Below are 57671 nucleotides of genomic sequence, written 5' to 3' on the forward strand. Positions count from 1 at the left end.
GGGAGCAGCGAAAATCGACATATCTCACTTTCGAGGCTGCATTGGATCTAACTTATGTTGGATACGGAACCAGCTCAATAGATTCAGGGTTAACTGAGACTTAATTGCGTCTAAACGGCTAACGCGAGCTGGTTCAGCTACTTGAGGGACGATCTTGCGAAGTCTTTCGATCCGCTGGGCTCGAATCCAGTGAGCGAATCGGGGAGTCCAGATCTTCGGATGGTCCTTGTCTCTCCGTAGTTTTGGTGGTACCACGGGAGTTGTGGGTGGTGGTCAAACGGAATCAGTTGCTCGTTATTGGGAATCTGGAGGACAGGCAGCAGAGCCGGGCGGAGCAAGCGAACAACTTCCCTGCTATTCCCTGCTAATTCCCTGGCCGGTTACGAATCACCTGTGTTCATGCGGCTTTCGCAATCAGAGATTTTGCCCACGGGAAAAATTCCCTGCTGTTTTCCCTGAGCAGGGAAATGCTCTGCAATCACTACGTGAGTGACTCGCGCTCATGAACAGGCACGATGAACCAGATAGATCCTTAACCCCGCGTCTTAGCTATCTCAGGCGCTTCGCCCTGATCCTTCGCGTCGTCCTTCTCCGGCTCCGGTGCTGGAATGTGTTGCGGTTGGAGATGGTACTTAATCAGGCCCTCTTTCAATAGCTCGAATCCTTCTTCCGGCGTGTCGACGTAGCAGAAGAGTTCCTTGTCCTCGGGGGAGATGGTTCCGGTCTCAACCAGTGCGTCTAGGTTGAGGACTCGATTCCAATAATCCCTGCCATAAATCAGCACGATGATCTTCTTTGCGAGCTTTTCTGTCTGCGCAAGAGTCAGGATCTCGAAAAGTTCGTCGAGCGTACCGAAACCGCCGGGGAATATCACCAAGGCTTTGGCGAGATACGCAAACCAGTACTTGCGCATGAAGAAGTAATGGAACTCGAAGTTGAGCTCCGGAGTGATGTACCGGTTTGGGAACTGCTCGAAAGGCAGTCGGATATTGAGACCAATGGTCTTCCCCCCGGCCTCGCTTGCTCCCAGATTGGCAGCTTCCATGATTCCCGGACCGCCGCCCGACGTCACGACGAAGCGATGACGCTTCGAGTGCAACTTCATCGACCATTTCGTGAGAAGAAATGCGAGACGGCGAGCCTCCTCGTAGTACCGTGCCATCTCCACTGCTGCCTGAGCACGTTTCAGCTTCAGAGAATTTTCGCGGCCATGTAGCGCGCCATCGAGCGTAGCTGGCTGTTCGCTTTCCGGAGCGGGAATCGCTGACCCCGGCTTTTGCAGGAGCTGCAGCTCGGTTTGCGCCAAAGAGAGGTTCGCGAATCGCGCCGAACCGAAGAAGACCACCGTGTCCTGAATGCGCTCGCGCCGAAAGCGGGCAAGTGGCTCCTGATATTCGGCCAGGATGCGCAACCCACGCCCTTCAGGGCTGTTTAAGAATTGCTGGTTTTCGTAAGCGAGAGGTGCTTTCGCGAGTATGGGTTTCTCGTGTTGTGCCATGAGTAAAAAAGGTGGCCTTTATCTGGATTCAAGATTACAGGAGCGGAAGCGGCGATGCAGGGCCGGATCAGCGCCGGTCCCGGTAGTGCACAGCTTCAGAGATGCCGATCCACAGGTCGAGTAGGCCTAGTCCGGTGGCCAATCCGCGAATAAATCCAGTTCCGAGGAACCAACGGAGGCCCGGAAAGTCATTCACCAGACCATTTTCGGTCCACGCCGGTAACCAGGGGAGAACGCAGAGCACAAGCCCAACCCAGAGACAAAAGATTACCGTACTAACGAGAAAAAAACGTTGCATCCACACCGGTGGAGGCGGCTCGCCGGACTTGGGCGGCGTAAGGAGCGCAGTGGCGGAGACGTGAGTCTCATAATCCATGGGCCTGTCCCGCTCAGATGCAGGATCGGGCTCATCGTGAGCTGGAAACCTCAGCCTCTTGGATTGAACATCCATCTGAGTCGATTGTAGAGCATTAAGCGCGGAGACTACGGATTCGATCGGCTACATCGCGGTAGTCGATATTCGCGCCATAGACTTCCATGAAGTGGTCGAGAGCAGCCTTTTTGTTCCCGGCAGACTCAAAGGCATTCGCCATATCGTAGTAAACAGCGAGTCGGCTGTCCTCGCTGATACCACTTATATTCAGCGCCCGTTCATACCACCGGATTGCGGCCTGGGGAGCGCCTTTGTCCACGAGGCACTGCGCCAGCCAGGTGTAAGCCTGGATTGGCTGGGAAAACGGAGACCCGTTATCGACCGCCCGGCAGACCTTCTGCAACTCGCTGATCGCTTCATCAAGCAGTCCCATCTCGCGGAAAGCGACGCCGAGGTTGTAATGCGTTTCGGGATCATCTTCCTCGCTCGCTGGCTCGTCCATGCCCTCCTTGAATTCGTCGAGGAGGTCGGAAAGCATGGACGTCGCCTGCTGAGACTCGCTCCCGTTGGACTCCAACACCGAAACAGGACTGGCTTGGACGGTAACCTGCGGACGGACTTGCGCAGCCGGAGCTGTCACCGGCTTCTGAGTGGGAGACGATTTTGCTACTGCGGGCACCGGCGGAGGCGTGAGGTCTCCGAGCGCGTCTTCCAGATCGGCCACCATGCCGGCTAGCGGATTTGCTGTTGCTCGCTCAGGTGCTCTGGGACGCGTGGACGCTGCGACCGGGGCAGCCACCGGTGGGGGAATCAGACCTTCCAATCCTGACTTCCCTGCCTCGTCGGTCAACAGGTCGCCGAGCACATCCTCGATCTCCCCCGCAGCCGCTTCTACCGGCCGCTCCGGAACAGGAGGCTTCTTTGTAGTCTTGAAAGCCGGATCCGCGGATTTCGGTTCCTTTGTAGGCGCGGCTGGGTCAGGCTTGGGGCGTTGGGAAGTACCACCAAGATCGATGGTCACTGCCGGTTTATGTTCGACCTCGGGAATGAGTTCGGGCGCAACGGCGTGCATCTTCCCAGCGGATGCACGCAATTCGCGGAGCGCAGGATGATTCGGCGCCATCGTCTCCAGCCGCGCAATCGCGGTTTGTGCCTCAGATGCCATGCCCTGCGATAAGTAAAAGCGGGCCTCTTCCAGAATCTCGTCGGGAGTACCTTCGGCAGTGATGCCCTGCACCTTGGCGCCGTGCGTTCCTGTTACGTGTTTCGCCTGCGCTTCGGCAGCCGCAGGAGATTCCACGGTCAGCATGTCTTCCCATTCGCTAGTCCCGTCGCCCTCGGCAACTTGTGGGGAGGCCGTAGCTGCGGGCGCCTCTGGCAGCGACTCATGGGAAACCGCTAAGAGATCGAACTCCGCAATCGATGGCTCCTGGGGAGGAGCATCCGCCGCGGCGTCTTTAAGTGCAGTCTCCTCCTTAATAGAAGATGCTTGGAATGTCGGCGGATCGCTCGGCGCAAGCGGTTCGTGGCGACGAGATCCGGACGGCACTGCGTCAACATCAACCACCGGCGCGGTTGCGGCCACTCCCGCACCCTGCGCGTTGTATTTCGCCGCCATTTCTCGGAACTGTGTCGCTTGTTCCTCGAAACCGGCGGCAGTGTAAATCTCCACTAACGCGATGCACGAATTAGCTGCGTCGGCGAAACGTCCGACGCGCGCGTACATTGATGCGAGTCGCTGGCGCAAACGAATGTCTTTGGGAGCCTTGGGTAAAACTTCTTCCAGCGGGGCGATCGCTTTTTCAGGGACATTGTAGGAGGCAAACAATTCGGAATCAGTGAGAGCTGAATCGATGTCCTCTGCCAAATCCCTCGAGTATTCCTGGACAAAAGCCGGAGGCGCATCGAGCTCGTCGCCCATCAACGCTTCCACCATCAACGCCTGCTCACCCTCTTCGGCAGATAGCTCTCGCGTGACCGAATCCTTGCCCATGCGCCCCATGATCTGCCGGTAATTCTGTTCGTGAAGTGGATTTTGGGGTTCGGTCTGAGCTAGCAGCTGATAGAGATCGGCGGCCTGTTGCAGCTGTCCAGCCTGCACGTAGGCATGCGCCAGCAATTCCTGTACTTCACACAGCGAAGCCGCGGGAGCTCCTACCTTCTGCAACAGCGCTAATGTCGACTGCAGAGCCGACGCGCTCTCTTTAGTCTTCGAAACAGACGCCGATAAAGCATCGAGAAGCGCCTGGCTGTTGGAAGGTAAGAACTTGTCCGCGTAGCGCTCGTAAACACCGACCGCGTGCTCGACCTTCCCGGCATCCAGCAGTGCCGTCGCGTATGTCGTAATAATAGAAGGATCGTTTTGCTCGGCTACAACCTTGGCGATCAGCGGGTCTGCCTTCTCGAAGTTGCCGGTTTGCAGGTAGGCCTGGAGTAGCTGCCGCACCACTTCGGGACGAGACTCGGCATCAGTCAGTTTCGATAGATTCTCAACCGCCACAGCACTGTTGCCAGACTCGCCGGCGATTTGTCCGCGCAGTAACAGTGCCGGACTGTACTTTGGATCGAGTTTGAGGACCTTGGAGAGCGCTTCGTCGGCGGCATCCGCGGAGCCACGCTGATACAGTGACTGGGCGGAATTGAAATAGATCTCGAGCGCTTCTTGGTTCTTACCGAGCTTCAGGTACAGATCGGCAACCTTGGCCTGCATCGCTGCATTCTCGGGGTCAAGGTCGAGCATCTTCTTCAGAACGCCGGTCGCCTGTTCGCGCTCATTGTTCCTGAGATATTGCTCTGCTACTGCCGAGTAATGCGCACGCGCGTCGTTGTAGAGACCTTGCTGGGTGTACAACTCAGCCAGACGTACAACCGAATCCAACGCACCTGGATTCAGTTTCGTTAACTTTTTGTAAATGGCGATGGCCTTCACGACGAAGCCATCGGATGAATAGGCTTCGCCAACTTTTCTGAAGTAGTCCGCTGCCAGATCTCCGCGCCCCAGTCGTGCGTATAGATCGCCGATAGTGTTGAGTACGGTGAGGTCTTTGGGATCCTGTTTTAGAACTTTCTCGTATTCGGCAATGGCGTTCTGCAGCTTGCCCTGCTGCACAAACTTCTCAGCCGCGCTGAGGATCTTTGCTTTGTTGAAACCGAAGCCAAGCGCCATATTTGGAGAGTCCGAAAACGATAAAGACTGGCCACCCGCCTGTGCGGTCGATACTTGACGGCGCCGCGTCACCAGGGGTCAATTGCACCCGCAACCCACACGGACGCACACTTCTAAACGCAGGGCTGCGCCGGTGGGCTAACGTTAACACATCCATTGTGAGGCCTGAAGCAGGCCGGGTCTTAGTTGTAACGGGTAAACACCTGATTACGATAGGCTTCGGACTACGTGGTTACTGCCGGTTTCTAATCAGTCAAGAGATTCGGGCTTTCAGGACTTCAGTCCCTTTCGGCTCCCACCAACTGCGCGCCGCGCTTTGGCCGCCGGTTGGCCTGGAGAATCTTCTTGCGCAGACGAAGCATTTTGGGAGTTACTTCGACAAATTCATCGTCGGAGATGAATTCAATCGCCTGCTCCAAGTTGAGAGCCTTATGTGGCACGAGGCGAATGGCTTCATCGGCGGTGGAAGCTCGCATGTTAGTCAGCTTCTTCTCGCGGACGACGTTCACGTCGAGATCAACATCGCGAGCGTTCTCGCCAATAATCATTCCTTCGTAAACGTCGGTTCCCGGTCCCACGAGCAGCTCGCCTCGTTCCTGCAGGTTGTAAAGCGCGTAAGCCGTAGCGACCCCTGCACGATCCGCAACCAGCGCGCCGGTTAAGCGTTGTGGAATCTCACCCTGGTACTCCATGTAGCCGTCGAACAGCGAGTTCATCACCATGGTCCCGCGAGTGTCGGTGAGCAATTCGCTGCGTAATCCAATTAGTCCGCGGCTTGGGACGCGGAATTCCAGACGTACGCGGCCGTAGCCATGATTATGCATTTTCGTCATCTCGCCTTTGCGCGGGCCAAGCTTTTCGATTACCACGCCGATAAAGTTTTCTGGGATATCGATGGTCAGGTGCTCCACCGGTTCCATTAGCTTGCCATCAACCTTGCGAGTCACGATCTCGGGCTTGCCGACCATGAGCTCATACCCTTCGCGTCGCATAGTCTCGATCAGGATCGAGAGCTGCAACTCCCCGCGGCCCATCACCTTGAAACTGTCTGTATTGACCGTCTCCTCAACCTTGAGGCTCACGTTAGTCAAGAGCTCCTTCTCCAGACGATCGCGAAGGTTGCGCGAGGTTACATATTGACCGTCACGTCCCGCAAACGGCGACGTATTGACCGTGAACTGCATCGCGATCGTGGGTTCGTCGATAACAATCGGCGGCATCGGTGCAGGCGACTCGATACCAGTAATAGTCTCGCCGATCGTGATTCCGGTGACGCCGGCAATTGCGACGATATCGCCGAGCTGTGTCTGATCGATGTCGACGCGCTTGAGTCCGCTGAACGAGAACAGTTTTGTGATCTTTACTGTCTGGAACGATCCATCGCGCTTCGCAATTGCAACTTCTTCGCCATTCTTTAGGGTTCCATGAAAGACGCGCGCAATCGCGAGCCGGCCTAGATAGTCACTGTAATCAAGGTTCGCCACCTGGATCTGGAGAGCTCCATCAGCTTCGCCCTTCGGTCGAGGAATATGTTCCAAAATGGCATCGAAGAGCGGCTTGAGATCGCTGCCAGACGACTCCGTAGAAGTCGACGCGGTGCCTGCCTTCGCGTTGGTGTATAGAACCGGAAATCCGAGCTGATCCTCTTTTGCGTCGAGATCGATGAAGAGGTCGTAGACTTCATTCAGCACTTCTTGCGCGCGAGCGTCTGGCCGATCGATCTTGTTGATTACCAGCACCGGCGGGAGTCCCGCTTCGAGGGCTTTGCTCAAAACATAACGCGTTTGCGGCAGTGGTCCTTCACTGGCATCCACCAGCAGCATCACTCCATCGACCATCTTGAGCGCCCGCTCGACTTCGCCTCCGAAGTCGCTGTGACCAGGAGTATCGACAATGTTGATCTTCACATCGTGATAGAAGACGGCCGTATTCTTGGCAAGGATGGTGATGCCGCGTTCGCGTTCGAGTTCGTTCGAGTCCATCACACGTTCGGCGACGATCTCATTCGAGCGAAATGCCCCGCTCTGACGCAGCATAGCGTCGACGAGGGTGGTCTTGCCGTGATCAACGTGGGCAATTATGGCGATGTTGCGAATAGAAGAATTCAATTAATACCTTTCACATTCAATCTTACCGGACCAACTGTGCTTGAATGGCTCTTTTCTCCAGAAACAGCCCGTATACTCTGAATATTCATGCCTCGCTCAGCTAAATCCCGCGCCCTCCAACAACGCGCTGAAAAGCTCTTTCCCGGGGGCGTAAATTCCCCGGTACGCGCATTTCGCGCGGTGGGCGGAGAGCCGCCGATCATCGTTCGTGCTCAGGGCGCCAAGCTGTGGGATGCGGATGGCAATGAGTACATCGATTACGTCGGTTCGTGGGGGCCGATGATCCTCGGTCATGCCGATCCCGAGGTGACCGAAGCGGTGAAACGATCGACCCAAAACGGAACCAGTTTCGGCGCATCAACTCCCGCTGAAGCTGAGCTGGCAGAGCTTGTGACCACTGCTTTTCCATCGATCGAGATGATGCGCTTCGTGAGCTCGGGGACAGAGGCAACGATGTCGGCCATTCGTCTGGCGCGCGCGTTCACTCGGCGTAAGTACATCGTGAAGTTCGAAGGCTGCTATCACGGACACGCCGATTCGCTGCTCGTGAAGGCCGGCTCCGGTGTCGCCACTCTGGGCATTCCCGGATCGGCCGGGGTCCTCGATGAGCAAGCACAATTCACACTGGCGTTGCCTTTTAATTCAACCGAAGCTGTGGAACAGGCGTTTGGGCGCCACAAGGATCAGATCGCTGCCGTAATCGTTGAGCCGATCGTCGGCAACATGGGCTGCGTCCCACCTCGCGATGGATACTTACAAATGTTGCGCGGGATTACACAATCCAATGGCTCACTGCTTATCTTCGATGAGGTTATGACCGGATTTCGCGTGGCCTTTGGCGGAGCGCAGGAGCTTTACGGGGTCACACCAGACTTGACGACGCTCGGGAAGATCATCGGTGGAGGCCTACCTGTTGGCGCCTACGGCGGCCGCCTGGAGATCATGCGCATGATTGCGCCGCTGGGCCCGGTATATCAGGCGGGAACGCTCAGTGGAAATCCGCTGGCGATGGCTGCGGGCATAGCGACCGTGAGCCGTCTGCGGCGCGATCGAGCGAAGATCTATCCCGCACTGGAGCGAAATTCTTCAACTCTAGTGAATGCCATCACCGAGATCGCGCAAGAGGGTGGAGTGGACGTCACGAGCACGCGGGTTGGATCGATGTTCACGTGGTTTTTCCGAACTGGGAACGTCTACGACTACGAAGATGCAGCCAAATCGGATACAGCGAAGTTCGCGCAGTTTCATCGTGGGATGCTCGACCGTGGGATTTATCTGCCGCCTTCGCAGTTTGAAGCTGTGTTTCTTAGCATGGCACACACTAGCACGATGATCGGCCAGACGATTGAGGCCTCGCGCAGCACGTTCAAGTGCTTTAAACAAGCAGCGGTTACCAGTCCTTCGTAAACCCAGTCCAGTAGTCGAACGAGTTGCATGACTCACTTTGCTCTGCCTTTGAATAGAGCGTCACATAGGTAAGAGCGCGCATGCGGCCAAAGGTTCTCCCATCCGGCGTCGAGGGAATCACATCGCGCCAGGTGCCGGTGTTGATGTAGAAGCGGTCCCCGGTTTCGTCGTTCTTAATCAGGCACACGTCCGGCGAATGGGTATGCCCGGAAAGCACGACGCGAACTTTGTTCTGGACAACCAGTTCTTCGCGCATCGCCGAGAGTTGCGGCTGATCGGGCTCTCCGCCCATCATGAAACGCGTAATTTTTCGTGCGGCTTCCCGAGCGGGCCGGTTGTGCCATCCGCCCATCTGCAGCAGCCCTCGAGCCAGTTCCAACTCCGCCGGAGCCCAAGGCTTGGCCCGCCGACCGAGCCAATAACGAAAGAATTTGTCGTCATGGATCTGGGCCATGAGATCCTGCATCATGGGAACGAACCTCTCCCACGCCTCTTCGACTGAGAAATTGCCCTCCGAGTCATCCAGCATGTAATCGAGCAGCGCCGACTGCGGACGCACGTCGTCGAATTGCAGCAAACGCAGGTACAGCGCCCCCAGCACAGGATCTTTCAAAATCTGTTCATCGCCATACTTGTGACGAAAAAGATAAGGAAGCCGCACCGCGACATCGATCGTGATGAAGTCACCAAAGTTCGCCTGCGAGTATCCCGCCTCGTCCACTTTCAACGGGATGGGTTCGTTCCCAGGAAGGTCGAGTGCAAAGTTATTGTTGTCGTATTCGTGACCGTGGCGGACAAGAACATCAGGATCTTCGAAGAGCGCGTAATGGGGAAAACGCTCTATCTCACGAATCCCCATTAGTTCGCAGACTCGCTTTCGAATCGCGGCGGACCCATTCGCCAGGCGGTCATGATTTCCCGTCAGGCACGTGATCTTGACCGGGCACGGGAAGTCGCGATCTACCCAATCGCGCGCAGTCGAATCGTGCCCCTTGTACTTTCCCGCAGCAAGGTTGCGAAAGAGCGCGAGAGTTTGACTGACGGCCGGCTCAGCGGCAACCGCCTCCAGAATCTTGAGAACTTTCTTTTCCAGCTCTGGAGAAACATCGTCGAGCGATACGTACGGCCGGAGTTCGTCGTTGAACCAGAGCGTGGTGCGATTGAGGTCGAACACATCGCCGGCGATCACCAGCTCGAAATTCTCTACATAACGACGGCGCGCCTCGTCGGCCATATGCGAAATGAAACTGCGATAGGCCTTGGGATCGAGATTGCGACGAAAGATGATTTGCTTGCTGCCGCCGCTGATTACATCTGAAGCTTCTTCTTCAAAATGCAAGTCGGAGATAACTGCGATCATGAGAGGCTCAATGGTCTCATCGCAGCGGCACATCCAGCAACGCCACCCAATACTGAATGGATTGCAGGCAGAAGCCCGAGAGAATAAGGACAACCCCGAAAACTCCCAAACGACGTTCCGGCAGACTGTCGGCGAACCATTCGATGTAAGGAGTAAGAAAGTTCCCGAATGCAGTCGCGAGACCGATCACCAGACCAATCTCCAGAGCAAATCCTATCGAATAGGTACCCTGCGCGAGCAGTCCGGAGATCAGGGCTGCGAGAAGATATCCCACAGTTCGAACTAGCGCGGCCGCTGCTTGCCGGCCAGTGATACGAGGTCGCGCCATAGCCTGATACTGCATCGTGGGACGTACGCCCCAACTGTACGCAATGATCTGACCGACGGTACTCAGAATTGCAAAAATGATCGCGAACTTCGTTCCATAATTGTGATGCAGACCTAGCCCAAAGCCGGCGCCGCGAATCAGACTAAACAGACTGTCATGCGCTAGTCCGTAGTCAGGCTGCTGCCGCGCGGCTCGTGACAACTCAACGGCGAGAGTAAAACCGTTGGTTAGTCCAACCGCGAGGCCAAAACGCCAACCCAGTGGAAGTCCAAACCCAACGCCATATAAGACTGAATAGGTAACCGCCCGCGTTAACGTGCGCAATGGACCGTGCTTGCCGCCCAGCAAATCGTAGGCGAGGTACATGCCGCCAATCAGATCTAGTGAGATTCCCGCAATGCTGACGGCTGCAAGTACGTGTCGGTCCATTCAGGAGAAAGAGGCTGCGCTGAGATATTACATGCTGCTTGAGACACAGCTGCTTTAGAAAAGTACTCAGCAGGCACAACAAGGGCTTCCGGCTTAAGACGGCAGGACAGACAATCGCGCTGCCAAAGAATCGATACGTTGGCCAAGGGTGGTTTCTGAATCATGCTCGAAGACTTCACCTACTAGAAGGATCGATGGCGCCGAAAGCAATCCCGAATTAGGAAGATCGCCAAGCGTCGTTCGAAGTTCCGATTGCGTCTCGCGGGAAACTGCAGACACGATGACGCATGGAGTCTCGGGCGAAAATCCTTCCGCGAGCAAACGATTCCCCACAGAGGCATAATCTACGCCCGGCATGTAAATCACGTGGGTGGTCCCTTCCGAAGGCGCACTGGCAGCGCGATGTCCTGTGCTAAAGACCACGCGTGAGGCGTAGCGCCTATCGGTCAATGAAGTTTCCAGCGCCGCAGCAGCGGCGAATGCTGCGCTAATTCCCGGCACAACTTCGAACTCGATGCCTCGCTCGCGTATGGCGTCGATCTCCTCCCCCGCACGTCCAAAGAGCATCGGATCACCTGATTTGAGCCTGACCACCGTTCGTCCCGAACTGGCGTAGGCAACCAGCATCGCATTGATCTCTTCCTGCGTGACTCGTGCGGCGCCGCATCGCTTCCCTACTGAAATCACCGTCGCAGTTCGTGGAATCAAAGCGAGAATCTCGCGACTGATCAGATCATCGTGCAACACCACATCCGCTTCGCGAAGCACGCGAACTGCCTTCATGGTGAGCAATTCCGGATCGCCCGGACCTGCTCCAACCAGGTAAACCTTGCCTCTGGAGGAAAAGCTCACGAGCCGACTCCTGCTGGATAGACGAGATCGCGCAAGAGCTGCAACCGTTTCGCTCCGGGGGCGTGCTCGCGGAGAATGCGCCGACGTTCGTCTCCGATGTACTGTACAACTTCGTCCAGATCCTCGGACAGAGCCTGGCTGATTTCATCACGTACGCGTTGTGCCAGATGCGGGCTCTCGCCTTGAGAAGAGACGGCAACGACGAGCGATCCACGCCGAACCACAGCCGGATAGTAAAAGTCGCACAGAGGTGGCACATCGACGACATTCGCGAGAATGCCGCGCCGCTGCGCTTCGTCATAAATCTGCTGGTTCACTGTAGGATCCGAAGTTGCCGCAATCACGAGGTAGACGCCATCCAGGTCGCTGGACAGATACTTCCGCTCGTGCCACACCACACGCGCACCCAGAAATTCACGCACTGCAACTGCCGGAGAAGGATCTACAACGGTGACTTGTGCGCCGGCATCAAGCAACCCCGCAATCTTTTGCGTGCCGACCTGGCCCCCTCCCACAACGAGGCACCTGCGGCCTTCGAGCTTGAGGAAAATTGGAAACAGATTCATTTACTCCACTCCATGCGGCACAGCGCGCTCAGGGAGGTCGCGTTCGACAGGAGCAAACTGAGCTCCCGCAAGAAACTCGCGAAGCTCCAGATCGCTGTGACGGCCGAACCAGGCGCGCAGATTCTCACCGCCTTCCCGTGTCGTCAAATAAGTCCGAAGCAATCGCTCTAACGCCTCGGGCACCTCGGTTGCCGGCGCGCGGTAGCCAACGGGCCGCGCCGTCCGCGCCCATGCGCCGACAGAACCACCCGCGCAGAAGTAGTAAGCATCCACCAGCTTCCCGTTGTGCTTGATCTTCTTTCCCTCGAGTCCTATATCGGCGATCCAGTGTTGGCCGCAACTGTTTGGGCAGCCCGTGACGTGCAGCTTGAGTTGTTGGTCAAATTCGGGAATGCGAGATTCGAGTTCCTCCACTAGCCAACGCGCAAATCCTTTGGTCTCGGTAATGGCCAGCTTGCAGAATTCAGTCCCCGTGCACGCGACCGCGCCGCGCCAGAATGGTGTGGCGTCGACCTGCAGGTCAATCTGCTGCAACTCCCGCGCCAGTTCGGCTGCACGGCTGCGAGGCACATTTACGAAGACCAGGTTCTGCATCGTTGTTGTGCGCAGTTCGCCGCTACCGAAGCGCTCGGAAAGCTCAGCAGCATGTGCAAGCTGATCTCCCGAAACTCGTCCACGAAGAACCGAGGCGCCGACATACGCGAGTCCGGGCTGCTTCTGCGGATGTATGCCGACGTGATCGCGGTAGATGTCCGACGGAACCTGCTCGTACTCCGCCGCGTCAAGCTTGAATCCCAATCGCCACTCGAGCTCGCAACGAAAACGTTCCTCCGTCCATCCTTGCTGGAGAAACAGGTGCTTCAGTCGCGCGCGTTCGCGGCTCTCACGCAGTGTCGACTGCTCGCGGAAGAGTTCGGCAACGCCGCGCACCACATCGATCGCCCTCTCGAGAGGCACGAAGACGTTCAGCCGAATTCCCAGATGAGGATCGGCCGAGAGACCGCCGCCAACTCGCAAAGAGAATCCAGGCTCGCTTCGGCCATTCCGCACACGCTCTGTCGCGGTTAGCGCAACATCGTTGATCTCAGGATATGAGCACCAGCTCCTGCAGCCGGTGGCGGTGATTTTGAATTTGCGCGGAAGGTTGTAGAAGTCCGAATTACCCGAGAGCTCGCGCGCGATTCCCTGCGCGAGTGGAGACGCGTCGAAGATCTCATCTGCGGCGACTCCCGCCAGCGGGCAGCCGGTCACGTTACGCACCACGTCGCCGCACGCACCCTTCGGGCCGAGACCCACGGTGGCAAGCGCATCCATGGTCTCGACAAGCCCTTCAATCGTCAGCCAGTGCAATTGAATGTTTTGTCGAACCGTAATGTCGGCCAGATTGCGAGCGTGCTTCTTTGTTACTTCCGCAATCGCACGCAGCTGATCCGAGCGCAGAATGCCGTTCGGCAAGCCGATTCGCATCATGAAGTATTCAGTCGCAAGGCCTTCGCCGCCTTTGCCGCCGACGGCGCCCACACCGTCGCCCTGCGTGTAGATACCCCACCACTTGAAATACGCGTTTGCCCATTCCGGAGGAATGGTGCTACGTCCTTCGCGAGCGAACTGCCGAATCTGCTCTACGTGCTCCCAGGGATTGAGTTCACGTTTCAGCCGCTCGATCTTCTGCGCCTTCGTTTCCTTAACGACCTGTGCCGCTCCCGCCATGAAATCCTTCAGAAATGAGCTACGCGACTGGCGCCAAGCACCAATCCGAGAGTAAGCGCTGCTATGACGACCTCGCCGAGAGCGCCGACAACAAAGGGACGCATCCCTTGCTTCGCCATCGCGCGAATATCGGTCCGCAAACCTACGCCTGCAAACGTAAGCAAGAATGCCCAGCGCGAGAGATTTCCGAGAGCGGCAGTCTGTGACTTATCGAATACATGCAGGCTGGCTAGGGCCGAGATCAGCAGGAAGCCGAGTACAAATTTGGGAAATTTTGCCCACAGAAATTGCGCTTTGTTCTGCTTGAACTCCGTCGCCTTGCTTGTCGCCCAGCGCAAGGCGAAGCCAAGCACTACGAATCCGATCATGGCGTTGCGGGTAGTCTTGGCCAGCACGGCGAATTTTTGCGCCGTATCGGAGTAGATCGCACCAGTCGCAACGGCTTCTGCGGTGTTGTCGACCGCAAGGCCCGACCACAGTCCGAAAGCGTGGTCCGACATCCCAAGTGCATGACCAATGAGTGGAAATGTGAACAGAGCGATTGCACCCAGGGCGAGAATGGCCGCGATCGCAAACGACGCGTCTTCATCGTCGGCCTCGATCGCGCCTTGCGTTGCAATAATCGCGGAGACGCCGCACACCGACGATCCCACCGCAAGCAGTGCGCTGAGGTTGCGATTCAACCCGAAGACGCGGCCAAGCCACGTCATGAAGCTGATCGCCAGCGTAAGCTCGACGACTACGAGCACAAGACTCACGCTGCCCATCAAGGCCAAATCACCGACCAGGAAACGCGCTCCCAGCAGCACGATGCCGGTCTTCAACCAGAAATCGTAAGTGGCGATTCCAGCACGAAAGACCTTCGGCACGCCGAAGGTATTGGCGACCACCACCCCAATCAGAATCGCCCACAGCACGTACTCGATGTTGGGAAGATGCAAATGATGCGACTTGCCGTAAAGCGCGATTCGTTGCTCAATGAACTTCCCGAGTAAACCGATCGCCGCAAGCAGCGCAACGCCCGGCAAAGGCTCAAAGATCCGTTGTGGGAAGGGAGCGAATCTGGGTTGCGGTATCGCTGCAGTTGCCATGTTGATCTCCTTCCCTACCAGGGAACTCTCTTGATCACGCCCAGGCGCACAACTATTGCCAATGCCAGTGCGGTCCAAACTGCAACGGCGTCGAGCGAGAGGTGGGGACGTTTGCGAATCGGTGTCATAGCTGCTCCGTTTTTGTTCAGAAAATAAAAAGCCCATCCGCTGTGGATGGGCTTTGGAGACTTATCGGGAACTGCTAAAAAAGTCTAGGAATGCACCTCCACACACGAGCGCACACAAATCCGACAACAACACATGCTCGCGATGGAGAGGTTATGCATTAGCCAAATAACGTATCTGACCCCGGTAGAACTGTCAACTGCGCATCAGATTAGACAGACACGCTTGGAGATTCAGGATTTTTTACAGTCAGCAAGGCCAAAGGACTTTCGCTGCTCTTCTACGATCTTCCCCGATTTCACTCGCGTTGTCCCTGTGCGAAACCTGAACCCGTTGCTCCCAGCCAACTTATACGAGAATACCAAGTGGAGGTAACGAGCCGTGGCAAACCCATTCGTGCATGTGGAACTGAATACGCCGGACCCGGAAAAAGCAAAGGCGTTCTACTCGAAGCTATTCCAGTGGGAATTAGAAGATGTGCCCAACCCCGCCGTGCCCTCCAGTGTCTACACCATGATCAAAGTGGGATCGGGCACGGGTGGCGGCATCATGAAGCAAGTTTCCGGCGGACCTTCCGGTTGGCTCGCTTATGTTGAGGTGGATGACATTCAAGCTGCGACGCAAAGGGCGAAATCGCTAGGCGGCAAGATCATGAAGGACGTAACCGAAGTGATGGGCATGGGCTGGCTCAGCTTTATTCAGGATCCGACGGGCGCAGTTCTGGGGCTCTGGAAGACAAAGAAATAATCTGCGTTAGCGCTCGCTATGGAAAGAGATCAATGCAGGCCGCGAAGGCCTGCATCACTATTCCCTGTCCCCTGCCTTGTTACAGGCGATAACCGACCAGTGTGCCCGGCGCAGTCTGCAGGAAGAGCATGTCGGCGATGTCGTCTACCGCGTATGCCGGCTCCTTCTCTTTGCCAAGATTCACCTGTGCTAGCGGCTGTGCTGTGCTCTTATCGATCTGCATCAACACATTGCCATGTCCGTCGGGAGCGCGCGTCAACATGAAGACGAATCCAGGGACATCCAGCGAGGCCTTGAACCGCTTCGTCGCCATCGCTGCCGACTGCTTTGAGTAGCCCTCGAGCTGCTTGCCACCCTGCGTGTACGCCGCAGCGAGCTGGCCGGTTACCCGTTGAGTAGTGGGATCGGTCGCCTGCTGCGAGGCTTGAGCGAAGGCGTCACCGTATGCCGAGGCAGCGGCACCGTAGAGGCCTGCGCGCACGGCGTTGAGCGCATAGAGAGCGCGCAACACTCCCGGAAGCTGCGGTGCCGGGTAGTAAACCTGCTGCTTGATTTGTCCGTCGCGCGCAACAATCACCAAGTTCTGCGAAGAGCTGAGGACGATTCCTTCCTGCCGGATCTCCATCGCCGTAGGATCTTCACCGCCCTGCAGCTTGATTTCATTTCCTACTGCGCGGAAAGTACCGGCCTCGCGATCAACTGCATAGAGCCGATGGTCGCGATTCGCAAACACATAGAGCGTCTTACCTTCCGCAGAGTGATGCAGGTAGTAGCGTGCAGCCTTGTAGTCGCTCGAGCTGAGGGGCTTGCCGCTCTCGATTGCGTCTTTGAACCGCGGCTCTCCGGTTTCGAGATCGATGACGTTGACCTCAGCATTGATCGTTGCGTCGGGCCGCGATACATAGAGCAAGCCCTTCGGGGTGAGCTCCGCGTAAGCGAGCTGGCCTTTGATCTTGACGTCCTTTTTCAACCGCAATGACGCGCTGGCAACATCCAACACGTTCACAAATGTGCGCGACTCCGCGTCCACAGCGAGGACAACAGCATTCCCAGCGACCAAGGCGTCGATCACCGTGCCGTGCATCCGGATGGGTTTTGGGGCGATCATGGTTCCATCTTCGTAGCGAGCGACGTTGAGCCCGGTTTGCACAACGCCATTGACGATGCGAACGTTGCCGGTTGCCTCGTTCTCCGGCGGCGCCTCAGGAAGCATCACAATCCCTGCTGGATGCTGCACGATGTCGCGTATGCGTCCATCCACCTTCGCCGGTTTAGTCCACAGCGCCTGGCCGTCCGTCAGGCCGTATGCCATCAAGCTGTCGTTGAAGCTCACGTAGATGCGATTAGGTTTGTCGAACGACGGATACAGACGCACGTGCTGCGCCACCATACCTCGCTGTGTAGGAAGAGTCGCCGACCAGCGCACTGCTCCAGTGCGCGCATCCAGAGCGCGGAGACCCATCAATGTGTGCACGACGATCATGTCCGGCCCGGCCTGCAGAACCTCGAGTGCCGTTGACTCTGCCGCAAGGTTCTGGAGTCCCTGCATCAGCGCACCAAAGCCTCTCTTCTTAGGCTCAGTCTGCGTAAACAGCGACTCATTCGCCCAAAGTCGCTGCCCGTTGACGAGGTCGAATAGCCCCACCACGGACGGACCCGCAGCCCGCTTTCCGTGGACCAGAAGTGTGCCGCTCTGGGGCAGAACGCGGCGTGTAATCACCTGCGTGAGATCAAGTTTCCGTGAATCGAAGATCACAGAGCCAGTCACTGGATCAAAGATCAGGAGCAAGCCCTCTCGCTTAGCTTCCATCAGGAGCGATCCTTCGACTGGGCGCACGCTATCCGCCGAAAGTCCTCCCAATTCGGGTTTCTCCCATGCAACTCGCCCGCGATCGATGTCTATAGCTGTAAGCGCGCTGTCGGTCGAGACAAGGAGAGCTCCCGCAGGCGTGATCTGCTGCCAACGAATGTCGCCATTCACCTTGACGGTCCAAGCGGCCGTCGCGGTGGAAGTGGTGGTGCTGTCGGCTTGTGTGTAAACGCTGCTTCCGAAGACGATCCCAAATACAGACAGCAGGACCGTACGGCAAGTGCGGCCAAGAAAAGAGGCCATCATCATCACAATCTCCTTGTGGAAGGGCAGAGGCGGGATACCAGTGGTCATGCTCCCCGATATCGAATCGGGAAGCAAAACACGAACAGACATGTCCTGCTAGAGCGCTCTGAGCCGTTTTCCGCGTATTCCGTGCTCAGTGATAAGACAGTTCTTGCTTTGCGTTGGGGATCGCTTGAGTCTCAGCTTTTTGGCGCAGACCTGCGATGCACTACAATTTCGCGCCATGCTGAAGAAAGCTGTCATCGCCATTAGCTTCGCTGCCTTGTCCCTCACTCAAGCGAAGCCACAAATACAGCCACAATCGCAACCCAGCCAGTCGCAAACTGCGCAACCTGCCCCGGCGCAGACGCCGGCGTTCACCGTCAAGCAAATCGGTAAAGGCGTTTACGCGGCGATCTCGGGGCGCGCCGGGGGCAACACTGGATTCATCATTGGCGATAACGGGGTGCTGGTGGTCGATACCTTCATCAGCCAAACGCCCGCGCGTGACCTGCTAAGCGAAATCCGCAAGATCACGAATCTGCCCGTGAAGTATGTCGTCAACACCCATTACCATCTCGACCACGTGGCCGGCAATGCCATCTTCACTGAAGCGGGAGCAACCGTGATCGCCCATCGCAACGAGCGCGGTTGGGTGCGGACGGAAAATCTGAAGTTCTTCCGGCAGAATGGCGCAACGCCAACCGCGGAGCAGCGCGCGCAAGTCGCGTCCCTCGTCGAGCCGCAGATCACCTATGACCACATTCTCGAAGTGAATCTCGGCTCACGCCTGGTGCGAGTCGTTTATTTACCCGGCCACACCGGCGGCGATTCCGTGGTCTACATTCCTGATGCAAATGTCGTCTTCACCGGCGACCTCGCATGGAACCAGCGCATTCCCAATTTGATCGATGCCACTACTTCAGCCTGGATCGAAACCCTCGACAAAATGATGGCTGCGCATCCCAACGCTACCTTCATCCCCGGCCATGGAGACGTAGCCAGCGTGCAAGACATTAGAGCGTTTCACGATTACCTGGCAGCGCTGCGCGAGAGCATTCAGAAGGCGCAAGCTGCAGGACAGAGTGGCGACGCACTAACGCAAACTGTATTGGCCGATCTCAAGCCCAAATATGGTGCGTGGCCCGGCTTCGAACGTCTTAGCCCGCTGAACGTCCAGCAAACGGCCGCCGAACTTGACGGAACAAAGAAGATTCCACAAGCTGAGTAGGAATATGCTATTGCTCATGCCAACCAACTCTCGCGCTGGAACTCGCCAGGTTAAGATCTTCAGGAGCGGACGAAATCAGGTTGTGCGAATTCCGCGAGAGTTCGAACTTCTTGGTGAGGACGCTATCATGCTCAAGGAAGGCGAGCGACTAGTTATCGAACCGGCGCGGCCGCCGTCTCTGGTTGCGTTACTGCGGGCGCTCAAACCGCTGAAGGAAGATTTTCCCCTCATTGCTGAGTTGACGATTGATCCTGTCAAGCTCTGACGTGCTACCGGCCCTCGCGTGAGATTTCCCGTCATCGTCGCCGCGGGAAACGCATAGATCTCTTCAATTCCTCCATTACCTCGTAGACGATTGGGCAAGTAAAAGTCCGACCAATCATTCCCAGGGTGCGACAGACGAAATCCGACTCATAGAGGTATGGATAACCACTGCAATCGGCAGGACGATCTTCATACACGCTACACCGGTTGTCTTTCAGGAATGGACACGGAGTCGTGCGGGTGATCCAAGGATTGTCACAATCCGGTTCCGAGCGTTCCAGATACGACTCGATGAATTGTTCACGCGTCGTTCCAAGACGGTGTGCCAGGCGCCCGACTTCCATCTCGCTGAACGTTGGCTTGACCTCGCGACAGCAGTTGGCGCACTTGGTGCAGTCGATTCCGGCCCACACGCGCCGCGTGCTGGCAAAGACACGACGGTCAATTTCATCCGGCTCCAGATTGCATTTGGTCTTTAGGAACTGACGAAACCTATAATTTTCGTCCTCCTTTTCCTCGGCGAGCTTGCGTATCTGAACAAGATCGAAGGCCATACTGACACTCTTCCTGGTCCTGCCTCTTGCTTTCGCAGCTTAGAGGCTTAGGAGCCTAGCAGCTTCTTCTATTCCCCCGTCCCTGGTAAAACTCCGATCGTATGCAGCCAGCGCGAGGCTAACTGCGGCCACCTTGTTACCGGCTTCTCCGTCGGACGCAGGCCATATCCGTGGCCGCCTTGCGCGTAGGTGTGCAGCTCCGCGGGTACGCCTGCTTTCTTCAGCGCCATGAAGTACTCGACCGCGTTCTCTACGTGTACGCCATCGTCCTCCGCCTGCACGAGGAAGCTCGGCGGCGTTGAAGCTGTCACCGGAATGTCCGGACTGAACTCGAAATTCTTTTCGGCATTCGCGAGATATCCGGGATAGAGGATGATGGCGAAGTCAGGACGGCAGCTCAGTTGATCGGCCGCATCCACCGCCGGATACAGCCGCTGCTCATAATGCGTGCTGACGGCCGCAGCCAGATGCCCTCCTGCCGAGAATCCCAAGACCCCCACCCGCTTAGGATCGATGTGCCACTCTGCCGCATGCTCGCGCACGATCCCGATAGCACGCTGGGCATCCTGAAGCGCCGCGCCCGATTTGGGAAACGGCCCGGTCTCCGGCACGCGATACTTCACCAGCACGCAGTTCACGCCAATCGAGTTCAGCCAGTCGCAGACCTCTGTTCCCTCAAGGTCGATCGCCAGGATGCGATAGCTTCCGCCGGGAAACACCACCACCGTAGGCATAGGGCCTGAGTTCGGCGTGCTCTTGACCCCATACAGCGTGAGCGTCGGCACGGAGACATTGCCGATTCGAATCACGGGGCGTCCCGCAACCTGACGGTCCTTCGCGGTTGTGGTCTCCTGCTCTGGTGCTTTGGCGGTCGATGGGCCAGGCGCGCCGCCAGACCACAGAGGAACGGTTGTATGTTCCGGACTCGGTGGCCAGGCCGAAGGTGTTGGCGTTTGCCCAAAGGCGGAAAGAACGAAAGAGATGAAGACGAGCTGCAGAAGCAGCGATTTCAGCGTTCCGGACATAGCCGGAAAGTGTACCCTACTCGTCTTCGCCGACTGCCGGCAAGCGTTCCCGGCAAAGTTCGCCCTTTCACCAACCGAAACGTGCGGTAGGTGAGCGCCGTTCCCGCAGCCCATGTGCGGCGAGCCATGGGAATTGCGATACCAAATTAGATCCCGAGATACCTTTGGGGCAATCGAGGTTACTTAGGACTTATCAGCGGGACCTGCGAGGCGAGTTGGAGTTCGATCATCATGCCGACACGGCGATCGATCTGAAAGAACATGGCGGTTTTCTGGCGCGAGATCACCTTCTCGAATTCAGGAATGAATTTGAGGCGCAGCTGAGTGTTGTCATTGTCGAGAGCTAGCCACCGCTTAATGTAACTGCCGGCTTGATCTTCGCTCAGGTTCCGATAATTCTGTGCGTACTCCTTGATCAAAGCGTAGCGAACATCGTTCACCTTGATGGTCTCTCCGATGTATCGGTCGTACACGGGCCAGAATTTAGTAGCTTCCGTTTCGGTCAAGGGCATGTTGGCGGCCACAACCTTCTTCCGTTCAGAACGAATGTCCTGCCGCATCAGCTGGATGTTGGCCTCGTTCACCTCCTCTGCGTTGACAGTTTTGGCGCTTGCCGGCGAGACTGCGGGCTGTTGCGCACTGAGCAAAGAAGACGCAGCGAGCACGGATGTCGCCACGTAGAAAACGAGAGCCATGTTCCGCTTCAAGGTGGAATTCTCCTTTTCTGGAAACTGAGTTCTCCGACTATGTCAGACAGGATTCAGAGAGGCCACTGGTAGTTTTGACAAGTCTGCGAGGGGCTCAGCCTGTTCCGCTTTGTTCTTTCATCGGACCCCCAGACAGTCAGGGGCCCCGTCCCACGTTGAAACAAAAAGGCGCCACTCCACCAATTCCCTGCTCTTTCCCTGTTAAGGCTCAGAACAGGGAATTTAACAGCGAAAAGAACAGGGAATTATTTTTCCGAACACCAAACCCGCATGGATACTGGGGAAAACGAGAGCGACCAGGGAAATAGCAGGGAATTAACAGAGAATTTTGTTTGACGCGAGCTTCTCTGCCTACTCGCCAGCCCCTGCCGGCGATTGACCGTTGCATCTACATGAGCCGGGTGCCTATCAGAATCTTCCAACGGCCACTCCGTCTAAAAGTTTATTTTTCACGTGATCCCGAAATCTAAAGGACTTATATCGCGAGATCCCACAAATCCCATGGGATATCCCACCCCATCTCCTGGGATCTCGGTGGGATATCCCAGAAACCGCGGTGGGATCGAGGTGGGATATCCCACACCTTGAACGTGGGATCTCGCTGGGATTCCTCTTGTCTTCTTGTCCGCGAAACAACGCCGCGCTCGCAAGTGGGTCGCAGACCCCAACACGTGACGCAGACGATCTCGCTGTGGGGAGGTGGGCAGCCACAGCCCCCCGCGAACGCCACGAGACTCTGCCTCGGTTGACGGCTCACCTGAGCCTCCCGAAATGGAAAGATGTCGCAGCATCGCTCTTCGCATAATGGCGCGAATCGAGCAGCAAGAGCAAGGTTCATCCGTTGCTCGCAAGATTTTCCAGCGCAGACGGATCAACAACTTGCAAGCTAAAAGTAAAATATTTGCGCAATCCGTTGCTCTAAGACAATTCCACATCCAAATTTAGCAAAAAACGGGCCTTCAGAAATCCCGTTTCTGTATCGTGCTCGTCGAGATTGCAATCAGGACGACTGTACCGATCAGGCATATCGCGACGCTTGCCCACGGAAAATTCGAGACTACCCATGTTTGCCTGTCAACGTACTCCTGAAGTCGCATGAAGCGCACAAGACTCAAAGCGCGAAGCCGATCCACGATCGTGCCGTAGAGGTTGAGGATGAGTATTCCGAAGGCAACAACCGGCGCTGTGTATTCACCTTCGATTAAAGACGAAACGAGAATGGACATGCCAAACAGGAGTAACCCACCGCTCAGAACAGGCAGTACCAATAAGCAGACGTGCACAAGAGGAATCGGCTGGCGCATGTAGATGGACAAGAGCGCCAGCATGGCGACCCAGGGGGAGAGGGTCAGTGCAAGAACCTCAGCGAACCCAACCGCAACACGCGACAGGACCAGTTGCGTGCGGCTGACCGGCAAAGCCAACGTAAACAAGGTAACCCCAATCGCTCGCTCTCTCAGCAGCCCTGCCATGCCCAACAGGATGGCGGCAATCGTCGTCAACCCCACCTGCCATTGTTGAGCGAAGAACAGAAGCCTGCGCTCTTCTCGGAGGCCAAACGCAAAGGCCGGCAATCGGCTAAAGCCGTCACCGGTTCCGCGGTCAAGGACGAAGAACCCACAGAAAAACACGAGCCCGCCCAGGCAGAGGAGAAACCTCCATCTTGTTTCGAGCCATGCCTTATACCAGAGCATCAGAGTTCTCCTTTGCGGTTACTGTGTGAAGGAACAACTCGCGCAAGCTCACGCAATCCACGTCAACGGAGGCAGCGCACAGCGCGTGAGCCTTCTCGACAACTGCGTCGGCATTCCCCTGAGCCAGAAAAACCGTCTGCCTGCCTGCCGTACTAATATGGGAAATCCCGGGAAGGCGAAACGCGCCACGTGGAGGATCGCCCGTAAAACCCACAGTCACGCGGCGATAGTCCTGTCGGAGATCGTCCATGGAGACACTCACTCGTAGCTCCCCGCGATCAATGATGCACGCCTGGTCCGCGATACGCTCAACTTCGGCGATCTGATGCGAGGAGAAGAACACCGTGATTCCCTCGGATGCGGCTGCTACAAGCTCCGAGAGAAACTCTTCGATGCCAACCGGATCAAGCCCTTCACTAGGCTCATCGAGAATCAGGAGTTGGGGTCGGCGGGCGAGTGCTAGCAGCAGCGCCAGCTTTGTCCTCATGCCCTTTGAGAGTACCTTCACCTTTCGCTGCTTCGGCAGTTCGAATTGCCGAAGCAGTCGTTGCTCTGTGTCTGTTCGCCAGTCCCTGTAAAACGATCGTGTGAATCGAATCAGTTGCTCGACCGTCATGTATGAGTAGAGCTGCTTGTCTTCCGCAACATAGGCAACTTCAGCACGCATATGCCGGCTCTGCTTGGCATTCTGGATCGCCCTTCCCAGAACAGTCCCGGATCCGGAACTCGGGAACGCTATTCCCAGAAGCATCTTGATGGTCGTACTCTTTCCTGCTCCGTTTCGGCCAAGAAAGCCAGTGATTTGTCCACGCTGCACCTTAAGATTAAGATCGCAAACAACTGATGCGTCGCCATAGCGCTTTGATAATTCTCGCGTTTCGATCACCAGGTCTGTGCTCATGGTTTCCTCTCCCTCGATACCTCGTAAAACAACTCAGCTTCCAACATGCGGTGAATCTCTTCGTCGGAGAAGCCCTCGTCGCGGAGCGAGTCGACTAACTTCCCAATTCGGGCCTGTGCCCCTCGCACGCTATCGGCGCGCGACTTGACGCGTTGTCTTGCAGTCACGTAAGCGCCGGAGCCATGCCGAAGGTCAAGAAGGCCCTCGTGTTCGAGCTCCGAATAAGCTTTTGCGATCGTGTTGGGACTCACCACCAGCTTCTCCGCAAGGGTTCGGATACCAGGCAATACATCGCCGTGATCCAGAACCCCGGTTTCGATCGCATGGCGAATCTGCTGGATGAGCTGCAGGTACAGAGGCTGGCCGGCTGCAGGATTGAGTTTGAAGATCACGACCGGTACTGTATCACTGATATGATACAGATGGACACCGACATTGGGGGGCAAGGTTCCACGGTATCGAAAGGCGGGTGGCCGATCCCTTCATTTTGTCTTTGATTCTTGTGACCTTTCAAAACTGCGGGTGCCGCATCCTTCGCGATGTTCGAAGGATGCGCTCATCCACGCAGATTAGGCAACGACACGCGAGCGCCGAGTAGAATGTCTGCCCGCGTCATCCGTGTCCCATTCCACCATCACCAATCTCGAACGAAAGGGGACAAAACGAAAAGGGGCAGCCTGACCAGCGCAAATTCTCGAGAGAGTGATATAAAAAGTCGCGCACTTTAGGCCGACCCCTTTGGTCCAGGAACTGTGCACACGATATGGATTCAAATATTACGCAGCAGGAATCTCTTCCGGCGATGTCGAGGCCTTCGACGATTGGGCTGGCGCTCGGTTTGCTGTGGGTAGGTTTAGTCATCGGTCCACTCAAGTTAGCGTTGAATTGGGCATACCTCGTTTCCCGCTCCGGGGTTGCTTTCAACGTCTTGGTCGTCGGCGTTGCTTCTGCTTTTTACTGTTTCCTCGTATGGAAGATCGGTGAAGGGAAGAACTGGGCGCGGATTGGTTTTCTGGCGCTGTTCGTGCTCGGCGTGGCGCCATACATCTTCATTTTGCGCTCTGAATTTGCTCGTTCTCCGCTTATGGGAACAATGAGCATTCTTCAAGCTGGTATTCAGGGTTCGGGACTCTTCCTACTTTTCACCAGCCCGGGCAACGAATGGTTTCGGCAGAGGAAAAATTAGCAGGCTCCTTGTATCTATGTATCTATGCTTTGCTCGGCGGTGAGATGCTCTTGTCCGTGATTACAACTCTGTATCCCTCACCTGATGCCTGCAAGAAAGGTGTTCTCGGGTTGCTGAACGAAGGCGATGTTGTGCTCTTGGATTCAGAACACAGAGAAGTACCCCAGTGGCGATGGAGAGAGCTATTTTTGACTCCTGGTCCGCCTGAAGATTTTCGAAACTTTCGACTGCGTGTCACTGCGCAAGGCGCTAACAAGATCGCATAGAGCCGGCACTGATCAGACAACGCTAAGCGCCGAAGGCGCGCCATTCTCGTAGCCCATGTGCGGCGAGCCATGGGAACGCGTTAATAGATTTCGTCCCCGAGCCCGTAGGGCGGCATTCATGCAGGTGCGTTTGTTGTGGACGACATTTACACGGCTGAGAATGCCGCCCTACGGGCTCACAATGTTTTTCATCTCACCACTACGCCTGTCCCCTTTTGGTTCAATCTGATGTGGGCTGCTCAGCCTAAGAAGTAGCCATCGGATTGCAGAGTTGAGAGTCGTGGACCTGACTCTAGCGCAGAACAATTCCAACTGAGAGCCGAACGTCGCCGAGCAGGCTGCGCCCACCATCATCGTCGCGCCCCACCCACTTCGGGTTGTAGTCCAGGATCATCCGGAAACTGAATCTGCGGGCGATTCGGATGTCGAATCCGGGGCCTAGTCCCATGGCAAAGCCGGTTTCGCTGGTGCTGGCGGCGAAATTTACTCCGCTTCCTGACGTCTTAAAGGTGGCGTTGGTGTGAGCGATGCCGACCAGGGTATGCACGAAGGGCGTGAAGCGAGTGTGGTTTCGGAAGTTGAACTCAGGGCCGATGAGGAAGTTATACAAACGCGGGTTAATGCTGGCGGTTTGCGATACCACGCAACCAGAGCACGGCGCCACATTGACGGGCCCCTCATCGTAGTGGAAGTGCGCCGAGAAGTCTGCCTTGATGCCGATAAGCCGCGTAAGATTGTGGGTTGCGGAGAGGTCGACTCCCCTCTTGGTTCCGAAGTCGTCGGTAAAAACGATGTTTGCTCCCGGCTGGGTGAAGTGGAAGACGTTGTACTGGGCCTCTCCGGCATCGAGATAGCCGGCGTAGAACTCGAATCTGGGGATTTCATTGGGACGAGAGTGTTGGGCCATCATCCACGGCGTAAGGGCTAGGATCGTCAGCGCATACGGAACTAAACGTTGCATTTGGCCCTTTCCTTACCCACAATGGAGCGCACAACTCAGCGATTCGGATAACTCTGGGCCAGGGGACGGGTTTAGTCCTGTCGGAAAGGCTAAATTTTCCCCACGCTTTCCCGAAGACTTCTGTGGCTACCGAGACCATCACGGTCTATGCCTTCGACGATGTCACCGTCGATTCGCGCACCTGTTGCGTATCGAAAACCGGCGCTCCTGTCCAACTTGAACCTAAGGCCTTCAATCTGCTGGTGTATCTCATCGAGAACCGGGACCGTGTGGTAGGAAAGACCGAAATTCTCGATGTGGTCTGGAGAGACACCGCGGTCAGCGAAAACGTGCTCTCGGTCACCGTCGCCAAGTTGCGCAAGGCATTGGGCGAGGATCCGAAGGCGTCGCGATATATCCAGACGGTGCATACACGCGGCTATCGGTTTGTCGCAGAAGTGGAGCTGCGAGCTGCCAATGGGACCAATGGAGGTTCCTCGTCAGCGTCCGCGACACACGGAAGCGCAGAGCATCGTGCTGGGCAGGATGCCGTTGATTCCGGCATCGTCTCGGCCCAAACGCGGCGTCGAGACAGGCTGTTGATTTTGGCAGGTGCGGTCGCTCTTGCGGCCGTTATCGCGATCTTCTTTCTATCCAACAGGCAGAGGCAAACGCTTGCTGCACAATCTGCCGCAGGCAGAGCAGCAACAAGCAGCCCTGTAATTTCTATCGCCGTGCTGCCATTCCGGTCAGCCGGAGGAGACGATGAATACCTTGGAGCAGAGGTCGCCGATTCGCTCGCGACCAAGCTTAGCAACAGCACTCATCTGCGTCTGATTCCAGGCACGATTGCTCTTCGTTATGACGATCCGAATCACAGCGCACAGGCGATCGGCAAAGACCTGCACGCGGATTATTTGATTCGCGGCGAGCTTCCGCAGTCTCATGCCGGTATGAAGGTGCAGTTGCTTCGCGTAGGCGACGGTGCGCAATTGTGGGAAGACACATTCGCAGGCAATCTTGCGGACATCTTTCACGCGGAGGAAACAATTGCCGGACGAGTGCTGAATACGCTGATGGTGACTTTGGATCACGAAGAGCGAACACGCTTTTCCAAGCGTTATACAGAAAACCTCGAAGCGTATGAGGCCTTTCTGAGAGCGCACTACTACATGAATCCGGCGTCAAAGGAAGACATCGAGAAGTCGATTGGATACTTCAAGCAGGCTGTCTCAATCGATCCCAAGTATGCGATGGCATATGCCGGGCTTTCCGACGCCTATTCACGTTTGAGTGCCTTCGGCGTTGCTCCGGCAGAATTTGTTCCGCGGTCCCGTGCTGCTGCCATGAAAGCGCTGGAGGTCGATGAGACGGTGGCATATGCGCATTCCATGCTGGGAAGGATTGCGTACTTGAACGATTGGGATTTCACTCGTGCAGACGAGGAATACAAGCGCACGCTGCAACTCGAGCCAAGTCTGAAACACCAGTGGTATGCACCTTACCTGCTAAGCTTCAACCACGCGACGGAAGCGGAAGTCGAGAATAAGAAGTTTGACGATTTTCTTCCATTTTCCCCTGGCATCGCCGTCGCGCAGTTCTATTTTTTTGTCAGGGGATATGACCGCGCTTTGGATGTGACCCGCCGCAAACTCGACCTTTATCCTGACAATCCCGCGCCGCATGAATTGTTGGGAGAGATTTATGAAGCCCAACAGCGTTACTCGGAGGCACTCGCGGAGATTCAGAAAGCTGTCTCACTGTCGAATGGCAATGTTGGTTTGGGCTCGTTAGGGCATTTGTACGCAGTCATGGGCAGGAGAGGCGACGCTCGAACCGCCTTGCAGAAGCTGCTTCGCCAGACCAATGTAGCCTACATCTCTCCCTACCAGTTTGCGCTCATCCATGCTGGGCTGGGCGAAAAGGACAAGGCGATAGAAAATCTGGAGCGCGCGCACGCCGAACGCTCCTTGTCGCCGGCATCGTTTCGCTTCGATCCGCGACTGGAGAATTTGAGAACCGAGCCACGCTTCCGCGACTTCGCCCGCAGTGCCGGCCTGCCGCTCTAGGGGTGAGTAGACGCCAAGTGCCCTATCTTCATCCAGTACTCTGTGGCCTTGAGCTTCGTTAAGACATCCAAGAAGAGGACGCCCTATCCTCCTTGTGGGGTCATCCACGAGAGGCTCGACCTAGGACGTCGGCCGGATTTCCCGACATGTAAGTCCCGCACGCGGATGGTGCGAAGTCACTCATCTCGACCGGTTAACCCGACGCGGTTTACTCTCTAACTAGAGCGCAATGCCAGCGATTCCTGAAAAGTTTGGACGTTACGAGATCGTTCGTGAGATCGGCCATGGGGCCATGGGCGTGGTGTATGAAGCGCTTGATCCTACGATCGGCAGGAAGATCGCGCTCAAGGCCATCCGTTTCGACGGGATTGGCACGACCGCGGACGAGGCTGCGCGGCGTTTCAAGAACGAGGCGCGAGCGGCCGGCGGACTGAATCATCCCAACATTGTTACCGTCTACGACGCCGGTGAAGATAACGGAATTCTGTATCTTGCCATGGAGTTCATCGAGGGCGTAACGCTGGAAGCCCTTCTTCGAGCTCAGCGAACGATTCGGACGGCGCAGACGATCGACATGGTGCGGCAGATCTGCGCGGGTTTGGATTTTGCGCATGCGAAGGGCATCGTCCATCGCGATATCAAACCGGGAAACATTATGCTGGCCGCGAATGGCCCGGTGAAAATCACGGACTTTGGCATCGCCCGTGCCGGCGAAGCGATGACCATGACCGGCCAGGTGATTGGGACGCCGAACTACATGTCTCCTGAGCAGGTGCTGGGCAAGACGCTCGATGGGCGCAGCGATCTGTTCAGCGTCGGCGTGATGCTCTACGAGATGGTTACCGGCGAGCGTCCGTTTGAAGGCCAGAGCATTACTACGATCATGTACAAGATCGTGCACGAAACGCCGATTCCGCCGCTCAAGCTCGATTCCACGATTCATCCCGGCCTGAGCGCCGTGATCGAGAAATCGCTGGCGAAGTCGGCGGAAGGGCGTTTCCCAAATGGGGCAGAACTGGCGCGCGCGGTGCAGAACTTCGAGAGCGCCAGCGTGATCACAACCAGCACTTTGGGCAAGCTCACCGGAGATTTCCCGAGTCTGGCGGATGCGAATGCCGCGCACGGCGCGCGATCTACGCCGTCGACTGCGCCTCCGGAGGCTGTTCCAAATCTTTCTCCTGTGACAGATCAGTCGGCCGCGAGTCCGCCGCCGCAGACTCGAATTCAGCAAGCGCAGCACTGGTGGCAGCAACTCTCTCCGAAGTCGCGCAAGCGCGCGTGGATTGTATTTGTTTTGGCGGCCATCTTCCTTTATTCAAAGTTCGAGCGGCGTTCATCGAGATCGGAGGATGAAGATCAAAGCAAGAATCAGAATCCGGTGTCGAGCGTTGCCCCTGCTCCGGCAGCGCCTGTTCCGCCTGCAAGCGACGAGCAGTCCGGCGCTCAACAGTCTGCTCCTGCATTGGTGAAGCGAGAGAATGCCGGCGGCAACCAGAGCACGGCATTGATGAGAATCAACAGCAATCCGCCAGCGGCAGAGGTCGAGCTGGATGGAAAATCTACCGGTAAACGCACGCCGACTGAGCTGCAAGTCGGACGCGGCCGACACCGCGTCAGTGTACGCATGCCTGGTTTTCAAACATCAAGCGTAACGGTGAAGGTCGCGGGTGGAGAAGAGTTTGAGTACTCCCCGGATCTGACAGTCGTGCTGCCGAACATTTCCGTACCCAACGTCAGCATGCCCGACATTTCAAAGTTGCTGTCGAAGGACCCCCAAGGTCAGGCTGCGCTCTGGCGGCAGTGGGCGGGTAGGCAGAACGCTCCGGGACCCAAGCTCGTGATCAGCAGCAAGCCCCCAGGCGCGACTATTCTGATCGACGGTAAAGATAGCGGGCAAACCTCACCGGCGGTGATTCCGGTGAAGCCCGGTAAATATCACGTTCGCCTGGAGCTTGAAGGATTTGAGCCCGCCGAAAGCGATCTGACCGTTGGTGATCATAAGCCCGGAATCTTCAATCCCGCTTTGAAACTGGCACGATCGGATCAGTAGGTTAGTTCGACCACACGAATGAAGTACGTATCGTCCTGTCCTTCATTGGCCTGTCACCAAAACCATTCGGAAGCGAGCGTTGCCTTGCATCATGCTCGCGTACGCTTCCGCCGCCTGGTCCAGAGGGAACGTCTGGATCATGGGACGGATGTTCTCGAGGACGCTGAAGGCGAGCGTGTCCTCGCTATCAATGGCGGTGCCGGTCAGGCTTCCGTAGATCGAGCGTCCTCCAAAGACGAGCGGGAACGCACTCAAACGGATCTCGTCCTGCGGTACACCGACCACGATGAGCTTCCCGCGGGCTGCGAGGCCGGAGACAAGTGGGCCCATGGCATCGCCACTGGGTGCGGTTGCTAGAATCGCCCTGGCTCCTCCCATGCGCTGCAGCACTGCTGCGGTGTCGTCGACTGCGGTATCGATGTAGACGTGCGCGCCCAAATCTTCTGCCAGCTTTTTCTTGTCGCTTCCACGTCCGATTGCGGCAGTACGGAATCCCAGTTGCCGCGCAAACTGGACACCAAGATGCCCCAGACCGCCAATGCCCTGCACAGCCACCAGATCGCCGCCACGCAAGCCGGCGTTACGGAGCGCGTTGTAGGTCGTAACCCCCGCACAGAGAAGCGGAGCAGCTTCTGTGGATGTGAGTTCGTCAGGAATGGAAGCGATGGCGCGTGCTTCAGCGATCATCGATTCTGCATATCCGCCATCCGTGGTTATTCCGGGTACGACGAGGTTCTGACAATTCACGCTATCTCCGCGTCTGCATGGCTCGCACACTCCGTCTTCGCCGCCGAAGAAGCCGACACCAACCCGTTGACCAATCTTCCATTTGGACACCCCGCTGCCCAAAGCCTCAATGCGGCCAACTACTTCATGCCCAGGAACACGCGGCAGAGTAAGGCCCGGGTAGACGCCCTCAATGGTCGCCGCATCCGTGTGGCAGACACCGCACGCCTCCACGCGTATACGAACCTGTCCGGCTCCAGGTTTTTGAACCTGACGTTCGACCACGCGAAGCGTTCCAGGCTTCGCGACTTCAACGGCTTTGTATGTCTCAGACACTCAAATCTCCTTTGCGCGGCATGCGTTTTCTAGTTCCCAATGGCTTGGATTATGGACGGGACCGTTCGGTCGCAAATAAAAATCTTGGAGCCCCCATCGTGTCGCAGTAACCCCGCACTCTTCGATCAATATACCGAGCAAGACCTTTCATGTGACCTGCAAACTTTTACGACCGCGTTGGAGTATATTCAGCTAGCTTTGCAGGAATGGAGGAACTCATGGCTAACAACGACGTTGTTCTTGTAACCGGTGCCAGCACGGGATTCGGTCGGCTTACCAGCATCACGCTTGCGCAGCGTGGCTATACGGTCTTTGCCTCGATGCGCGACCTGACGGGTCGCAACCGGAGTCGCGCGGCGGATCTGGAGGAGTTGGGGCGCAAGGAGAATCTGCGGCTGCGCTTCGTTGAGCTCGATGTCACAAGCGATGCGTCGGTAGATCAGGCGGTGGAGCGCGTGATTCGGGAAGCCGGCAGGATCGATACAGTAGTGAACAACGCTGGAGTTGTCTACTCAGGACTGCTGGAATCCTTCACCGCGGAGCAGGCAAAACAGATCTTTGAGACTAATTTCTTTGGTCCGTTGCGTGTAAATCGGGCGGTGTTGCCGCACATGCGCCAGCGGCGAAGCGGCTTGTTGATCCACATCAGCAGCATCGCCGGGCGGCTGATTCTGCCCTCGATGGCGCTCTACTGCGCGACCAAGTTTGCCCTCGAAGCTATGGCAGAGACACTACGCTACGAGGTTTCCCAATTAGGGATCGATTCTCTTATCGTGGAACCGGGGGAGTATCCCACGGCGATCTTTGCAAACGCTGCTGAGGGGGCCGATCAGGCCAGAGCCGCCGATTACGGAGCGGTTGCCGAAGTACCTCGCAAAATCTTCGATGGCCTCGCCAACAATACCAACGATGTACAAGAGGTTGCCGATCGAGTGTTGGAACTGATCGAGATGCCGGCCGGGTCGCGTCCGGTACGCTCTCCGGTGGGTGCATTCCCCCGGCAGGCTCAACCGCTCAACGATCTCGCGCTGCAGTTCCAAACCGGCGCGATGCAGGCCTTTGGCTTGAGTGACCTGATGACGCTGCGCCGGGCAGAACGCCAGGTGGCGTAAGAATCAGCAATCAGCACCTTTCGGCTCACAGGGAATTGCTCAACACTACCCGGCGACAGTGGAGGGTTTCCTTAGGCTGCGTCGGCCGTGCCGGTCCGGGATTTTTCCAGGGCTTGGCGATCCCAATGGGCGAGCTTTGCTGCCGCTTCGTAGGTGCTTTGGCAGAAGCCGAGTAGCGCCTTGCTGGGCGAGGGGGCACTGCGTACATCGTCGTACATCAGAATGAATTCGCCGAGTTGGGGATTGTAGTGAGCGCCTTCCGGCTGCGCAGTGTATTCGCGGAATCCTGGAGGCTCTGGAGCCGCGTAGGAATAAAACGCTGCGTCTTTCACATCGCCGCTGCCTGGCCAAAAACCGACGCTGCTTACTTCGTGGGAGTAGGCTTCGCGGGTAACAGCGTCGGCTCCTGGACGCTCCGGAGCGCGGCGTCCTGAAAAGCGCGTGACCGCGAGATCGAAGCTGCCCCAGAAGAAATGTACGGGACTGGACTTTCCGATGAAGCGCGAACGGAATTCGGTGAATACTCGATCTACCGATACAAGAATTCGCCAGAACCTGTGAGCGTATTCCGGCTGATATGTGGCGTGGACACGGTCCTGGTCAAACGGGATTGGGTTGGGGATCTCCCTCGGCATCTTCCAGATCTTCACGTCTATGTGGGCGCTGGCCAGAAGCTCCATGAATTCCTGATAGAACTGCGCGACCGAACGGGAGACCAGCGGCAGAGTTCTGACCGCGCCATCGCTGGTTAACAACGCGAGTTTGTGATCGATAAAGTCGAATTGCACCTCGAACGCGCGCTTGTCGCTGGGAATAGAAGAAGTAGTAAGACCGCGTGCGCAAACGTACAGCGGAACGTTCCACCATTGATTGATCAGGGGCGTAAGCGCGAGGCGCACTTTGCCGACGATCTGCGTCCACATGTGGAGCGTGGCGTACGTATCTTTCCATGCTTCGAGCGGTAATGCGGGCCAGCACTCAGGCGAGTCGAGCAGGCTATTGTCGATGGATTCCCTCATGGTCCCAGCTCTGCCTCCGAGAGTTCCCCGCCACGTCGCCACGATCGTAGTTGCGCGAAACTGGTGTGCATTATAGCCATCGCAACAGCTCTCGTTTCAGCTCAAAGAGTTTCCTACTGGCGTTAGTTGCCTCTGTTCTTTTCTGCTGCCATTTGTTTTGCCAGTTCGGAGCGGAAGGCTTGTTCTTTGTCGGATACGAAGTTCTTGTATCCGTCTGGATCGACAAATGGATTCGCTCCGCCGCTCTTGAGTCTCGCAAACTTTGTCTCCATGCTGTAGTAATTACCGTGCGCACCCAGGAAAACATCGCACGGCAGCTGCCTGAGTACGCGAAACATGCTCTCGTAGTCAGCAGCAATCTCTGGATACTGAGGGTTATTCACCAGCTTGTATCCAGGATTCACATTCGGGCTGCCGACGATCACCACGTTGTATGTTTTTCCTGCCTCACTAACTTTTAGTGTCCACGTGGTGCAGCCCTTCGTGTGTCCCGGCGTCAAGTGCGCGGTCAGCACGACGCCGCCGAGCCTGACTTCGTCACCGTCGTGCAGAACGCGATCGACCTTCGCCGGAGGATAGAGATTGGCGGGTGAATTCCCATATTGGAAGTCGTCCTTGCCTCCGGACTCAACTACCGGGGCGTCGCCGGCCATCACCATGTACTGAGCTCGCGTCAGCTTCTTTAGCGCGGCGCTTCCGGCGTCGTGATCCCAATGGGCGTGGCTGATGAGCAGGATCTTCACCTCGGAAAAGTGGAAACCCAGCTTCTCGATGCTGCTGCGAATCTGGGGAACAGAACTCTCAAGGTTGCTGTTGATGAGGATGTTTCCCTGCGGCGTGGCAATCAGATACGAAGCTAGCCCGCGGCTGCCGACGTAATACACGTTGCCGACGATCTTGTGGGCCGGGAATGGCTCGGTCCAGCTTGGGTCGGTTTGCGCGAACAGGCTTGCGGTTAGGATAAAGAAGAAGGTGAGTAGGCGAGTGAGCATCACGACCATCACGATAATGATGCACTAGGTGCGAGGGCTGGAGGAAGTCTGCCTGCGCTACTCCCCGTCGTGCGAATGTGGAAAAACAACATATCCCCCGCGTCCGCCGCGGCGGACGCGAGGGATGAGTGTTGTTAGGGCAACAGCATCAGAAAACAGATTGACTTGCTTGCGTCAGCGCCGTTGGCGGCAGGACCGATTGTTCTGTACGGGATAGTTGTTGCTCTGGTATCCCGCCGGGTAGGCATATCCGCCGTTGTCGTCGGGACCACCGCTGTATCCACCGTTTCCGTAGTACCCGCCGTTATTTCCGTAGTTGCCGCCGTTGTTTCCGTAATATCCGCCGTTGTCGCCGTAGTAGGGATCGTAGTTGCCGTAGCCGTTATCGCCATAGGCGTACCGGTCGTATTGGTTTTGACGGCGGCGCTTGTCGATGGCGTATCCCGCCGATGCGCCCACTGCTGCTCCCACGAATGTGCCTGTCGATCCGCCGATCTTGTGTCCGATGATGGCGCCGGCCGCGGTGGATCCGCCGATGATGGCTACGCTCTTCCAGGTGTCCGAACTTTGAGCCTGTGCGGGCTGCAGTGCCACTAACGTGAAGGCTGCAACTATGGCAAGTGCCACAAAACGGGTGCTCTTGATCGCCTTAGTAGTGAGTGCGCCCAGTCTTTCATAGATGCTGGTGTAGGTCATGTGCCCTCTCCTCATAGAGCGCAAACCCACGTTCGGCGCCTTTGTCGCGAACTTTTAAGCGATTGTGAAGAGAGCTGAAGCAGAGTTGCTGAGGCAGGGACCCTTATCCGCTACCACGGCCCAGCGTGCAATTTCTTTCCCCGGTTTGGCTTATACAGGTTGCGGAAAAACGGTTGTGGAACTTCTAAAGACTGTCGTCCTGAGCCTATTTTGGCGAAGGATCTCCCGCGATATTTCAGACTTGATTGCAGCAGATGTGGCTCTTTCACGAGAATGCAGGTTTTTTTGGCAAAACGCCACACAACTGCAAGTACGTTCGACGCATTCCGGGAGATCCTTCGCCCAAAACAGGGGCTCAGGATGACAGTCTTAGGAACCGCCGTTGATTACCCGTCATTCTCACGAGTTTTTCCGCAGCCTGTTATAGCCGATCGCTTATCGCTGCTTTCACAGCGGAATATTCCCGTGCTTCTTCGGCGGGTTCTTCTCGCGCTTGGTGTCGAGCATCTCTAGCGCATCGATCAGCTTTTTGCGGGTATCGCGGGGACGGATTACGGCATCGATATATCCGCGTTCGGCTGCGACGTAGGGGTTGGCGAAGCGCTCGCGGAACTCTTCGATCTTCTTGCTGCGTTCGCGCTCCAGTATCTCTGTCCGCTCGGCTTCGGTTTTGCCCATCTGGGCGGCGCGTTCCAGTTCGCGCTTGTACACGATGTTCACGGCGCCCTCGGGACCCATTACTGCAATCTCGGCAGTTGGCCACGCGTAGTTCACGTCGGTGCGAATATGTTTTGACGACATGACGCAATATGCGCCGCCATAGGCTTTGCGCGTGATCACTGTCATTTTGGGAACGGTGGCTTCGGCGAAGGCGTAGAGCAGCTTGGCTCCGTGGCGGATGATGCCCCCATACTCCTGTTGCGTGCCGGGGAGGAAGCCGGGGACATCCTCGAACGTGACCAGCGGGATGTTGAAGGCATCGCAAAAGCGTACGAAGCGCGCGCCTTTGTCCGACGCGTTGATGTCGAGAACGCCGGCTAGAAATGCAGGCTGGTTGGCGACGATTCCCACCGATCTGCCGTTCAAGCGCGCAAATCCTACGACAAGATTCTTCGCAAATAGCTCCTGTACTTCGAAGAAGTAGCCATCATCGACTACGCGGGTTATTACGTCCTTGATGTCATACGGCTGATTCGATTGAGCTGGAACGATGCTGTCGAGCTCCGCGTCGGCGCGATCGGCGGGATCGGTGGTGGTACGGCGCGGCGGGTCGTCGATGTTATTGGACGGCACGAAGGTCATGAGCTCGCGAATCATAGAGAGGCACTCGGCGTCGTCGTGCGCTAGAAAATGCGCTACTCCTGATGTTTCGTTATGCGTAGTCGCGCCACCAAGCTGGTCTTTGGTGACCTCCTCGTGCGTGACCGTCTTGATTACGTCGGGACCGGTGACAAACATGTACGAGGTTTTATCGACCATGAAGACGAAATCGGTGATGGCCGGTGAGTAGACTGCGCCACCAGCGCACGGGCCCATGATCGCCGAGATCTGCGGGATTACTCCGCTGGAGAGCGTGTTGCGCAGGAAGATGTCGGCGTATCCGGCGAGCGACATCACGCCTTCCTGAATGCGCGCGCCTCCGGAGTCGTTGAGGCCAATGAGAGGAGCGCCGACGCGCATGGCCATGTCCATGATCTTCACGATCTTGCCGGCGTTAGATTCGGAGAGCGAGCCGCCGAAGACCGTGAAATCCTGCGCGAAGACGAAGACGAGCCGGCCCTCGATACGTCCATAGCCGGTAACGAAGCCGTCGCCGAGCACTTTCTGCTGGTCCATGCCGAAGTCGGTGGCACGATGTGTGACAAAGCGGTCGGTCTCCTCGAACGTGCCTTCGTCCAGCAGAAAGTTGATGCGCTCGCGAGCCGAGAGCTTCCCCTCTTTGTGCTGGCGCTCGCGCCGCTCCTGCCCACCGCCGGCTTCGGCAGCAGCTTCGCGCCGTTTCAAGTCTTCGAGCTTTTGTTCGAGGTTCATGGAAGGGCGATTATAAAAGACGCGACTTCTGGAAGAGGCAAGAACAAAATCCAAAGCTAGAACACGGATTGGACGGATTTAACGGATCGGACGGATGAATGTGGAGCGAGACTTCGCTGTAAACGAGTGACCGCTTCCAATTCCTGAACAAGTGTAAGCATATCTGCTCCCTTTCCATCCCAAATCCAGAAATGGCTATCCGTCCGATCCGTTGCATCCGTCCGATCCGTGTTCGGTTTTCGTTTGTTGATTGACGCGTTCAAACCCGCGCCCAATGCCCTCTCTCCACTTCTTTCAGCGGCAAGTCGGCGTATTGCCGGGCCTCCACCATCGCCAGTGCCTCCTCGCGATTGCTATGAAGTGTAGGGATTGCTTTGAGCAGACCGCGCGTGTACTCGTGCGCCGGAGCCGTGAAAACCTGCTGGGCCTTTCCGCTTTCGAGCACTTGTCCGCGATACATGACGGCGATTCGATCTACAACCTGCGAAACCACGCCCAAATCGTGGGAGATGAAAAGCATCGACAACGAAAACTTCTCGCGCAATCGCGCGAGCAAATCGAGTATCTGGGCCTGCACAGTTACGTCGAGGGCGGTAGTCGGCTCGTCGGCGATCAATAATTGCGGGCGATTCACGATGGCCATGGCAATCATCACGCGTTGACGCTGTCCGCCAGAGAGCTGATGCGGATAATCTCTCGCCCTGCTTGCGGGATTCGGAATTGCGACTTCGTCGAGCGCGGCTACCGCGCGCGTCCAAGCTTCTTTGCCGCGGATGGTTTCATGCGCGAGGATGGCTTCGGCTACCTGGTCGCCTACTCGCATTAGCGGATTCAGCGCGGTCATCGGTTCCTGGAAGATCATGGTTATAGCGCGTCCGCGAAGTTTGCGCATCCGCTCTTCTGCAGCGCTGAGCAGCTCTTCTCCGGCAAAGCGGATGCTTCCGCTAACGCGCGCCTGAGGAGCCAGTAGTCGCATGATTGCCAATGATGTAACGGATTTCCCGCTGCCGGATTCCCCGACCAATCCGACCGACTCTCCCGTGCCGATGGAGAAACTCAAGTCACGGACCGCCGCCGTTGAGCCAAAGGAGATATCGAGATGCTCGACACTGAGAAGGGGCGGGGACATGCTCATGCATTCATATCACACGAAAACGGAATCTCACGACGCAAGAACGGACAACCCAAATCAACCACAGAGGGCACGAAGTATCACGAAGGAAGGATGGGCATAACGATTCCTACATTCGCCTTTGTGTTCCTTCGTGTCCTTTGTGGTTTCATCCGGCTTTTCTCCGTGCCTCCGTGTCTCCGTGGTGAAGATGCCTTCCCACTTCATCCCGGCGGCTATAATTGCCGGTTTTTAGACGCTTCGGAGAGGACCTACACACGATGCTCGATCGCAGACGCTTTCTCGCCGTCTGTTCGCAGTTGGGACTCACTTCAACGCTCTTTCCCGGCGTGCTTTGGGGCATGGCCGAACCTCAGGGCAAGGTTACGAAGGAGATGATTGGCAGCGCGGCAGATATCGCCGACGTCCCCATTCCCGACGATCTGCGCGAAACGATGCTCGAAAGTCTGGACCAAAACAGGAAGAACTACGACGAGATTTACAAGCTGCACATCGCAAACTCGGTGGCGCCCGCTTACGTCTTCGATCCAGTGCTTCCTGGAATGAAGTTTGAGACCGTGAAGCGTCCGCTACGCATGTCCAGCGCTCCGGCGCTGAATATAAGTGGTGCTCCGAAGAATATCGAGGATGTTGCCTTCTACAGCGTTCGCCAACTGGCGGAACTAGTTAGAACACGCAAAGTGTCATCGGCTGCTCTTACTGACATGTATCTCACGCGCTTGAAGAAGTACGATCCGATCCTGAAGTTCGTGATCACGCTCACCGAAGACCGCGCACATGCGAAGGCGCAAGAAGCCGATCGAGAGATTGCGGCCGGCAAATATCGCGGTCCGCTGCATGGACTACCGTGGGGGGCGAAGGATCTTCTTGCCGTCAAGGGCTATCGCACTACCTGGGGCGCGGGCGGATTCGAGCAGCAGAACATCGACGAAGATGCCACCGTCGTGAAGCGCCTCGACCAGGCAGGAGCTGTTTTAGTAGCAAAGCTCACGCTGGGCGCGCTCGCACAAGGCGACAAGTGGTTCGGAGGCATGACGCGCAATCCCTGGAATCCGCATCAGGGTTCGAGTGGATCCTCTGCCGGATCTTCTTCAGCAACCGCCGCGGGCTGCGTTGCATTTGCCATCGGATCGGAAACGCTCGGCTCGATTTCGTCTCCTTCGACCCGCTGCGGAGCCACGGGACTGCGTCCGACTTTCGGCCTGGTGCCGCGCACGGGAGCGATGGCACTCTCATGGACGATGGACAAGCTTGGTCCGATCTGCCGCGCCGTCGAAGATACCGCGCTAGTGCTGAACGCGATCTATGGTCCCGACGGCGGGGATCGCACGGTTCATGACGTCGCCTTTAACTGGGACGCGAATCTCGACTGGCGCAAGCTGCGCGTCGGCTATTTCAAAGAGGAATTTGAATTCAAACCTCCACCCGAGCCTCCAGCGGAAGCGGCGCCAACTTCACCGGAAGAGCAGAAGAAACGCGACGAGCGCAACCGGGCACGTGAACGCGGGCTGGCGATGCGGAAGTACGACCAGCAATTCAACGACTCAACGATTGCCAAGCTCCAGGAAATGGGTGTGAAGATGACTCCGCTTGAGTTGCCCAAAACGCCGTATGGGGCAATGAGGTCCCTGCTGCTCGCCGAAGCCGCCGCGGCTTTTGACGACTTGACGCGTTCCGGACGCGACAAGCTTCTCACCGAACAATCGCCGGATGACTGGCCAAACGCATTCCGCATTGCACGGCTTACGCCAGCAGTCGAGTACATCCAGGCAAATCGCGCGCGGATGCAGGCGATGGAGCTGTGGAAGAAGCTGTTCGAGAACATCGATGTAATCGTCGCGCCTACATTCAGTCAACAACTCGTGGCGACGAATCTCACCGGACACCCGGCGGTAATTCTGCCCAACGGATTCCGCGGGCCGGATGCGCCAAGACCTCCGCGCAAAGAGAATGGTGAAGATGATGGCGCCGGCGGCCCCGGCACCCCCGTGAGCCTCACGTTCCTCGGCTCACTTTACGGCGAGGCTAAGTTGTTGGCATTTGCAAAGGCCTATCAGGACGCCAGCGGATTTCACTTGAAACATCCGGATCTGGATGCGGCGATGGCCGAGCGCAAATCTTAAAGGAACAACAAAACGGAGCGTCCGGGCGCCCTCGCCCGGCGAACTGCGGAGTGCACCCGAACTGTTGAGTTTCGTACTCGAGCTGAGACGAATACCGTCAGCATACGCTGGCTGGCTGTTGCCGAAAAACGCCGGGCGAGGGCGCCCGGCGCTCCGTTTTTTTGTTGCATACTCAGCGCGAAGCCGTACTTGTGACCCTCCCTGGTTTGGGATACGCTTCTTCTCCTGTTCTCAGGAGGTTTCATGGCCACAACGCCAGGCACAGGGACAACCAGCCCCAATCTCGATCAGGCGCTTCAATTTGCATTCAAAGTAGTTGGCGATTTGGCTGCGGCTATGAACACGCCATTGATTTATATCGGCGACCGTCTTGGCATCTTCAAAGCGATGGCCGATGGCAAGCCCGTGAACTCGGAGGAGTTGGCGCAGAAGACTGGGCTTACCGAGCGATATCTCCGCGAGTGGATGAAGGCAATGATCGCCGCCGAATACCTCTCTTACAATCCCGATACGGGACGCGCCACTTTGTCTGCAGAACATGGGCTGGTTCTCGCTAAGGATGGCAGTCCGGTGTTCCTCATGGGGGCTGCGCAGATGATTCCCGATCACTACAGCATCATTCCTAAGATCATCGAGGCCTTCCGCAAAGGCGGTGGCGTCCCGTACACCGAGTACACGCACGATACCTTCGAAGGCACTGAACGTCTATTTGAAACCGGGTACAACAACTTTCTCACTTCCACTTGGATTCCAGCGATGCCGGCAGTACATAGCAAGCTACAAGCCGGAGCCAAGGTAGCGGACGTGGGCTGCGGACGCGGTAAAGCCCTGCTCAACATGGCAAAGGCATTTCAGAAGTCGCAATTCGTGGGTTATGACAACTACGGTCCCAACATCGCCTACTCGAATTCGCTCGCGGCCAAAGAAGGAGTTGCGGATCATCTGCGCTTTGAGGAACGTTCGGCGAACCTGCTGCCGCAGTCCGGCGACTTCGATCTGATAATGACGTGCGACTGCCTGCATGACATGGTCTCGCCAGAGACATGCGCGCGTTCCATTTATGGTGCGCTGAAAGCAGATGGCACCTGGTTCTGCATCGAGCCCAATGTGCGCGACAAGGTGGAAGACAATATCAATCCGCTGGGAAAGCTTTTTTACTCCGTAAGCACCTTGCAGTGCATGACCTGTTCGCTGGCTTACGGCGGAGCAGGATACGGGGCCGGAATGGGAGAGGGAAATGCGCGTCGCGTGGCGCAGCTTGCGGGCTTTACCCAGTTCAAGAAGCTTGCACTGGAAAATCCGTTCAATCAGTTTTTTGAGATCAAAAAGTAGGTTCTGTCATCTCGATTTGAAGTCTATTGGCTGTCATCCTGAGTGGAAAACTCTTCACTCCCGCGACGCCTTCTCAAGTGCCACCTTCTCCTGCAACAGCACAGCGAGAGCACCAACGTCATTCTTGCGCTCAGCCTCTGCGATGTTAGTGTTCAACTCGCGTTTGCGACGTTCCATTCGTCGCCTTCGCAGTGCCTCGATCGCCGACTCGACCAATTCTTGCGTGATCTCATCTGACTCCTGCATCAGTATCTGGGCGAGTAGGCGCTGATCCGATTCCGATCCAGTGGAGCCCTCCATCGGAGAGAGCAGCCATTCCAGCAGAATCTGCGATGGAAGTCCATCAATCAGGGCTTCAGCCGACAATACATCCGTCGTTGCCGTGCGCAAGTAATCCAGCTCGGGCAATGCATCAGGTGCGAGCAGGCGCACAATGATCTTTTCCGCTTCGCTGATCTGCGGATCGGCTGGTGCCTTGAACGCCGCACCGCGATTCGTCGCCGCATGACGAAGCTCCTGCCGCACCAGCGCCGAGTCGATGCCTAATCGCTGCGCAACGTCGTTCGCCAGTTCGTCGCGCACGATCGCCTGTGGCACTCGCCTGATGTAAGGCAGCAGGTAATTCACCGCCTTCGCTTTTCCCTCTGGAGTCTTCACCGGAAAAGTGCTGATCGCGCGACCGATGAGATACGGAAAATACTTGGGCGCCTGCATTAGGGCGTCGGCGTATGCCTTCGCGCCCTTGCGGCGGATGAACAAATCGGGATCGAAGCCAGATTCGAGTGTCAGCACCTTAATATCGAACTCTTCCTCAATCAGCATCGAGAGCGATCGCTCAGTGGCCGCCGCTCCCGCCGTATCAGGATCGAAGTTGACGACCGCCTGCTTTGTGAATCGGCTCAGCAACCGGACTTGTGCTTCAGAAAAAGCCGTTCCCGAAGTGGCAATCACATTCTGGAAGCCGGCCGTGAACACAGAAATGCAGTCGACGTTTCCCTCGACCAGAATCGCGTATCCAAGATGACGGATCGCCTCTTTGGCTTTGTCCAGATTGAAGAGCACCCGGCCTTTGGAATAGATCGGCGTCTCCGGCGAGTTCAGATACTTAGGCCCAGCCTTTTCATTCGTGTCCAGGGTTCGGCCAGTAAATGCAATCACCTTGCCCTGCTCGTTGCAGATGGGGAACATCACGCGGTTGCGGAACTTGGAGTACAGAGCTGTGACATTTCCAGCCGAGGGAGCCGCTCCGGGAGCGTTAGTATTCTGGTTTTCCTCCTGCTTCCAGGACATCAGTCCGGAAAGCTTTAGGATCTCTTCCTCGGCCATCCCGCGAAGACGGTCACGCAACAGAAATCCCGAGTCGGGAGCAAAGCCGATTCGGAAACGGCGAAGCGTCTCTTCGGTGAGCCCGCGACCGCCTAAGTACTCCCGCGCTCGAGCACCTTCTGGCCGCCGCAACTGCTCCTCGAAGAACGCGCACGCTCTTTCGTGCATGTCGAGCAGCACCCCTCGCTGCTTCGCCTCGAGAGCCTCGCCAGGACCTGAGTAAGTTTGACGTGGCACGGGAATGTCCAGCTTCTCCGCCACGCGCCGGATGGCTTCGGGAAAGGTGATGTTCTCGATTTTCTGAACGAATGTGAAGACGTCGCCGCTGGCTCCGCAGCCGAAGCAGTGAAAGAACTGCCGCGTGGCGTGCACAGAAAAGGAGGGCGACTTCTCCTTATGGAAGGGACACAATCCAGTGAAGTTCTGGGCTCCCGCCTTCTTGAGCGGAATGTAATCCCCAATGATACGGACGATGTCCGCCTGCTGCTTCAGGTCCTGGGAAAATGTCGATGCCGTCGCCACAGAAGAAATCAATTGTCGCGGAGTCGTCAGATAACAGGGTACAAGAAGAGGAGGTTGGCTGTGACAAATCTGTGGGAAAGGAGGATTTCCCGTGGGAAACGGACCCAGAACCTACGTCAGCCAAGACTCCGCCGAACGGCCACCGAGTTGTTCTCTTAGCGCTGGCCCTCCGAATAGTTACTTTCGTTCATGTTTACGCAGGACACTTGCATGTACTATCGCCCGCCACAAAAGCGTGCAACTATGAGGGCGATTATGCGTCGAAAAGCACTCTCGCCTCTCGTTCTTGCTCTGCTTCTGGTAGCAGCTTGCGGGCAAGGCTTTGCCCAATACGCCCTAACCTGCGCCTCGGAAGACGGTCGGCGGCACTACTGCCCGGCCGATACGCGCGCCGGTGTGAGCATGCAGCGGCAACGCAGCAAATCGGTCTGCACACAAGGCTCAACCTGGGGATTCGACCAGAATGGTGTCTGGGTCGATCGCGGCTGCCGAGCGGACTTTCTCGTCAACAATCCCTCTTCTGTTGTCCGAGATCACGATCGCGATTGGGATCGAGACAGAGATCGCGACCGCGACAGAGACCGCTATCGCGATGATGGGCGCCGCGGTGAAGAGACGATGCAGCTTACGTGTTCGTCCGAGGACGGAGGACGCCACTACTGCGAGAGCGACATCCAGGGAAGAGCGACGATGACCAGGCAGCGCAGCGGCTCTCCCTGCCGTGAAGGGTATAGCTGGGGATACGATCGCCGCGGGGTTTGGGTTGATCACGGCTGTCGTGCAGATTTTCAGTTGACCGGCCGCCGTAATGGATGGGCTGGTGGCCGAGATCCTGTCTACGTCGGCAGCATGAAGTGCTCGTCGGATCTCGGAACGCGCCAGGATTGTCCAATTGACACTCGTGGTGGAGTCAAGATCGTCCGGCAGATCAGTGAGTCATCGTGCCGCCTCGGTTATAGCTGGGGCTACGACCGTGACAGCGTATGGGTGGATCATGGCTGCCGCGCTGAGTTTCAGGTCGGGAGCCGATAGGAGAGCATAAGTTGTTCGACGCAGTAAGCAATGGGGATCTTGGCGCCCCGCCGGGTTTCGGCTCTTGCAACGAACTTAACTCCTCGTCAGACAACTAGCCGTCAAAGCAGGTTGACGCGGACACCCGGCCGAGGGCGGCCAGACCTACCTTGAGTTCTCCCGCCAGCAAACTCTTTTTTACAATGCGCAGACATCTTGGTGACAATCCATGATTTCAGTGACGGTACTGTGACGAACAGTTAGTTTTCTGGAGGTTCGTCCGCTAATGCAGCCACTCAAAGTGCCTCGGCCAATTCGATTCGAAACGCCAACCATTCCCGCTCAAAAGGACTTTCAGCCCTTTGTAAATGACCGAGGCAATAGTGGATTTGTCACCCCTACCCTGGCCATAGCCGACAGGGTCACCCAATTTCGTCCGGCGATTGCTGATCCTGGGGGTCTCCTCAGAATTGTCTGCAAGGGGAGGCTTGTCTCGCTGATCCCAGCGGAAATCGAGTTCATAAAATCCGCTGCCAACTATGTTGAAGTACATGCTGGCGGATTACGCTACCGCGTCCGCTCTACGCTGAAGCAATTTCAGACCCGTCTAAATCCTACGACTTTCGTGAGAATTCATCGCTGCACCATTGTGAATCTCAGGCACGTAAAGAACTGCCGGCCGATTCGCCGCGGCGACAGTTTGCTCACGCTCCTCAACGGAAGAGAGCTGGTCGTGAGCCGGAAACACAAGGAAGCTCAGAACGCTTTGCGAGCCCTTGCATAGACTTCTGCAGACCGGGCTTATCTCTATCTTCTAGCCCAGAGAATTAGAGGACCCAAGACTTCTGGGTCCTCTAATCGCTTCTGCTAAACCTTCCTGCGTAGTTCAGTGATTCTCCCGCTTGTCTTCGCGAGCATTAATTGTGGTCCTCATCCAGGGGTGAATGCAGCATTGAAAGTTCGCGGCTTCGCCTTCCTTCACCTGGGCAGTGGCTGACATCCCAGCGGGCAAGAAGATGTTGTCAGGCCCTGGCTGTTGTGGCACTAGCATGCCGTTGACGACCTGAGCGCACTCCGGTGCCGGAACATTATTGCCGGAACCAGCATTCAGCGGGGCAACGAATCCGCCCCCGAATTTCTTCACTCGGGTGAACGTGTGGAGTTCCCCGCCCGAATTCTTAAGGCTCAGATTCGCGCCCTCTTCAGCGTTATTCTGCGAGGCAACGAACCGCCAAGCGCCCACCGATTTGTCTGCGGCGAGTTCCTGTCCAAAGCCAGAGAGCGTGATAAAGCCGCTTGATGTATCGCGTCCGCAGCCGATATTGGCGAAACTGACCGGATCGCAGTAGTCGCGCACATCGACCGTAATGTCTGCAGGCTGATCTCTGTCCTTCTTATCTTTGTCGTCTCCTGCGAACATAGCAACTGAGTACAGCAGGCCAAGCGACATAGTCAGGCTCAGAATTCTCCTCATGATCGTTCCTCCTTGAGAAATCTGTTTGGGATTCACAGATGGCCAAGCTAAGCGAGGGACATAGTGGCGGTTGTCAAGGATTTGTCATGCCACAGAGATTCGGTGGGACAGAGCGGCCCTTGCTCAGTGCGGCTCGTACGATGAAGTCGCAGCCGAGTCGTAGTCACGCCCATATTTGTTTTTGTGCTGGGCGAGGCTCTCGCCGGAAGGCACTTGAATAACTCCGAGTTGCACCGGCTCCTGGCCGACTGTAAAGCGGCGAGAGAGTTTCCCCATCTCCTCGCTGTTTAGTCCTTCCGCCCAGATCTGGAGCAGATATTCTCCAGACTCGACATTTGGCATCTTCACCGATCCGTTGCTATCGACGAGCGAGTAATAAGGCGTATCCAGCGAGATCACAATGGCATTCATCTGTGGATGGATGTTGCAGAAGATGTAGCTGACTCCTGGCCGATCGAACTTTACCGAGCGGCTTGTGCCAGACTCATAAAGCCCCAGGTCAAATCTCTTTCCTTCGAACAAGGAAAAGACATTGTGAAAGAACGGATCCCGATTCGGGAACTCAACCACAGATCCTGGCGGGATCACCAACAGGTGCGGTGAAAACGTTTTGTTTTTCTGCGTGAGCGTTGAGCGAATGGGAGCCCGTCTCAACGATGCCGCTTGAGCCGAATTTACCGGCGTAAGGGAAACGACAACTCCTGACGCATCCTCGTTCTTATCGGAGGCGACTTGCACTTTGCCAACAACATCGGCGGCCTGAAGGCAGGTCGCCGCTCCGCAACAAAGTGCAACCGTCAGGGAAAGAATGAAGGTTCTATAGCGAGTCATCTGGATCAAAACAGCAGTCCGATTCCCATACCAATGTTCTCGATAGAAGCAGTGGCTTGCCCAATCCTGGAGGAGACGATGTGGCGATACTCCAGTGAAAAGAGCAAATCTGAACGTGGCCTGTAGATCACATTCGCCATTGCGCTGCGGTTCCGGCCGAGTCTCGGATAGAAAAGATTCTGCACGGCCGCAATTTGCCGCACTTGATCTGAGAACGGATTGTCGAGCCCATAGCCGGCGTTGAACTGCACTACAGGGCTCGCCTCGTAGCTGGCCTGCGTCCATCCGCCAATGGTATCGAGTCCGCGAACGACTGCCGATCTGTTTAGCAAAGAGTCCGACTGGAGAACGCTTGTTCCGGCTGCTGCGCCGAAGCCACCGAGTGCTCGACCGCGATAGAATTCGCCTTTCAGACCAAAGCGGCTGATTACGGGAATTTGCCAGTCCGAGGTCAAAGCCCAACCGTCCACACCGCGATTGAATCCCCAATTTTGACGACTGAAGTAACCGCTCGCCGCGATTGCGAGTGGACGATCTTCCGAAGTCGCCCTTGACCAGCCGATGCGAGCCGTATATCCAGGCTGCCGTGAAGCTTCGCCGGCTTGTGGCAGGCGCTCGAACTGCGAGCTTGGAAGTTCGCCGGTAAGTGGATCGACAATTCCTGCCGCCAACGTTAGCCGCTGCGAGTTTGGCAGTGCGAACCAGTGCTGAACATTGATTTGCGGCGTCCACGTCCACAAATTGCCGCTGTAGGAAAACTCAGGGTACACGAGTGAAATCACAGATGTCGGTGAAAGCGGTGAGAACAGTGGGGAATCCTGCCCGGCCGTCAATGAAGTGTGCGACCAATTGAGTCGTACGTTTCCGGTACGCAGGCGCATCAATCCAAGAGTAACGCCGTCTCCCGTGTTGGGAAACCCACCGGCGAAATCGAATCTGAGGTCGCCCGAAACTCTTGCGCCGGCCCACTCGGGTCCGAAAGCTTCGATTCCTATTTGCGATTGACGCAATGTTCCTGCAAATGACCCACCGCCATATGAAATGGAGGTCGGTGGCGTGACGCCGGGCGAATCGACGCTGTAGGGCACACCACGATTGCTGAACATATTCAGCATCACGAGCCCTGATAAGCGCACACGGTATCTCGATCCGCTCTCGACCTTGGTCTGATACTGTTCATCGACCTTGCCGGTGAGAAGTTCATACTCCTCTTCGAGCTTTGACAGCCTTGCTGTGGAGGATCTGGCAGCTGGCTGCGATTGTTCACCAGAGCCGACGTCCGCAGCGATCTCAGATTGGACCTGCGCCTGTTGCGGGGGCGAGATCTGCTCCAATCGTCGCTGGAGTTCCAGAGTTTCAGCGCGATAGCGGCTCGCCTCGGTCCGGAGCTCTTCGACGGACGATTCCAGCTTCGCAATTTGCTTTTGCAGTTGCTCAACAGCATTGGCGAGTTGCGACTCCGAGCTGGGAGGGCTTCCGCCGGATGTTTGTTGAGCCGCCATGATGCGGCACGCGAAGAGAAGTGCGATTACTACTCGAGCAATCTGCCCAGTCATGGATTTGGACCCCCTTCTGAGTGTGAGGCGGGGACAAGACTTTCTTCTTTTTACTACGGCGTTACCGTGGCGGCACTGCTGGTCCCGAAGCTAACGGTCGGTTCCTTGGGACCAAGCGGCAGCGTAACGACAAAGGTTGTTCCCTTCGGAGAGCTGCTTTCAAGGCGAAGATCCCCACCATGGTCCTCAACGATTTTTTGCGTCACCGTCAAACCCAATCCGGTACCGTTTGCCTTGCCCTGGGTAAAGAATGGTTCGAAGATCCTCTGCTGCAAATAGGCCGGGATGCCGCGTCCATTGTCGCTGACGCGGATCTCGATCTCGTTTTTGTTTTCAAAGAAATCAATGTTGATTTGCCCTGCAGTGGGGGACACTGCTTCGCACGCGTTTAATAAGAGGTTGTGAAAGACCCTTTCGAGTTTTCTCACGTCATAGGCGCCTTCGATCGTCTCGTGCGATCCCATTTCGATACGAATGTTGCGGAACTCCGGCCGCATACGGATCGTGTGGATTGCGGATCGAATTGCCTCTTCCGGTCGCGATGGACTGAGACGAAGCGACTCGCGAGTTCTGGAGAACTCCAGTAGCGAATCGATCAGTTCGTTCATTTGATGAACGGCTGTCTGAATCTCTTCATACAGCTCTTCGCGCTCTGAACTCCGGCGGCGGTCGTCGCTCAGAAACTCGGCATTCGCGATGATGGCCGATAAATGGTGCCGCAAATCGTGCGAGATGGAGCTGGCCATCCGGCCAATGGTCGCCAGGCGCTCACTATCGATCAGTTGTCTCTGGCTTTGCTGCAGATCGGCGCGCATTCGTCCAAACGAGGACGTAAGTTCCGCGACCTCATCACCGCCGCACGAAGTGACAGGAAACTCGAAGTCGGATTTGCCCAGGGCGCGCACACCTGCAACCAGGGATCTCAGCGGCTGTGTAATGGTGCGCGAAATAATCCAGACCAGGCCGGCGCCCAGCAAAAGGGCGAGGGCACCGAGGCCAACTAGAACTCGATCGAGGTGGCTGATAAATCGGCTCGACTGGTCGAGTGACTTCAACACGGTCAGCCTCACTGCCACGGGAGCTTTTGAAAGCTGGGCTTCCCTTCCGAGGAAGCGTTCGCCGTTCAGTTGAATCTGCTCGGCGTTTCCAGCTGCAAACACAGGCGAACCGTTAGCCTCCAACTCCGTTGCTTGAGCAGGCGTCAGAGTAGTCCGAATGAAGCGATCGCCCGCTCGGAAAACCACTTCGCTCGCGGCCACTTCGCTCAACTGCCGCGTTACTTTTTCATCGATCTCCGAACCTAATGCCAAGAATCCAACGACACGATTCAACTCTTTGGGACCGAGGTAAATCGGCCGAACAGCAACCTGAAACAAATGACTTCCACAACTCCACCACAGGGTGGGATTTCCTGGAGGCATCGATTGCGCTAACTGCTGCTGGGCTTCGGGAACCGGAATGTCGATCGAACTTGCCTGCAGCGCCATCACGTTTCCGCTCGCGTCGGCGAGCATGAACAGGTCGCTGCCTGAGGTCTTCCACAGTCCGACCGAAGCATCCTGAATTGTTGCCGGGTGTCGCGTCGTCATGAGCGCCCGCACGATTGGCAGGTCAGCCATTAGGTCGGCCGAATGCGCGAGCGCGCTCTCACGCTGGCCCTGGACGTTTTGAAACGTGGCAAAAGAGTTTTGCAAGTCCTGCACGATTTGCTCACGGATGTGGCTCGTGACTACACGCCTGACCACTACAAGACTGGCAGTCGTAAGACCACCCGAGATCAGCAGCAAAGCAAGCAGGAATTTGGCGCGGAGGCTCACAGGTTTGTCTAAGGAACAAAACGATAGCCGACTCCATGCACGGTGAGAAAGTGAGCCGGATTTGCCGGCTCCGGCTCAAGCTTCTGCCGGAGCTTCATGATGTGATTGTCCACGGTTCGGGTGCTGGGGTATTCGCTGTAACCCCACACTTCGTTCAGTAGCTCATCCCGCGAAATTACACGCTCGCGATTTTCCACCATGAACTTGAGCACTTTGAACTCCTGCGCGGTTAAAGGAATCAGCTCCCCACCCCGGGTAAGCTGCATGCGAGTGAAATCGACATCCACTTCATCGAAGGTAAACCTTTCCTCGAGTGGCGCCCGTGCCGAACGACGCAACGCAGCCCGAACTCGAGCCAGCAATTCGCGCGGAGAAAACGGTTTGGTGACGTAATCGTCGGCTCCCAACTCCAGCAGGAGCACTTTGTCCATTTCGTCGGACGTTGCGCTCACGACAATGATGGGCACAGAAGCGGACAGCCGCTTGATCTCTCGGCACACGTCCCTGCCACCCATTCCGGGCATGCGCAGATCCAGAAGCACAACGTTTGCCGGGCGAGCTGAAAACGCCTCCACGCCGAGAAGCCCGTCACCAGCAATTTCGACGGCGAACCCCTCCGGCTCAAAGAGCCGCGTCATGGATTTCTGAACCTTGGGGTCGTCTTCAACTACTAGGATTCGTTGCATTGAACCAGAATGAAGCTCCATAGATTATGTACGCAAATCTACAGAACCAAAAGCCTTCGGGCGACAGGCCGTCCCTCCGAATTATCAGGCACGTGGCTCCGATGAATGCGTACTCACCATATCAATGCATTTCGCTGTGATTGTCATAGAACTGTAAAAACGAGGCCGCTCAACCATTGCCTAGGGATGGATCCTAGGACTTCTGGCCGAGTTCCACAGCGATCTGCTTGGCCGCTGGATCGAGCTTAGTGATCCGAAAGCTCCGAATCTGGCCGGTCGCCAGCGCTTCAGATTGCGGTCTGGTTGTCGCAGGCGAACCGCCCTTCCAGCGAGCGCTCAACATTGAAGTCAGGGCCGACAAATCAGCTCCGGCAGTAGCCAGCGATTCCTGCTTTTGGGGAGCCACGCTGGTGACCCGGCAAGTCGCCTGCACACCCTCGCCCAACTCCACCCTCGCTTCCTGACTCGACGCCTCGATGACGCGACCTGTAACGACATCTCCTTCTTTGTGCTCTGCGATGTACTCATCGAGACCGCTGGGGACGAGTTGCTTCATGCTGAGGCGAAGTTGGCGCTTCTCCTTGTCGATGGCGAGCACCTGAGCCTTGACGGTTTGACCGACTTTCAGCACATCGCGCGGATGGTTGATGCGCTTTTCCGCGCTGATCTCGCTGACGTGAACCATTCCTTCGATGCCTTCTGCGACCTGCACGAAGGCTCCGAAGTTCATAATGCTGGTCACTGGACCTTCGACCGCGCTTCCCGGAATGAACCGCTTTGCAGCATCTTCCCACGGATCTCCGAGCGCTTGTTTCAGACCGAGAGAAATCCGTCGTTCTGCCGGGCTGACGCCGAGAATTACGGCCTCTACGCTGTCGCCGGGTTTCACGACATCGCTCGCCTTCCTCACCTTCTTCGCCCATGACATCTCGGAGATATGAATGAGTCCTTCGATCCCCGGCTCGAGTTCCACGAAGGCTCCGAATTCCATCAAGCGGGTGACGACTCCGCGCACACGTTCACCGGGCTTGTACTTGCTGGAGACGGAGTCCCAGGGACGCGGCTGAAGCTGCTTCATACTGAGCGAAATACGCCGCTTTTCAGAATCGATCTTTATGATCTTGGCTTCTACCTGCTGGCCCACAGATAGCACGGCGGCGGGTTTGTTGACGCGGCTCCAGGCGATCTCGCCTACATGCAGCAGGCCGTCGACTCCGCCAAGATCGACGAATGCACCATAGTCCGCGAGGCTACGGACTTCGCCGCGCACGATGTCGCCTTCCTGCATCTCGGAGTAACGCCGCTCCTTGACCAAGCGTTCTTCGTCTTCGGCGACTGCGCGACGATCAACCACAACATCTTCTTCGGCAACATCCAGCTTGATGATTCGGCAGCGAATCTCCTGCTCAATCAGCTTCTCTATCTCAGCCGCATCACGCACTCCGCTGCGCGAAGCCGGCATAAATGCGCGTACTCCGATGTCCACGCTCAACCCACCTTTGACAACGCCAGTGACCGTTCCCGAAATGGTCTGCTTCTCAGTGAAGGCTTTCTCAAGAGAGGCCCAATCCGTTGGCTGAATCACTTTGAATAGTGAGAGCTCGTAATAGCCTTCAGGGCCACGTCCTTTGACGGTGACGTGGAGTTTGTCGCCGGGCTTTGCCGTCTTACCGACATTCTGCAGATCTGCCAGGGACAGGATGCCTTCAGTCTTGAAGCCAATATCGAGGAATACGGATTCCGCAGAAACAGCGACTACTGTGCCTTCAATCTGATTGCCGGATTCGCCTTTGCGCGAGTGGCTGCGCTCGTACTGAGAGAGCAGCCCGTCAAATGATTCGTTTGCGTCGGAATCGGATTGGGATTCGGGAATGCTGGGATTGGACATGACAGAATTCGGATCTGATGCTGGTTCGCACCTCTAAAGATAACACCGCCACTCCGAGCACGCCGACCTGAAGAGACATGCACGCGCAAGCAGCATGGTAGAGACGCAGCATGCTGCGTCTCTACTGTGTGCAGAACCAAAAAAGAAAGCCGGGCAAAAATGCCCGGCTTTGAATGTTGTCGCTAAAAGCCAGCAGCTATTCCGCGGCCAGCTCTTCCGTTTCGCCTTCCTGGCGCATGATCTCCAAAGCCCGTTCGGCTTCGGCGTATGCTTGCGAGACTTCCTCTTGTACCTTCGCAGCCGCCTGCTCGAGTTCTGGCGAGAGGCGCACATTGCGGTAGTACTCCATGCCGGTACCGGCCGGGATGAGGCGTCCCACGATGACGTTCTCCTTGAGTCCGCGTAGGTGATCGACCGCGCCCTGGATAGAGGCTTCGGTGAGCACGCGCGTGGTCTCCTGGAACGACGCTGCCGAGATGAACGACTCCGTCGAGAGTGAAGCCTTGGTGATCCCTAGGAGCAGCGGACGACCCGTCGCCGGGCGGCCACCGTTGGCGATCACACGCTCGTTCTCTTCCCGGAAGCGGAATCTATCGGTCTGCTGTTCGAGCAGGAACGCCGTGTCTCCCACATCCTCGACTTTCACCCAGCGCATCATTTGTCTCACGATCGTCTCGATGTGCTTGTCTGAGATGTTCACGCCCTGCAGACGGTAAACTTCCTGGATCTCGTTCACCAGATAGCCTTGCAGTTCCTTCTCTCCGAGCACGGCGAGAATGTCGTGTGGGTTCAGCGGACCATCCATGAGCGGTTCGCCCGCCTTCATGCGTTCGCCTTCCTGCACGTTGATGTGTACACCACGCGGAACTGAGTATTCCTTCTCCGTTCCGTTGTCCGCGGTGACATAGATCTTGCGCTGTCCCTTGGCCACTTCGCCGAACTTCACCACGCCATCGATTTCGCTGATGATCGCGGTCTCGCGCGGCTTGCGGGCCTCGAAGAGTTCGACCACACGCGGCAGACCGCCGGTGATGTCTTTCGTCTTCGTGGTTTCGCGCGGGATCTTTGCCAGCACGTCACCCGGATGCACTTCATCGCCGTCCTGAATCATCAAGTGCGCGCGGCTCGGCATCAGGTAGCGGCGAGTGTTCTTGCCGCCCTTGATCACGATCGCCGGCTGCCGCTTTTCGTCTGGCGAATCGCCGACTACGTGACGCGACAATCCAGTCACCTCGTCCACTTCCTCGTGCAGTGTGACGCCTTCCTGAAGATCCTTGAACTGGATCGTGCCACCGATTTCCGTGAGGATCGCGAAGGTGTACGGATCCCACTCAACCAGCGTTTGCCCAAGCTGCACGTGATCCCCGTCCCCAACCTTCAGCTTCGCGCCGTAGACAACTGAATAACGCTCTTTCTCGCGTCCTCGGTCGTCGACGATTGCGATTGATCCAGCGCGGTTCATGACCACCAGGTCTCCGGACTTCGACTTCACAGTCTGGAGATTGATGAAGCGCACCGAGCCATTGTTCTTGGCTTCGAGTCGCGACTGTTCCGAGACTCGCGACGCCGTACCACCGATGTGGAAGGTACGCATCGTGAGCTGCGTTCCGGGCTCGCCGATCGACTGCGCTGCAATCACGCCGACAGCTTCTCCGAGTTCCACCATGCGTCCGGAAGCGAGGTTGCGTCCGTAGCACATGATGCAGACACCGCGCTTGGATTCGCAGGTGAGCACTGAGCGAATCTTGACACGCTCGATGCCGGCAGCCTGGATCGCAATCGCAAGGTCTTCGGTGATCTCGCTATTCACGTCGACAATCACGTTGCCTTCGTAGTCCTTGATCTTCTCGAGTGACACACGGCCAACAATTCGGTCGCGCAGCGGCTCGATGATCTCGCCCGATTCCACAATGGAACCGACGTAGATGCCATCGAGCGTTCCGCAATCCTGCTCGGAGACGATCACGTCTTGTGCCACGTCGACCAGACGACGCGTGAGGTAGCCGGAGTCGGCGGTCTTGAGCGCCGTATCTGCCAGTCCCTTACGCGCACCGTGCGTCGAGATGAAGTACTGCAGCACGTTCAAGCCTTCGCGGAAGTTCGCCGTAATTGGCGTCTCGATGATTTCGCCCGAGGGCTTGGCCATCAGTCCACGCATGCCGGAGAGCTGACGAATCTGCTGCTTCGATCCACGAGCGCCGGAGTCGGCCATGACGTAGATCGGATTGATCGCGCCAGCCTTGTCCTGCTGCTTGAGCACGTCGAACATCTCATCGGCAACCTTCTCCGTAATGCCCGACCAGATTTCGATGACCTTGTTGTAGCGCTCGCCGTTGGTGATGGCGCCGTCCAGATATTGCTGCTGAACGTCGATCACGCGCTTCTCGGCGTCTTTCACCAGCGTGTACTTGTCGTCGGGGATGACCATGTCATCGATGCCGATCGACAGTCCGGCGCGCGTGGCGTAAGTGAAGCCAAGCTGCTTGATGCCATCGAGCATCTTGACGGTCGTCTCAAGGCCAAAGCGCAGGTACGCGAAGTTAACGAGCTGTCCGATACCCTTCTTCTTGAGCAGTCCGTTAATGTACGGCATGCCCTTCGGAAGCGAGTCGTTCAAGATTACGCGACCGACAGTCGTGTTCAGATATTGCCGCTCGTAGTTCGTTGGTTCGGTGTGAAGGATGTCCTGATCGTCGTAGGCATTGGTCAGGTCCACAACCTCGCCGCTGTAACGCAGGCGGATCGGACTGAGCGTCTCCACCTGCCTGGCTTCGAGCGCGAGCAACACGTCTTCGACGGTCGCGAACGCACGGCCTTCACCCTTGGCTCCGGGCCGGCCTTTGGTCAGGTAGTACAGACCAAGCACCATATCCTGAGTGGGAACGGTAATCGGCTGTCCCGATGCGGGCGACAGGATGTTGTGCGATGCCAGCATCAGAACGCTGGCTTCAACCTGGGCTTCCGGAGAGAGCGGAATGTGAACCGCCATCTGGTCGCCGTCGAAGTCGGCGTTGAACGCTGTGCAGACCAGCGGGTGAATCTTGATGGCCTTGCCTTCCACCAGAACCGGCTCGAAAGCCTGAATGCCAAGGCGGTGGAGCGTGGGAGCGCGGTTCAAGAGCACCGGGTGATCCTTAATCACCTCTTCGAGGATGTCCCATACCGCCGGTTCCTGCTGCTCGACCATTTCTTTCGCCTGCTTGATGGTCGTGCACTGTCCGGTCTGCTCCAGCCGGTGATAGATGAACGGCTTGAATAGCTCGAGCGCCATCTTCTTCGGCAAGCCGCACTGATGGAGTTTCAATTCGGGACCGACAACGATCACCGAACGTCCCGAGTAGTCGACGCGCTTTCCGAGCAGGTTCTGGCGGAACCGTCCCTGCTTGCCCTTCAGAGTGTCTGAAAGCGATTTCAGCGGACGATTGTTCGCTCCGCGCAGCACGCGGCCGCGGCGGCCATTGTCGAACAGCGCGTCTACCGCTTCCTGGAGCATGCGCTTTTCGTTGCGCACGATCACTTCAGGAGCGTGGAGGTCCATCAGCTTCTTCAGACGGTTGTTGCGATTGATAACGCGGCGATAGAGATCGTTCAGATCAGAAGTCGCAAAACGTCCGCCATCCAGCGGCACCAAGGGACGCAGCTCCGGCGGAATCACCGGGATCACGTCGAGAATCATCCACTGAGGCTTGTTTCCAGACTTGCGGAACGCCTCGACAACCTTCAGCCGCTTCGCATATTTGAGCCTCTTCTGAAGAGAAGTCTCGTGCTTCATCTTCTCGCGCAGCTCGGTCGAGAGTTCCTCGACCTCGACGCGCTTGAGCAGTTCCTTGATCGATTCTGCGCCCATCATGGCCTTGAAGCCGGTGGCGCGGAATTGCTGATCGAGTTCGCGAAACTTGGTCTCTTCCTTGATGACCTCGCCTTCCTTCACGGGAGCGTCACCAGGATCAAGTACTACGTACGACTCGAAGTAGAGAACCGATTCGAGTTCGCGCAGCGAGATATCAAGCAAGTGGCCGATACGCGAAGGCAGGCCCTTGAAGAACCAGACATGCGAGCACGGCGATGCGAGCTCGATATGTCCAAGCCGCTCGCGGCGAACTTTGGAGAGCGTAACTTCAACACCGCACTTGTCGCAGATCACTCCGCGGTGCTTCATGCGCTTGTACTTGCCGCAGAGACACTCCCAATCGGTTACAGGACCAAAGATGCGGGCGCAGAAAAGACCATCACGCTCCGGCTTGAACGTGCGGTAGTTAATGGTTTCCGGTTTTGTGACCTCGCCGTGCGACCAGCTGCGGATACGCTCTGGCGAGGC

44 protein-coding genes (1 of these 44 only partly in view) are annotated in these 57671 nt (G+C 56.8%); 12 read left to right on the plus strand and 32 right to left on the minus strand.

Annotated elements, in window-relative coordinates; translation table 11 throughout:
* Positions 1-532: 532 nt before the first annotated feature.
* From VNX88_23865 to typA, 4 genes are all read right to left on the minus strand, one after another.
* Complete coding sequence (locus VNX88_23865; GenBank protein HWY71725.1) at positions 533-1498, minus strand: TIGR00730 family Rossman fold protein; 966 nt, start codon at positions 1496-1498, stop codon at positions 533-535.
* A gap of 67 nt (positions 1499-1565) precedes the next feature.
* Positions 1566-1874, minus strand: coding sequence for a hypothetical protein (locus tag VNX88_23870; GenBank protein ID HWY71726.1), 309 nt, complete (start codon positions 1872-1874; stop codon positions 1566-1568).
* 94 nt (positions 1875-1968) lie between these two features.
* A complete protein-coding gene (locus tag VNX88_23875) occupies positions 1969-5037 on the minus strand; it encodes a tetratricopeptide repeat protein (GenBank protein ID HWY71727.1) in 3069 nt (1022 codons plus the stop codon).
* A 278-nt stretch (positions 5038-5315) separates the two neighbouring features.
* Positions 5316-7145: a translational GTPase TypA gene (gene typA / locus VNX88_23880; protein HWY71728.1), complete on the minus strand. Its 1830-nt coding sequence runs from the start codon at positions 7143-7145 to the stop codon at positions 5316-5318.
* Positions 7146-7232: 87 nt separating this feature from the next.
* On the opposite strand from typA, the gene hemL reads away from it, so the two are divergent.
* Entirely contained in the window at positions 7233-8552 is a 1320-nt protein-coding gene (gene hemL / locus VNX88_23885) for a glutamate-1-semialdehyde 2,1-aminomutase (protein ID HWY71729.1), read from the plus strand.
* Here the strand turns inward: hemL and VNX88_23890 are convergent.
* From VNX88_23890 to VNX88_23915, 6 genes are all read right to left on the minus strand, one after another.
* A complete protein-coding gene (locus VNX88_23890; protein HWY71730.1) occupies positions 8536-9912 on the minus strand; it encodes a metallophosphoesterase family protein in 1377 nt (458 codons plus the stop codon). The two genes, hemL and VNX88_23890, sit on opposite strands and share 17 nt — an antisense overlap.
* A 16-nt stretch (positions 9913-9928) precedes the next feature.
* Positions 9929-10669: a hypothetical protein gene (locus tag VNX88_23895; protein HWY71731.1), complete on the minus strand. Its 741-nt coding sequence runs from the start codon at positions 10667-10669 to the stop codon at positions 9929-9931.
* A gap of 93 nt (positions 10670-10762) precedes the next feature.
* Positions 10763-11521 carry a uroporphyrinogen-III C-methyltransferase gene (gene cobA / locus VNX88_23900; GenBank protein HWY71732.1) on the minus strand — a complete coding sequence of 253 codons (759 nt, stop codon included), beginning with the start codon at positions 11519-11521 and terminating at the stop codon, positions 10763-10765.
* The gene (locus tag VNX88_23905; protein ID HWY71733.1) at positions 11518-12087 is read right to left on the minus strand and encodes a bifunctional precorrin-2 dehydrogenase/sirohydrochlorin ferrochelatase; all 570 of its coding nucleotides are present in this window, start codon (positions 12085-12087) and stop codon (positions 11518-11520) included. Before VNX88_23905 ends, cobA begins: the two co-directional genes overlap by 4 nt.
* Entirely contained in the window at positions 12088-13797 is a 1710-nt protein-coding gene (locus VNX88_23910; GenBank protein HWY71734.1) for a nitrite/sulfite reductase, read from the minus strand.
* 8 nt (positions 13798-13805) lie between these two features.
* Positions 13806-14888: a putative sulfate exporter family transporter gene (locus VNX88_23915; protein HWY71735.1), complete on the minus strand. Its 1083-nt coding sequence runs from the start codon at positions 14886-14888 to the stop codon at positions 13806-13808.
* 507 nt (positions 14889-15395) lie between these two features.
* Here VNX88_23915 and VNX88_23920 point away from each other — a divergent pair.
* Entirely contained in the window at positions 15396-15761 is a 366-nt protein-coding gene (locus tag VNX88_23920; GenBank protein ID HWY71736.1) for a VOC family protein, read from the plus strand.
* Between the two features lie 79 nt (positions 15762-15840).
* On the opposite strand, the gene VNX88_23925 is transcribed toward VNX88_23920, so the two are convergent.
* A complete protein-coding gene (locus tag VNX88_23925; GenBank protein ID HWY71737.1) occupies positions 15841-17925 on the minus strand; it encodes a PQQ-binding-like beta-propeller repeat protein in 2085 nt (694 codons plus the stop codon).
* A 124-nt stretch (positions 17926-18049) separates the two neighbouring features.
* On the opposite strand from VNX88_23925, the gene VNX88_23930 reads away from it, so the two are divergent.
* A complete protein-coding gene (locus tag VNX88_23930; GenBank protein ID HWY71738.1) occupies positions 18050-19087 on the plus strand; it encodes an MBL fold metallo-hydrolase in 1038 nt (345 codons plus the stop codon).
* A gap of 16 nt (positions 19088-19103) precedes the next feature.
* Entirely contained in the window at positions 19104-19352 is a 249-nt protein-coding gene (locus VNX88_23935) for a hypothetical protein (protein HWY71739.1), read from the plus strand.
* A 31-nt stretch (positions 19353-19383) separates the two neighbouring features.
* Here VNX88_23935 and VNX88_23940 read toward each other — a convergent pair whose 3' ends face one another.
* The 6 genes from VNX88_23940 to VNX88_23965 form a co-directional block, all read right to left on the minus strand.
* A complete protein-coding gene (locus VNX88_23940) occupies positions 19384-19905 on the minus strand; it encodes a YkgJ family cysteine cluster protein (protein HWY71740.1) in 522 nt (173 codons plus the stop codon).
* A 68-nt stretch (positions 19906-19973) separates the two neighbouring features.
* On the minus strand, positions 19974-20930 hold the full coding sequence (locus tag VNX88_23945; GenBank protein HWY71741.1) for an alpha/beta hydrolase: 957 nt from the start codon (positions 20928-20930) through the stop codon (positions 19974-19976).
* 179 nt (positions 20931-21109) lie between these two features.
* Positions 21110-21625 carry a hypothetical protein gene (locus VNX88_23950; protein ID HWY71742.1) on the minus strand — a complete coding sequence of 172 codons (516 nt, stop codon included), beginning with the start codon at positions 21623-21625 and terminating at the stop codon, positions 21110-21112.
* A gap of 971 nt (positions 21626-22596) precedes the next feature.
* Entirely contained in the window at positions 22597-23331 is a 735-nt protein-coding gene (locus VNX88_23955) for a hypothetical protein (GenBank protein ID HWY71743.1), read from the minus strand.
* Entirely contained in the window at positions 23318-24232 is a 915-nt protein-coding gene (locus VNX88_23960) for an ABC transporter ATP-binding protein (GenBank protein ID HWY71744.1), read from the minus strand. The genes VNX88_23955 and VNX88_23960 overlap by 14 nt, the downstream gene beginning before the upstream one ends.
* Positions 24229-24624, minus strand: coding sequence for a GntR family transcriptional regulator (locus VNX88_23965; GenBank protein HWY71745.1), 396 nt, complete (start codon positions 24622-24624; stop codon positions 24229-24231). The genes VNX88_23960 and VNX88_23965 overlap by 4 nt, the downstream gene beginning before the upstream one ends.
* A gap of 371 nt (positions 24625-24995) precedes the next feature.
* Between VNX88_23965 and VNX88_23970 the strand changes: the two genes are divergently transcribed.
* A complete protein-coding gene (locus VNX88_23970) occupies positions 24996-25418 on the plus strand; it encodes a hypothetical protein (protein HWY71746.1) in 423 nt (140 codons plus the stop codon).
* Positions 25419-25976: 558 nt separating this feature from the next.
* Here the strand turns inward: VNX88_23970 and VNX88_23975 are convergent.
* Complete coding sequence (locus VNX88_23975; protein ID HWY71747.1) at positions 25977-26645, minus strand: outer membrane beta-barrel protein; 669 nt, start codon at positions 26643-26645, stop codon at positions 25977-25979.
* A 122-nt stretch (positions 26646-26767) separates the two neighbouring features.
* Here VNX88_23975 and VNX88_23980 point away from each other — a divergent pair, with 122 nt between their 5' ends.
* Both VNX88_23980 and VNX88_23985 read left to right on the plus strand, forming a co-directional pair.
* On the plus strand, positions 26768-28693 hold the full coding sequence (locus VNX88_23980) for a winged helix-turn-helix domain-containing protein (protein ID HWY71748.1): 1926 nt from the start codon (positions 26768-26770) through the stop codon (positions 28691-28693).
* A gap of 229 nt (positions 28694-28922) precedes the next feature.
* Positions 28923-30743 (plus strand): protein kinase, encoded by a 1821-nt coding sequence (locus tag VNX88_23985; GenBank protein ID HWY71749.1) that lies wholly within the window; start codon positions 28923-28925, stop codon positions 30741-30743.
* 42 nt (positions 30744-30785) lie between these two features.
* Here the strand turns inward: VNX88_23985 and VNX88_23990 are convergent, their stop codons facing one another.
* Positions 30786-31805: an alcohol dehydrogenase gene (locus VNX88_23990; protein HWY71750.1), complete on the minus strand. Its 1020-nt coding sequence runs from the start codon at positions 31803-31805 to the stop codon at positions 30786-30788.
* Between the two features lie 218 nt (positions 31806-32023).
* On the opposite strand from VNX88_23990, the gene VNX88_23995 reads away from it, so the two are divergent.
* Positions 32024-32917: an SDR family oxidoreductase gene (locus VNX88_23995; protein HWY71751.1), complete on the plus strand. Its 894-nt coding sequence runs from the start codon at positions 32024-32026 to the stop codon at positions 32915-32917.
* Between the two features lie 71 nt (positions 32918-32988).
* On the opposite strand, the gene VNX88_24000 is transcribed toward VNX88_23995, so the two are convergent.
* The 5 genes from VNX88_24000 to VNX88_24020 all read right to left on the minus strand — a co-directional run bounded on the left by VNX88_24000 (position 32989) and on the right by VNX88_24020 (position 38784).
* On the minus strand, positions 32989-33936 hold the full coding sequence (locus VNX88_24000; protein ID HWY71752.1) for a DUF5996 family protein: 948 nt from the start codon (positions 33934-33936) through the stop codon (positions 32989-32991).
* Positions 33937-34058: 122 nt separating this feature from the next.
* Entirely contained in the window at positions 34059-34928 is an 870-nt protein-coding gene (bla, locus tag VNX88_24005; protein ID HWY71753.1) for a subclass B3 metallo-beta-lactamase, read from the minus strand.
* A 174-nt stretch (positions 34929-35102) separates the two neighbouring features.
* On the minus strand, positions 35103-35624 hold the full coding sequence (locus VNX88_24010; protein ID HWY71754.1) for a hypothetical protein: 522 nt from the start codon (positions 35622-35624) through the stop codon (positions 35103-35105).
* Between the two features lie 447 nt (positions 35625-36071).
* The gene (locus VNX88_24015) at positions 36072-37655 is read right to left on the minus strand and encodes an acyl-CoA carboxylase subunit beta (GenBank protein HWY71755.1); all 1584 of its coding nucleotides are present in this window, start codon (positions 37653-37655) and stop codon (positions 36072-36074) included.
* A 259-nt stretch (positions 37656-37914) separates the two neighbouring features.
* Positions 37915-38784, minus strand: coding sequence for an ABC transporter ATP-binding protein (locus tag VNX88_24020; protein ID HWY71756.1), 870 nt, complete (start codon positions 38782-38784; stop codon positions 37915-37917).
* 263 nt (positions 38785-39047) lie between these two features.
* On the opposite strand from VNX88_24020, the gene VNX88_24025 reads away from it, so the two are divergent.
* Positions 39048-40910, plus strand: coding sequence for an amidase (locus VNX88_24025; protein HWY71757.1), 1863 nt, complete (start codon positions 39048-39050; stop codon positions 40908-40910).
* A gap of 243 nt (positions 40911-41153) precedes the next feature.
* Entirely contained in the window at positions 41154-42242 is a 1089-nt protein-coding gene (locus VNX88_24030) for a class I SAM-dependent methyltransferase (protein HWY71758.1), read from the plus strand.
* Between the two features lie 54 nt (positions 42243-42296).
* On the opposite strand, the gene dnaG is transcribed toward VNX88_24030, so the two are convergent.
* Positions 42297-44090, minus strand: coding sequence for a DNA primase (dnaG, locus tag VNX88_24035; protein ID HWY71759.1), 1794 nt, complete (start codon positions 44088-44090; stop codon positions 42297-42299).
* A gap of 255 nt (positions 44091-44345) precedes the next feature.
* Here dnaG and VNX88_24040 point away from each other — a divergent pair, with 255 nt between their 5' ends.
* Together VNX88_24040 and VNX88_24045 are read left to right on the plus strand one after the other, a co-directional pair.
* Complete coding sequence (locus tag VNX88_24040; protein HWY71760.1) at positions 44346-45122, plus strand: DUF3011 domain-containing protein; 777 nt, start codon at positions 44346-44348, stop codon at positions 45120-45122.
* A gap of 265 nt (positions 45123-45387) precedes the next feature.
* Positions 45388-45885, plus strand: a complete 498-nt coding sequence (locus VNX88_24045; protein HWY71761.1) for a LytTR family DNA-binding domain-containing protein — start codon at positions 45388-45390, stop codon at positions 45883-45885.
* Between the two features lie 102 nt (positions 45886-45987).
* On the opposite strand, the gene VNX88_24050 is transcribed toward VNX88_24045, so the two are convergent.
* From VNX88_24050 to rpoC, 7 genes are all read right to left on the minus strand, one after another.
* On the minus strand, positions 45988-46575 hold the full coding sequence (locus VNX88_24050) for a hypothetical protein (protein ID HWY71762.1): 588 nt from the start codon (positions 46573-46575) through the stop codon (positions 45988-45990).
* Between the two features lie 123 nt (positions 46576-46698).
* On the minus strand, positions 46699-47406 hold the full coding sequence (locus tag VNX88_24055) for a hypothetical protein (protein HWY71763.1): 708 nt from the start codon (positions 47404-47406) through the stop codon (positions 46699-46701).
* 5 nt (positions 47407-47411) lie between these two features.
* The gene (locus tag VNX88_24060; GenBank protein HWY71764.1) at positions 47412-48962 is read right to left on the minus strand and encodes a hypothetical protein; all 1551 of its coding nucleotides are present in this window, start codon (positions 48960-48962) and stop codon (positions 47412-47414) included.
* A gap of 53 nt (positions 48963-49015) precedes the next feature.
* Entirely contained in the window at positions 49016-50779 is a 1764-nt protein-coding gene (locus tag VNX88_24065; GenBank protein HWY71765.1) for a HAMP domain-containing sensor histidine kinase, read from the minus strand.
* Positions 50780-50787: 8 nt separating this feature from the next.
* Positions 50788-51465, minus strand: a complete 678-nt coding sequence (locus tag VNX88_24070) for a response regulator transcription factor (GenBank protein HWY71766.1) — start codon at positions 51463-51465, stop codon at positions 50788-50790.
* 193 nt (positions 51466-51658) lie between these two features.
* A complete protein-coding gene (locus VNX88_24075) occupies positions 51659-53353 on the minus strand; it encodes a 30S ribosomal protein S1 (protein HWY71767.1) in 1695 nt (564 codons plus the stop codon).
* A 196-nt stretch (positions 53354-53549) separates the two neighbouring features.
* Positions 53550-57671: the 3' portion of a DNA-directed RNA polymerase subunit beta' gene (gene rpoC / locus VNX88_24080; protein HWY71768.1), read on the minus strand. 69 nt of this gene lie beyond the right edge of the window; only the last 4122 of its 4191 coding nucleotides appear in the window; the start codon falls outside the window, past its right edge; it ends in the stop codon at positions 53550-53552.

The organism is Terriglobales bacterium (assembly GCA_035567895.1).
GTDB lineage: Bacteria > Acidobacteriota > Terriglobia > Terriglobales > Acidobacteriaceae > Gp1-AA112.

Coding starts and splice junctions, on each gene's coding strand:
- VNX88_23870 (HWY71726.1), bottom strand. CDS start 1,874: ATGGATTATGAGACTCACGTCTCCGCCACTGCGCTCCTTACGCCGCCC.
- VNX88_24070 (HWY71766.1), bottom strand. CDS start 51,465: ATGCAACGAATCCTAGTAGTTGAAGACGACCCCAAGGTTCAGAAATCC.
- VNX88_23895 (HWY71731.1), bottom strand. CDS start 10,669: ATGGACCGACACGTACTTGCAGCCGTCAGCATTGCGGGAATCTCACTA.
- VNX88_23950 (HWY71742.1), bottom strand. CDS start 21,625: ATGGCTCTCGTTTTCTACGTGGCGACATCCGTGCTCGCTGCGTCTTCT.
- VNX88_23890 (HWY71730.1), bottom strand. CDS start 9,912: ATGATCGCAGTTATCTCCGACTTGCATTTTGAAGAAGAAGCTTCAGAT.
- VNX88_24000 (HWY71752.1), bottom strand. CDS start 33,936: ATGAGGGAATCCATCGACAATAGCCTGCTCGACTCGCCTGAGTGCTGG.
- VNX88_24075 (HWY71767.1), bottom strand. CDS start 53,353: ATGTCCAATCCCAGCATTCCCGAATCCCAATCCGATTCCGACGCAAAC.
- VNX88_24030 (HWY71758.1), top strand. CDS start 41,154: ATGGCCACAACGCCAGGCACAGGGACAACCAGCCCCAATCTCGATCAG.
- VNX88_24025 (HWY71757.1), top strand. CDS start 39,048: ATGCTCGATCGCAGACGCTTTCTCGCCGTCTGTTCGCAGTTGGGACTC.
- VNX88_23985 (HWY71749.1), top strand. CDS start 28,923: ATGCCAGCGATTCCTGAAAAGTTTGGACGTTACGAGATCGTTCGTGAG.
- VNX88_23935 (HWY71739.1), top strand. CDS start 19,104: ATGCCAACCAACTCTCGCGCTGGAACTCGCCAGGTTAAGATCTTCAGG.
- VNX88_23975 (HWY71747.1), bottom strand. CDS start 26,645: ATGCAACGTTTAGTTCCGTATGCGCTGACGATCCTAGCCCTTACGCCG.
- VNX88_23970 (HWY71746.1), top strand. CDS start 24,996: ATGGATTCAAATATTACGCAGCAGGAATCTCTTCCGGCGATGTCGAGG.
- VNX88_24050 (HWY71762.1), bottom strand. CDS start 46,575: ATGAGGAGAATTCTGAGCCTGACTATGTCGCTTGGCCTGCTGTACTCA.
- VNX88_23915 (HWY71735.1), bottom strand. CDS start 14,888: ATGGCAACTGCAGCGATACCGCAACCCAGATTCGCTCCCTTCCCACAA.
- VNX88_24055 (HWY71763.1), bottom strand. CDS start 47,406: ATGACTCGCTATAGAACCTTCATTCTTTCCCTGACGGTTGCACTTTGT.
- VNX88_23925 (HWY71737.1), bottom strand. CDS start 17,925: ATGACCACTGGTATCCCGCCTCTGCCCTTCCACAAGGAGATTGTGATG.
- VNX88_23995 (HWY71751.1), top strand. CDS start 32,024: ATGGCTAACAACGACGTTGTTCTTGTAACCGGTGCCAGCACGGGATTC.
- VNX88_23960 (HWY71744.1), bottom strand. CDS start 24,232: ATGAGCACAGACCTGGTGATCGAAACGCGAGAATTATCAAAGCGCTAT.
- VNX88_24040 (HWY71760.1), top strand. CDS start 44,346: ATGCGTCGAAAAGCACTCTCGCCTCTCGTTCTTGCTCTGCTTCTGGTA.
- VNX88_23865 (HWY71725.1), bottom strand. CDS start 1,498: ATGGCACAACACGAGAAACCCATACTCGCGAAAGCACCTCTCGCTTAC.
- VNX88_24045 (HWY71761.1), top strand. CDS start 45,388: ATGCAGCCACTCAAAGTGCCTCGGCCAATTCGATTCGAAACGCCAACC.
- VNX88_23940 (HWY71740.1), bottom strand. CDS start 19,905: ATGGCCTTCGATCTTGTTCAGATACGCAAGCTCGCCGAGGAAAAGGAG.
- VNX88_24060 (HWY71764.1), bottom strand. CDS start 48,962: ATGACTGGGCAGATTGCTCGAGTAGTAATCGCACTTCTCTTCGCGTGC.
- VNX88_23910 (HWY71734.1), bottom strand. CDS start 13,797: ATGGCGGGAGCGGCACAGGTCGTTAAGGAAACGAAGGCGCAGAAGATC.
- VNX88_23945 (HWY71741.1), bottom strand. CDS start 20,930: ATGTCCGGAACGCTGAAATCGCTGCTTCTGCAGCTCGTCTTCATCTCT.
- VNX88_24010 (HWY71754.1), bottom strand. CDS start 35,624: ATGACCTACACCAGCATCTATGAAAGACTGGGCGCACTCACTACTAAG.
- VNX88_23905 (HWY71733.1), bottom strand. CDS start 12,087: ATGAATCTGTTTCCAATTTTCCTCAAGCTCGAAGGCCGCAGGTGCCTC.
- bla (HWY71753.1), bottom strand. CDS start 34,928: ATGCTCACTCGCCTACTCACCTTCTTCTTTATCCTAACCGCAAGCCTG.
- VNX88_24015 (HWY71755.1), bottom strand. CDS start 37,655: ATGAACCTCGAACAAAAGCTCGAAGACTTGAAACGGCGCGAAGCTGCT.
- VNX88_24020 (HWY71756.1), bottom strand. CDS start 38,784: ATGTCCCCGCCCCTTCTCAGTGTCGAGCATCTCGATATCTCCTTTGGC.
- hemL (HWY71729.1), top strand. CDS start 7,233: ATGCCTCGCTCAGCTAAATCCCGCGCCCTCCAACAACGCGCTGAAAAG.
- VNX88_23875 (HWY71727.1), bottom strand. CDS start 5,037: ATGGCGCTTGGCTTCGGTTTCAACAAAGCAAAGATCCTCAGCGCGGCT.
- VNX88_23955 (HWY71743.1), bottom strand. CDS start 23,331: ATGCTCTGGTATAAGGCATGGCTCGAAACAAGATGGAGGTTTCTCCTC.